A 56829-nucleotide genomic window follows, 5' to 3' on the forward strand; every position below is an offset into this window, starting at 1 on the left:
GTGGCTACGCGACACAGATTCCGGCGGCAAAAATGCAAACCAATTTGTGGTTGTTGCCACCAGGGCCCTATTTCCCGACAAGGAATCTTAAAGAAAAGTTAAATTTTACTACCGTCGATCAAAATCGGCGGTGGCAAGCTCCCCTCCTGAGCCCGCCAGGAAATGGTGCCGATCCCATCGATGAATGCTGCCAAGGCGGGTGGGGCGCCGCGGAGCAATTTGCGGCAAGAGAGAGCGCAGCCTCGCGCGATGCTCCAGTCGAGGAATTACCCAGGGCGCGCTAGGGGCCACTCTTACACCGCGTCTAGCGGGTGAGATCGACTTGCACAGGAATGGGAGGGATCGAGCTATTGCAGATCGACGAGTCGTTCTCGCCGCGGCCGGCTCCCTTGGTGCCAAAGTCGTTGACGTAGATGTGGTCGCCGTTTTCTATCAGGCGGGGAATCACGATGAACACCACCCGTCCGCTCTGGCACAGAACGTTCTGACCGCGCGGGCCATGATTCGAACTGCCGTCGGGTCCTAGTTCGGCGACCGCGTCGGCCATGACCGCAAAGTATTCTCGACCGCAAGCCCGCGTCGCGACGTATCGTTTGTTTTCGATGTGGCCGGGGTGATAGCCGTAGCTGCCCCCCATGGTTCGATGCCAGATCTGCAGCGTAACCGCATTCGCGCTACGCAATTGTACGACCGTGGGTATGCGGAAGTCTTGTTGATTCGCGAGCGAGGACTCGGGGCAAACCACGCTCGACGGCGTGCCGATCATGCCCGCCTGTTGCAGGGTGGGGGCATAGCTGCCCGCGGCGGCCAACGGCCCCGAGGCGGGTACGAACGGCAAGCAGCCATAGGTTTGGCCGTACTGAGTCAGCGCCATGCCCAGCAAGCGGAGCTTGTCCTGACAGGCAGTCAGCCGGGCGCCGGCCCGACTGTTCTGAATCGCCGGAAACACGAGCATCGAAGCAACGAGAAAGATGCCGGCGGCCACCGCATAGTCCGGAATGCGCCAGGCGCCGGCGCTACTGGCCGTCTGACCGAGGCTGCTCCAGCCGGCGTGAGCCCGCACGAATCGAAAGGTCCGCGACCCCAGGCCAGGCGGTGGATCGAGCTCGCGTTCTTCCTCTTCGGCGTCCTCGTCTAGGATACCGAGTGAAGCCCGCAGCTGTTCAAGCTCGCGGCGCAATTCAGGATCGTGGTCCAGTGCCGCCTCGACCGAGGCAAGCTCCGAAGGTTCCAACGCTCCCAGCAGATAGCCCAGCAGTTGCTCGCGCATCGCTCTCAGCGATCTCCGCTCGATTGGGCGCTATTCCAAGCTTCGTTCAACTTGGTTATCGCGGTGTGCAGCCGACTCTTTACCGTGCCGACGGGCACCTTCAAGACTTCGGCTGCTTCACGATACTTTAGGCCCTGATAGTAAACCAGCGTTATTGCGCCTTTTAAGGCTTCCGGAAGCCCCCCGACCGAATCACGAATCCAACGCCGACGCTCTTCGGCGTCGGCTTCCTTCACCGGCCCCGCCTCACGGCTGACCAGCAACTCGGACAGCGAACCCAGGTCTTCCTCGGACTCACCCTTCTGGCGGCGGTCCAAGCTGACCATCCGATGTCTTTTGTTTCTACGTTGCGCGTCGATGGCTTGGTTCGTGGCAATTGTGTACAGCCAGGGGCGAAATTTTCGCCCGGCCTCGAATTGGCCGCATTTCAGATGGACTTGCAAAAATGTCCCCTGAAAAGCGTCCTCTGCCATCGCCGCGTCCCCCAGGTAGCGGCGCAGGTAGCTGTATAGCTCGCGCTCGTACCGGTGGACCAGGGTCCCAAATACCTGGGGATCTCCCTGGCTGCAATAGCGGTCCAACAGGTCCTCGTCGCTCCATTGCGCGAGAACCGACGGCGCCGCCACGGGCTTTTGTGACTTTCGGTCGGTCTGCAATGCTTTGTTCATAATTCTGCTCGCACTCTCAGGAGCCGTCTGGCCCCTACTAAACGTTCATTCTACCAAAAAGATTCGCTGCGCTGGTTTTTCGGATTCTGGCGGTAATTCTTGCTTGGATGCCAAAGTGGCATTCACTGCATTCCTACCGCTTCTCTGACCCGTACATTTGCAAACCCTGTGCCCCATGCCAGGGCCACTTGTCGGAATCCCTCGCGGACCTCGTTCAAAGCGATGTAACCAATTGTTATTAAACATATTAAGACTTTTCATCTGAAGCAGAATCGATTTCCGATAGCACCGCCGGCGGGGTCAGGATTTGTCTCGCGGCTTACAACTCTCGGCCCCCAGTGTTTGATCTTGCGGCACGTGGGTGTACGGATCTGGCCGCGGGCTGGGTCGAAAGATCCACGACTAGAATGTATTCTGTAAGTCATTATAAATTAGATAGTTATGTTCTATTAATCGAACGATGTAGGCACCTTTTTTTGGCCGGTTTTTATTAGCCAAATGCCCCGAATTAGTTAGGGCTGTGTCTCGCTCTGAGTCAATCTGACGACACAATTGAAGGGACTGGACAGCGCCCTGGTGCCAAGCCGTCAGTTTACTAACCATAACGGGGGGTGTGTGCTAACTTTGTTCGCCGCCCGACGCCACCGGCGAGCCCTGGGGGACGAGGTACTTTTGCCGAGATTCTGAAGCATGCGAATCGACCCCGCTGCGAGCTCGTTTTCGCTAGACTGTGCTCGAGCTGATGAGAAAAAAGGAGACGCCGATGCGATCCCGTTCAAGCAACTCCCTTTTCGTGGCGATTTTGCTGGCGGCGTTGCTTACGCCATCGGTCGCGCCGCAAGCGAAAGCACAGAAGGCCGCAGCCATGCCCCAGACCTATGCCGAGGCCAAGGACTTTCTCACGCGTCATACTCGCGTCATCGAGCTCAAGGGAGAAGGAGACGCCCTGATTGCCGTCTGCCCCGATTTTCAAGGGCGGATCATGACGTCGACCTGTGCCGGACCGCAGGGCGCGAGCCAGGGCTGGGTCAATTACGACTTCATCACGGCCGGCAAGCATAGTCCTGCGTTCAACAACTACGGCGGCGAGGATCGCTTCTGGCTCGGGCCCGAGGGGGGGCAATTCGGCCTCTTCTTTCAACTGGCAATGAAACAGGTCGTGCAAAACTGGTACACGCCCGCGGAACTTAACACGGGCGCCTTCCGTGTCGAGTCGCAGGACGCCGGCAGTTGTCGCCTGACGCGTCATGTACGCGTAACGAATGCTTCGGCCGCCTCGTTCGATCTGGATGTCGTGCGCGAGCTGCGTACGTTGCCGATCAAACGTTTTGGCGAACTCTTCGGTGACACGGCCGCCAGCCAGGCGCGCAACCACGATGCGCATTACGTCGGCTTCGAAAGCGTCAACTCCGCTACCAACTTCGGACCCACGGCCTGGGAGATGGAATCGGGGTTGGTATCGCTCTGGTCGCTCGGGCAATTTCCCGCTGGCGAACAGACCGTAATCGTCGTGCCCTACAAACCGGGCAGCGAGCAGGAACTTGGGCCGGTCGTGCAGTCGGATTACTTCGGCTCTGTTCCGTCGGACCGATTACAGGTCGCGCCTGCCGTGGTGTTGTTTCGCGCCGATGGACAATTTCGGGCCAAGCTTGGCGTCTCGGCCAAACGGGTTCGACCCTTTGCCGGATCGGTCGACTTGCGCACAGGCGTGCTGACACTTGTTCACTTCAGCCTGCCCAAAGACCCGGCGGCCGATTATTACGTGAACAACACGTGGGAGATATTGCAGAAGAAGGCCTACGCCGGCGACGTCTTCAACACCTACAACGACGGACCGTCCGAGCCAGGGGCAAAGGCCCTGGGCAGCTTTTACGAACTGGAAACGCTGTCGCCGACGAGGCCCTTGCCCAAGGGAGGAAAGCTCTCGCATGACCATCGCACATTCCACATCCAGGCCACGCCGGCGTTGCTGACGAAGTTGGTCAAAGAGACGCTCGGCGTCGAGATTGAAGACCTCCGCAAGTTCCTCGGCAAGTAGCCGCGCAGGCGGGCGCAGCAGGCTTTTGGAATCGCACAGGCAGGTGGACAGACGATGCTTTCACGCGTGCTGGAACCCGAGGTGATGGAGTCGCCGGCCGAGGCGATCGATTACGATCGCATGGATCATGCGGCGGTGAACCAGGTGTTTGTCGACGATCTCTTGGCTTCGGCCCCCGAAATTCTCTCGGCTGAAGAGCGCAGTCTGGATGTGCTCGACATCGGCACCGGCACGGCGCAAATCCCCATCGCGCTATGTCGTCGCACAACAGCCTTGCGTGTCATGGCCATCGACTTGGCCGTGGCCATGCTGCACGTCGGTCGGGGGAACGTCGAGGTGGCGGGCCTGATGGATTGCATTCGGCTCGACCGCATCGATGCCAAGCAGTTGCCCTATGAAGAGGGGCGCTTCGCGATCGTGATATCAAACAGTATCGTGCACCACATTCCCGATCCGCGCGACGTGCTGCGCGAAGCAGTGCGCGTGTTGACTCCCGGCGGGCTGATCTTCGTGCGCGATTTGTTGCGGCCCGCCGACGATCGCGAGGTCGAGCACCTGGTGGCGGCCTACGCTGCCGGAGCAAACGACCACCAGCGGCAATTATTCGATCAATCTCTGCGGGCCGCCCTGAGCCTGGACGAAGTGCGCGATTTGGCCGTGGCCGCGAGTCTGCCGCCTGGAACCGTCGCCCAGACCAGTGATCGGCACTGGACGCTGGCGTGGCGCAAAACCGCTGCGCAATAAGCGTTTTTTTGTGGGGCCGCTACGGCGCGGCGGTCAATTTGAATCGCAGCTCGTTCGGTTCTCCTGGTGTGGCGGCCAAGGCCGCGCGACTGGCGTAGTGACGTACCGGCACCCGGCGGGTCGTCATAGTCCAGGTCAAGCGGTCGACCGTCAGCGGCCAGGGCCGGACCGTGAAGTGCGTCGAATCTCTTGGCTCGAAGACAACTTCCGTTCCGTCGGGCGTCGCAAACAATTCTGGTTCGCTGCGCGGCGCGGCGCAGAGCCACAGACTCAAACGATCGAAGAACTGCAAATACGCCAGGGCCTGATCGACCATCCTGCGCGTGCGTACTGAGGGGTTCTCGCGCTGCCACTGCATGAACCAGATTTCGCGCTGTTCCGACTGCTCGTTGAGGAACTCGCGGCTGAGCTGAAACTGCCGCGGATCGACGCTCCATCGCGGCGCGGCCTGCTGCAAGAGCGCATTGAAATGGGCACTCACCACATGAGCTGCCAAGGGTCCCTGCTCGGCCGCCAAATCGATCGAGCGGCGCCAGATCGTGGTGGCCGCTTCGAGCGGCATCTCGACAAAGCTCAGCGGCCGGCCCGAGACCGGATCGACGTCCGGGGCCGAGTCCCATTCGGCCCAGCCATCGTCGTGCAGGCCGATGGCCTCGATCAGCTCGTCATGCGGCTCGATCTTGGCCAATGTCGGCGCCGCCCACGTTTCGGCCAGTCCACCAGAAAGCCATGCGTGCTCGATCTGCGGCACGAGTACCCAGGACTCGAACGAGTCGTTTCTTTCCAGACGTCGCAGCATGCGGCCAATTCTCCCTCTGGCCCGATTATATCCGGACTGGGGAGCGCGGAAGGGGCCGGCACTGTTGCGTGCGACAGCGCCGCCTGGCGGACACTTGTGATTGTTATTTTCGCGCGGGGGCGACCGTCGGCTGGGCTGCCATTTCGGTCTTGGCGTCGATAAATCGCAGCGTGGCCAACATCGACGAGTCGCTAGCGCCGAAGCGCTCGACGAGGTCCGCTTCCATCGTGAAGGCCAGCACCACTTGCTGGCCGCGCGCGTCGGCGACCAGGTAGTAGTTCCATTGGATCGGCAAGGTTTCGACCTCGCCGGATGCTACTACACGGCAGGTGTTATGCCCCGCGGAATTCTCCGACTCGCTGGCCGAAATGAACTGCTTGAAATGCTTGCCCAAGGACTGCTGCACGTCCTCCTGAAACTTGGCCAGCGTAAAACGCTTTCCTTCCGGACCAGCCGCCAACGCCGAGACATTGCACTGGGCCACCAGCTCGCCACGATCCACCAGGCGTAGTGCCGCGGTCTTGCCCGCCTCGCTGACAACGTGCCAGGCGCGATCGTGCAGGAATTGGAACCGTCCCTCGGGCGAACTGTATTCCAGCAACAATTGCTCCGGCCCTGGGTCGAGGCTGAAATCCGCCAACACCTCGTCGGCGAGCGCTGGACAGGCGCTGGCCGGGGCAATTTTCATTTGCAGGCGGGCCGTCACGTCGACCCCGGGAGCCACATGCCCAATCGCGCGTTTCTCCTTGACCAGCAGTGCAAACCAAGTGACGCGATTCTGCTGCAGGTCGAATTTGTAGCGCCCCTTGAGTTCGATTTCAGTCGAGACTCCGTCGATCGCACCGTGCACCGTGCCGGCCAACTCCAACTGAGCCCCGGTATCGGTAACTTCCTTGAACGTGGTCGAGACCTCACTCTGTCCAATCGCGTCGAGGTTCAGTAGCGCCGCCAACAGATCGTCGCTGTGTTGCCACTTGTCGCCTGGTGCCACCGGCTCGTTCGGCAACAATTGCTCGACGAGCAAGCTGCAGGCCGGGATCGTGATGAGATCCAGCTCCTCTTGCGTCAGTGGTCCCGAGGGGCTGAACAACGTCAGTTGCCGCTCTCCGGTGGCCAAAGCCACCAGCCGTCGGTCGTCGCGAAGACGGGCTTTGGTGGTGCCCTTGTCGATCTTGATCACCGCGTCGCAGCGACGGTATTGGCGCACGCCGCGCGTCTCGCCGGCGGCCTTGCCCGCTGCCCCGAGCTTCTCGTCATAGACCAAGGTGCCGACGACGCTGGTTTTCAGATGGTGCGTTTTCTTGTCTTTCTCGTCCTGCAATGTGAGCTCGCCGCCGACCTCGAGCAGAACCTCAACTTGCGAGACCTCGCCCGTCTGGCGCCCCGTGGCGAGCGAGTATTCCTTGGCATCAACCCGATCGACGGCGGTCGACATCACGGCCAGCAGCGTCAGGAGGATCGACGTCCGCGACTTGCAGCTCTTTCCCAGCATCTCCAAATCCCTTGATCTATGAGAGAGGTACTATTTCATCGTGGGGCAGCGCAACCGTACGAATCGCTAAATCGACGTGCGGCCGGCAGGTAGTTCAAGCCAAATATTCGGAACATCCTGCTGGCATCGACGGTGCCTAGCTGGTGTGCTATCGCCTGCCGCATAAGAGAGCGAATCCAGGGGCTTTTTCGGGTTCTACCCCTTGCGGGCGGTGGGGCACCTGCGTAGCTGCAAGCACGGTCTTGTAGGGGCTCTTATGGCGGTACAGGGTGGGAGCAGCGCGGTTCCTGGATCGCCCGAACGGAAAAACCGCGTACGGCACGACTTATGCTGAACATCGCGAGTCATTCGCTGATGTGCCAAAGTGTCGTCTCGGAAATAAACCGGCCCGGCTCGCGAACTTTTCATAGTCCACTGGACACTTTGTTACGTAGGACTATTAAATGATGCGGTTCGAGTTGCCGATTGACGGCCGTTTGTACGCCAAGAATTGAATTTTTTGCGAAAAAAAGGAGCGGCCGGTGTAAGAGTTTGCTATCAGGCCGGTACTTGCTTTCTGGAGGTGCGTGCTGGGGACCATGACTGCCCCTGGCAATGCACCATGGAGATATACAGGAGAGACTTTGTCGGGCGCAGGAGCCGCAGGGAACACCGACAGGGCGTATAGGAGAGTGAGGGCGTCATGCACAGCGATTATCTCAGCCCTGCCATCCGTGAACTTCGTGATCAACAGGTCCGTTTCGCCCCGCGCGAGCGTAAGCTGGCGCAGGTCGACCGTGCGGAGAAGCTCTTGCCAGAGCTCGATCCTAAGCGGACCTATACTTACGAATACCTGTGCTACCGTGTGACCGATTTCCGCCCGGAGTCGTATCCGGACGTGCGCCTCTCGGGTCGGCATGCCAAGCACGATTTGCGTCTGTTCATCGAGGACGTTTCGGACGCGGCCGACGTGCCGGTCGAAGCGGCCGCCGAGCCGGTGTTGACCGTCAGCGAGTTGAGCAAACGCTTCCAGGTCTCGACGAAGACAATTTCCCGCTGGCGCCGCCAGGGGCTGGTTAGCCGCCGCTTCTTGTTCCACGGGCGCAAGCGAGTCGGGTTCTTGAAGAGCTCGGTCGATCGTTTCGTGGCCGGGAATGAAGAGCGCGTCCGCCGTGGTAGCAACTTCAGCCAGCTGACGGCCGAGGAGCGCGCCGCGATCATCGTCAAGGCACGCCGTTTGGCTCAAGCCGGTGGCTGCCCCGCCGAGGTGACTCGTCGCCTGGCCGAGAGCATGGGTCGTAGCGTGGAGACGATTCGCTACACGCTCAAGCAATTCGACCAAGAGCACCCCGATGCGGCGGTGTTTCCCGAGTCGACCGGCCCGTTGGACGACGGGGCCAAGAAGAAGATCTATCAACAGTACCGCCGCGGCGTGTCGGTCGAGGCTTTGGCCACGTCCCACTGCCGTACCAAGACCAGCATCTATCGTGTCATCAATGAGATGCGGGCCGCGCGGATCATGGAATTGCCGTTGGACTACATCGATAGCCCGATGTTTGCCAAGGCCAATGCCGAGCGGATCGTCCTGGGGCCCGCCCCGGATGGTCCTCCCGCGCCCAAGAAGCCGCGGTTGCCCAGCGGGCTGCCAACCTATTTGGCCAGTCTGTACGAAGTGCCGCTGCTGACACGCGAGCAAGAGGTCCACTTGTTCCGCAAGTTGAATTATCTGAAGTACCGGGCCTCGAAGCTGCGGGCCACGCTGGATCCGCAGCAAGCACGCAGCACGGTCATGGATCAGATCGAGCGGAGCTATGAAGACGCGGTGGCCACGAAGAACCAGATCGTGCGCGCCAATTTGCGTTTGGTGGTCTCGATCGCCAAGCGGCACGTAGGCTCGGGCGATAACTTCTTCGAGCTGGTGAGCGACGGCAACATGTCGCTGATCCGGGCTGCCGAGAAGTTCGATTTCGGACGGGGAAACAAGTTCAGCACGTACGCCAGCTGGGCGATCATGAAGAACTTTGCCCGAACGATTCCGGACGAGTTGCGTCACCGGGACCGCTATCGGACCAGTACCAGCGAGATGTTTTCGGCGACCGAGGACGGGCGAAGCGACCAATTCGCCCAAGAAAGTGCCCAGAATCTGCGAGAAAACCAGATTGGCAAGATTTTGGAGCGACTTGACGAACGCGAGCAAAAGATTATCATTAGCCGGTTCGGGCTTTCGCGCGGCCATGAACCCCTGACCTTGAAAGAGGTTGGGGCTGAGATGGGCGTGACCAAGGAGCGGATTCGTCAGATCGAAGCCCGCGCCTTGGACAAGCTGCGTCGCGCTGCGGAAGAGGAAAAGATCGAGGTTCCTGGGCTGTAATAGCCTGCGGCCTCGATCGTGGATTGGTCGATAATTCCGCTGAAAGTTTGGTCAGGTTTTTTTTCACACGCCGCTGGGGCTCGTCCCCTGCGGCGTGTTTCGTGGCGCCGCAAGATAGCGGATCCAACTCGAAAGGACGGTAGCAGCAGCCTGTCAGGGAAAGTTGGTCGCGGCCGGCAATCTGGCGCGCGGAGGCTGTTGGTACTTCTTGGCAGGCGACGATTCTTCGTCGCAATCGCTCGGCTTTGGCACGCTGGTGAATCGTGTGCCGCCGAATTTCAGAGACGAGATATTGCAGGCGTAGTGAAGATCACTATATTTGATAGTTTTCGTATGGCGAGTCACGCAGGCTAGCGTAGCTCAACTGGCAGAGCAGCTGATTTGTAATCAGCAGGTTGTGGGTTCAAGTCCCTCCGCTAGCTTCGTAGAGAGGTTCTGCGGCGGTGACCGGAGGGGTGGCCCCTTTGATGGAGTATTACGGCGTTTAACGACCAGCCGGCGGGGGGTTTCCCGAGTGGTCAAAGGGGTCAGACTGTAAATCTGATGGCATTGCCTTCGCAGGTTCGAATCCTGCACCCCCCATTGCCCGACGTCTGCGTGTAACGCATTGATATGCAGGTGTTTGTTGGGCTAGTGAGTGCAGTTTTGTGGTCGCGGTAGTGCTACCAGAGCGGCAGTATTGGCAGAGTGGCAGAACGCAAGAGTGACGGGCCGAGTGTGGATCGCGGCGGAGGTTGGTCTCGACGCCTGCGGATTCGCAGCTCGGGGTCGAGTCGGACGAAAGTCTGCAGCAAGTAAGGTGCGGGTGTAGCTCAATGGTAGAGCAATAGCCTTCCAAGCTGAAGACGAGGGTTCGATTCCCTTCACCCGCTTGGATTTTTTTGTCGGTGTCGTGTAGCGGTCCCCGGTTCGATCAAGTCGAGCCGCAGCGGACGGAAAGACGCAGGAATAAAGCAAACCAAGAGTTGAAATGGTCGGAGGGTTGGCGGGCTTGTGGTACGGGTCCGTTGTCCTTGGCGTGTCCACAGGTCGTAGCCAGGCGCCGCAGCGTACGAAGGCCGTCGCAGGCGGCCGGCGGAGGCTGCTGTAGCTCAGCTGGTAGAGCGCGTCCTTGGTAAGGACGAGGTCATGGGTCCGAGTCCCATCAGCAGCTCTTGTTCAATAAACGCTCAATCGTACTTCGAGAGACAAAGCAAGCCGAAATAAGGGAGATTGGATCGCAATGGCGAAGCAGACCTTTGAACGTAAGAAGCCGCACGTCAACGTTGGTACGATTGGGCACATCGACCACGGGAAAACCACCCTCACCGGTGCCATCCTGTCGGTGCAGGCCGCCAAGGGCATGGCCAGCTTCAAGTCGTATTCCGATATCGCCAAGGGCGGTACGGTTCGCGACGAGACCAAGACGGTGACTATCGCCGTCAGCCACGTCGAATACGAGACCGACAAGCGGCACTACGCCCATATCGACTGTCCGGGTCACGCGGACTTCATCAAAAACATGATCACCGGCGCCGCCCAGATGGACGGGGCGATCCTGGTCGTGTCGGCCGCTGACGGTCCGATGCCCCAGACTCGCGAGCACATCTTGTTGGCACGTCAGGTCGGTGTGCCGGCGTTGGTCGTGTTCCTCAACAAGTGCGACCTGGTCGACGACCCCGAGTTGCTCGAGTTGGTCGAAATGGAAATGCGTGAGCTGTTGACGCATTATGGCTTCCCCGGCGACGAGATCCCGATCATTCGTGGTGCGGCTCGTCCGGCCTACGAGAATCCGAAGGATCCGGCCGCCAACAAGTGCATCGGCGAATTGCTGGACGCGGTCGATTCCTACATTCCCGAGCCGGTGCGCGAGGTCGACAAGCCCTTCCTGATGGCTGTCGAAGACGTCTTCTCGATCGAAGGCCGTGGTACGGTCGCGACCGGCAAGATCGAGCGCGGCGTGGTTCACGTGGGTGACGAAATCGAAGTGGTCGGCCTCACCAAGGAAGGCCGCAAGACGACCGTCACGGGCGTGGAAATGTTCAACAAGACCCTGGATCAGGGCCAGGCGGGCGACAACGTCGGTTGCTTGCTGCGTGGTATCAAGCGTGACGACATTGAGCGTGGCCAGGTATTGGCCAAGCCGGGCTCGATTACGCCGCACTTCAAGTTCGAGGCCGAGGTGTACGTCTTGTCGAAGGAAGAGGGTGGCCGCCATACGCCGTTCTTCAGCGGCTACCGTCCGCAGTTCTACTTCCGTACGACCGACGTGACGGGAAATGCCAACTTGGCTGGTGACGCAGAGATGTGCATGCCTGGCGATAACGCCCGTCTGAGCATCGAGCTGATCAGCCCGATCGCGATGGACGACGGAGTTCGCTTCGCCATTCGCGAAGGGGGTAAGACCGTCGGTTCGGGCGTGGTAACCAAGATTCTTGAGTAGTGAAAACTTGCGGCACGATCGAGAGCAGGAATGTCGGCAGAGCGGTTCTGTTGGCAGCTCGGCAGTGTCGGTAGATAGGGACCCCTTAGGGGCGTAGCTCAACTGGCAGAGCGCTGGTCTCCAAAACCAGAGGTTGCGAGTTCGATTCCCGCCGCCCCTGCCATGATTGCCGCGACGGAAAGCGGTCCAAGGCTCCCCTGCCGGGAGCGTGGACCTTCTCCGCCGCAACTGAGACGCGTTGTGAGGTGATTTTGAAATGCAGGTTTCGGCCCTGGCGGGTACGGGCTGGAAGGCAGACTGGTTGGCTGGCCTGCGCGGCTGGCCCCGTTGCTGGAGCACGAAGCTCACCCTCGGGGAGTGAAGGTCACGCCAGGCAGTTTCGCTGTCCTGTATGGCCAACGCCCTGAAAGACTGTCGCGCTTGGGTAGTCGTTCCATGATGAAAGAGGCAAATACAACAGTCGGCGCCATGTGGCGTGATCTGTTCAGTCTGGGCTTCTACAAGCGGAGCCAAGGCCGGATCGCGCGACAAGTCACGGCTATCGTGTTGGCGCTGGTGGTGGCGTTGGCCGCGTTGTCGTTGTGGGACTACCTGGGCGGCAAGGTACTGCCGTTTACGAACTTGATTTTGGTCGAAGCTCCCGCCGGTCAGCAGGCCACGCCGGAGCAGTTGGAATTGATTAGCAGTCGCAAGGCGATTTTCGATTCGGTCAACGGATATGCACACTATGTGATTCCGATGATCGTGTTGTTTGGTGGTTTTTGGCTGGCCTTTCGGGCCGTCAACATCCCGCGGTTTGCCGACTTTTTGATCGCTGTCGAAGCGGAGATGAACAAGGTTTCGTGGCCGTCACGAACCGAGATGTTCCGCAGTACGATCGTCGTGATTGTGACGATTTTTGGCCTGGCGTTCGTGCTGTTTGGCTACGACTTGATTTGGCGGACGTTGCTCGATTTGATCGGTGTACTCCCCAGTAGTTTGTAATTCCGTGGGTTGCCGAGAAGTGGCGCCGGCCTCGGGCCGAGCCGATCACACAGGTTTGGTGGTGGTGGACGAAATGAACTTACCAGTCGATGAGCCGATGGCAGCAGGGGGCGATACGCCGGCCGACTTGACGGCCGATAGTTCGCAGCCGCCCGTGCTGCCCGAGGCCCCGGCCGTACCGCAAAGGGCCGAACTCAAGGCCAGTCACGAGCCGACGGCGCCGGATTCAATGTCCGACGCGTCCGGTGATGACGACCGGCCCGCGGCGGCTCCGATCGAAGAGACTCCGCCCGAGCCGACTGGGGATCGTCACTGGTACATCCTGAAGGTGCAAAGCAACCGCGAAGATTCGATTCGCGACGCGCTCGAGCGACGGATCAAGATCGCCGGACTGCAAGGCTTCTTCGGCGAGATTATCGTCCCCACCGAAACAGTCACCGAATTCAAGGCGGGCAAGAAACGCGTCGTCAAGCGCAAGCTGTATCCCGGCTACATCGTCGTCAACATGGAGATCACCGAAGACTCCTGGTTCCTGGTGCGCGAGACGCCAGGTATTGGCGATTTCACCGGTTCCGGCGGCAAGCCCAGTCCGATGCTGGCCAGCGAAGTCGGCCGCATCGTGGCTAAGTCGGAAGAGAAGACCGACGAGGCACCCAAGCTGAAGATTAGCTGCAAGCATGGGGACCGCGTAAAAATCAACGAAGGGACGTTTGAAAACTTCGAGGGAGACGTCGACACCATCGACGAGCAGAACGGCCGCGTGACGGTGATGATCAACATTTTTGGACGTTCCACTCCCGTCGAGTTGGAATACTGGCAGATCGAGGCATTGTAGAAATTGCACCGCGTCAGAAGTCGTCCGCGGGCGGCAGCAGCCTGGTCCCGCGACGGTCGCGAACACGAGTCACCATTTTTTACTGGGTAAGCAGGCGTCATGGCGAAGCAGCTTGTGGCACAAGTCAAGTTTCAGGTTCCCGGTGGGCAAGCCACGCCTGCTCCCCCGGTCGGCACTTCGTTGGGCCGCTTCGGCGTGAACCTGGGGCAATTCGTGATGCAGTTCAACGAGCGCACACGCGACGCCGGCGGCATGCCGATCCCCGTCGTGGTGACGGTCTACAACGACCGCAGCTTCGAGTTCATCATCAAGAGTCCGCCGGCCGCCGCGCTATTGAAGCAGGCAGCTCAGATCGCCAAGGGGTCGGGCGTGCCAAACAAGGATAAAGTCGGCAAGGTAACTGCGGCACAAGTGGCCGAGATCGTCAAGACGAAGATGGCGGACCTTAACGCCCGCGATGTCGAACATGCCAAGCGGATGGTCGAGGGGACCGCGCGGAGTATGGGGATCACGATCGAGGGTTAGTCGCTCGGGGCGGACCAGTGACGGCAATAGCAATACGACAGCAAAACACTTAAGCACTCGCGGATCACGATGCCAAAAGAAACTAAAAGAATGAAGGCCGCTCTGGCCAAGGTGCCGAGCCAAGAAACGGTGCCGCTGGCCGAAGCGGTGAACGTGTTGAAGCAATTCAACACCACGAAGTTCGACCAGTCCGTCGAAGTCGCCGTGCGGTTGGGCATCGACGCCAAGCAGGCCGATCAGCTGGTGCGCGGATCGATCGTGCTGCCGCACGGCATCGGCAAATCGCTACGCGTCGTGGTGTTCGCCAAGGGTGATCTGGCCGAGCAAGCCAAGACGGCGGGCGCGGCCGAAGTCGGCGCCGAGGAGTTGGCCAAGAAGATCAAGGACGGTTGGACGGAGTTCGACGTGTGCATCGCCGCTCCCGACATGATGGGCCTGGTGGGCCCGTTGGGACGCGTGTTGGGCCCCCGCGGCCTGATGCCGTCGCCCCGTGCCGGCACCGTCACGCAAGAGATCGCCAAGACCGTCAAAGAGTACAAGGCTGGCAAGGTGGAGTTCCGCAACGACGCGGCGGGCATCGTGCATGCCGTGGCCGGCAAGCTGAGCTTCGACGCCAAGCAACTGATCGAAAATATTCAGGCCTTTATCGATCACATTCAGGCCCTCAAGCCGCACGGCGTGAAGGGGCATTACGTTAAGGGGATTTCGATCAGCGCGACGATGAGCCCCGGTATCCGCATCGCGGCTTAGTGGTCTGGCGCAGATACAGCGTGTAAGTAAACAGCGTGTAAGCAAAAACAGCGTGTAAAAAACGAATTGCGTCTAGCGAATCGCGAGCAAGTGAGTCATGAGCAAGTACGTCAAGAATCTGCTGTCGGACGACCTGAAGCAGCGTTGGCAAGGTGTCGAGAGCCTGCTGCTGGTGACGGTGACCGGCATCAACGCCAATAACACCAGCGCCCTTCGCAAGCGGCTGCGCGACAAAAACATTCACCTGACGATGGTGAAGAACAGCATGGCCCGCCGGGCTGCCGAGGGGACGCCGTTGGCGGCCGCCTTTACCAGCACCGAGGGCTCGCTGGCCGCGGTGTGGGGAGGTGAGGACATCGTCGCGCTCGCCAAGGATGTGATCAAGGTCGCCGAGGATAAGCAGTTCGCCCCGTTCGCCCCCCGTGGGGGCGTGATGGAAGGGGTGGCACTGACTCCGGACCAGGTCTTCGCGGTCAGCAAATGGCCCAGCCGGCAAGAGCAGCTCAGCATTTTGGTAGGCCAGATTCTTTCGCCGGGGGCGAACCTGGTCAGCCAGCTCACCAGCGTGGGCGGAGCCCTGGCCAGTCAGATCAAGCAGAAATCCGAGGGAGCCGACGAGGCTGGTGCAGCCGATGCCGAGCCCGCCGCTGAGGCGGCCCCCGCCACTTAGTACACAGATTTTATTTGCCCGCCGGAGTTCACCGCGAGCTCCGCATTGATAACAGCCCATTGCCCGTTAACTGTCGCGTGTCCGGAATCCCCGACGTAGGCCCACCGGCGCGCCAAAGTGTGAAAGGATCGAATTAGTCATGACTGAAGCGACTCTGGAATACTCCTCCACGACCAAAGAGTTGGGGGACAAGATCGTCGGACTAACGCTCAAGCAAGCCAAGGAATTGAGCGATTACTTGGAAAACAACTATGGCATCAAGCCCGCAGCAGGCGGCGCCGTAATGATGGCAGCCCCGGCCGACGGCGGTGGCGCAGCGGCGGCGGTCGAGAAGACCGAGTTCGACGTGGTGCTGGAAGGCTTCGGCGAGCAGAAGATCGGCGTGATCAAGGTCGTGCGTGCCGCGACTGGTCTCGGTTTGAAAGAGGCCAAGGATCTTGTCGAAGGGGTTCCCAGCAAGGTCAAGGAAGGCATCTCGAAGGAAGACGCCGAGAAGCTGAAGAAGGAACTCGAAGACGCCGGCGCGAAGGTCGCGATCAAGTAACGATTCCGATGACCAAGGGAGTGTGCCCGCACGCGAGTGAGCTTGCAAGGCGGGCCGCGGTAGTTTGACCTTTGCAATCCGTCCCCGAAAAGTTGGCGGACGATCGACGCGGTTCCCGCTGCGCGCTAGCGCAGCCGCCGCGGACTGCTACGTCCGATATACGATTCGCTGACAAACGCCTGACGCAACGTAGGAGCACGATTCCCTATGGCCACTTCGGCAGAACGACGTCTCCGGCCCAAAGAAGTCCGTCGCTTCGGCTCCATCCAGGAACATCACGGCATCCCCGATCTTACGGACATACAAACCCGCAGCTACCAGGCTTTCCTGCAACTCGAGGAAGCACAGGCGGACCGTAAGGACGAAGGACTCGAGGGGGTGCTGCGCGAGATTTTCCCGATCGAGAGCTACGACAAGACCCTGCGCCTGGAATACCTCCGCTACGAGTTGGGCAAGCCCCGCTACGAGCCGGACGAATGTCGTCAATTGCGCCTGACCTATGGGCGCCCCTTCAAGGTGTGGCTGCGCTTGACCAAAGAGCAGCCCATCGAGGAAGAGGTTTATCTCGGCGACATGCCGATCATGATCGGCGGCGGCGAGTTCATCATCAACGGTGCCGAACGCGTCGTGGTCAGCCAGTTGCATCGCAGCCCGGGCGTCGACTTCGTCAGCGACATGGAAGGCAATGAGCGGCGCTTGCATAGTTGCCGTATCATTCCCGAGCGTGGCAGCTGGATCGAGCTGAACGTCAACAAAAAAGACAGCCTGACGGTGCGCATCGACCAGAGCGGCAAGTTCTCGGCCATGATGCTGTTGCGGGCCATGGACCCGAAATACAGCCAGAACGCGCAGCTGATTCGCTGCTTCTATGAAACGACCAACGAGACGGTCGTCGACGGTCGCAGCGCCGGCAAGCTGGAAGGCAAGATCGCCGTCAATGACGTCGTCTATCCCGCGGCGAGCGAGAGGGCCGGCGAGATTATCCTGGAGAGCGGACAGAAGATCACCAAGAACGCGGCCGAGATCATCTGCACGTCGGGCTTGACGTCGGTCGAAGTCATGCCGGACGTGAAGGATCCGCTGATCTTCAATTGCTTGCAGGAGGACAACACCGCCAGCCATGAAGAGGCCTTGCTGAAGATTTATCAACGCCTCCGGCCAGGCAACCCTCCGCAGTTGGAAAAGGCGCGGGCCCTGTTCCACGAGAAGTTCTTCGACACGAACCGCTACCGTTTGGGCAAGGTCGGCCGCTTTCGTATCAATCGCAAGCTGGCGCTGAAGATTCCCGAAACGGAAATGACCCTCCGTCCCGACGACTTGATCGCCTCGATCAAATACCTGCTGCACCTGCGCGGCGACGATGCCGGATTCGAGATCGACGATATCGATCACTTGGGCAATCGCCGGCTACGCACGATCGACGAGTTGGCCTGCGACGAACTGCGCAAGGGCTTCCTCAAGCTCCGCCGCACGGTTCAAGAGCGGATGAGCCTGAAGGACGTCGAAGACCTCACCCCGCGCAGCCTGATCAACCCCAAGAGCATCTCGGCGGCGATTGAATACTTCTTTGGCCGCGGCGAGTTGTCGCAAGTAGTCGACCAGACCAACCCGCTGTCGATGCTCACGCACGAGCGGCGGCTGTCGGCCCTCGGCCCTGGCGGTTTGAATCGCAAGCGTGCCGGGTTTGAAGTCCGCGACGTGCATATTTCGCACTACGGCCGTATCTGTCCGATCGAAACGCCGGAAGGTACGAACATCGGTTTGATTTCCAGCCTGGCCATTTATGCCGGCGTGGATTCCTACGGATTCCTGGTCACGCCGTATCGCAAGGTCACAAAGGGCAAGGTCACCGAGGAAGTGGAGTGGCTGCGGGCCGATCAAGAGAGCGAAGCTTACCTGGCGCCGGCCGACGCGGTGATTGAGAAGGGTCGTCTGCACGGCGACAACATCATCGCCCGCTATCGAGCCGACTTTGAATTGGTCCAGGCCGACCGCATCGAGTACATGGACGTGGCACCGAGCCAAATGGTCGGTGTCTCGGCCGGTTTGATTCCGTTCCTCGAGCACGACGACGCCAACCGCGCCTTGATGGGATCCAACATGCAGCGGCAAGCGGTGCCGCTACTGGTTACCGAGCCGCCGATCGTGGCGACCGGCATGGAGCGCGACGTCGCACAAAACTCGGGCATGATCGTTCGGGCCCGCAAGAAGGGGACCGTCACATACGTCGACGCCGATCGCATCGAGATCGGTTCCGAAGTTTACCCGATGCGGAAGTTCGTCGGTCTCAACGAGCGTACCTGCCAGAATCAGAAGCCCATCATCGAGATCGGCCAGAAGGTCGAGAAGGGTGAAGCGATCGCCGACGGGGCCGCCACCTTCCGCGGTGAATTGGCCCTGGGACGCAACGTGCTCGTTGGCTTCATGGCCTGGGACGGCTTCAACTTCGAGGACGCGATCATCATCAGCGAGGATCTGGTGAAGGACGATACCTACACCTCGCTGCACATCGAAGAGTTCGATATCGAAATTCGCGAGACCAAGCTCGGCCGCGAAGAGTTCACCCGCGACATTCCCAACGTCAGCGAGAAGGCACTTCGCAATCTCGATGAGGGGGGCATCGTGCGGATCGGCACCTATGTCCGTCCAGGCGACATCCTGGTGGGCAAGGTCTCGCCGAAGTCGAAGACCGAGCTGACGCCGGAAGAAAAACTGCTGCACGCCATTTTCGGCCGTGCCGGCGAAGACGTGAAGAACGACTCGCTCGAGGTTCCTTCGGGCGTAGAAGGTATCGTCATCGACACGCAGAAGTTCTCGCGTCGTTTGAGCCTGTCGGAAGACGAGCGCAAGGCCTTCGAAAAAGCCTTGAAAGAAGCCGAATCCGAAGGCAACGCCCATATCGCCACGGCCTTCGGGGCGATGGTCGAAGAGATGGAAAGCGTTCTGCAACGCAAGCTCACCGACGAAGAAGGGGCTCCGCTGGTCCGTGACCAGGAGCACAAGTTCGTCGCCGAGCAGGCCACGCGCTTCCGCCTGGAACGGCACGACATCCGCAGCCCGCAACGCAAGGCCGACGTCGAGAAAACCTACAAGACGATGTGGCCGGCGGTCGAGGTCGCGATCGACGAGCGCGATCGCCGTCTCAATTCGATGAAGCGTGGCGACGAGCTGCGCAGCGGCGTGCTGCAAATGGTCAAGGTCTATGTGGCTGCCAAGCGCGTCATCTCGGTCGGCGACAAGATGGCCGGCCGGCACGGTAACAAGGGTGTGATCGCCAAGATCCTGCCCCGCGAGGACATGCCATTCCTGGCCGATGGAACGCCCGTGCAGATCCTGCTCAATCCGCTGGGCGTGCCCAGCCGTATGAACGTCGGTCAGATTCTGGAGACGCACCTAGGTTGGGCCGGCGCCAAGCTCGGCTTCCAGGCGATTACCCCGGTATTCGATGGTGCCACCGAGGAAGTGATTCGTGGTTGCCTGGACGAGGCCAAATTGCCGCGTCACGGCAAAGCCCAACTGCACGACGGCCGCACCGGTGAGCGGCTCGAGCAGGAAACGACCGTGGGCTACATCTACATGCTGAAGTTGCACCACCTGGTGGACGACAAGGTCCATGCCCGTTCGACCGGTCCTTACTCGTTGATCACGCAGCAACCGTTGGGCGGCAAGGCCCGCTTCGGCGGTCAGCGTTTTGGCGAAATGGAAGTCTGGGCACTAGAAGCCTACGGGGCGGCCTACGTCCTGCAGGAGTTGTTGACCGTGAAGAGCGACGACGTGGAAGGACGTACCAAGATTTACGAATCGATGGTCAAGGGAGAAAACACCTTGGAAGCCGGCACGCCCGCCAGCTTCGACGTACTGACGAACGAGATTCGCGGCCTTGGCTTGAACATGCAATTGGAAAAGCGCCGCGTGTAAGAATTGTATTTGCCGGTCAGCCCGCACGACCGGCCCGTTTCGCGACCCGCACAGGTGCTTTGACGGACTGAAACGTCGAGCACTCAGACATACCAGCAACGATCACCGCGCAGTCTAGTTTATCGCAGACTAGATCATCGCAGACTCGATCACCCGTCCGGTGACCCGACAAGGAGCCATCAAGTGAGTACTGGCGAAAGCTCTTACGATCGGATAAACGATTACGCCTCGGTCAAGATCAGCCTGGCCCGGCCGCACGACATTCGCAGCTGGTCGTTCGGCGAGGTGAAGAAGCCCGAAACGATCAACTACCGCACCTACCGCCCGGAAAAGGACGGTCTGTTTTGCGAGCGCATCTTTGGCCCGGAAAAGGACTGGGAATGCGCCTGCGGCAAGTATCGCGGCATGAAGTACAAGGGCATGATCTGCGACCGCTGCGGCGTCAAGGTCACGCACAGCCGCGTGCGCCGCAAGCGCATGGGGCACATCGAGCTGGCGGCCCCGGTCGCCCACATCTGGTTCTTCAAGGCTATGCCGAGCCGGCTGGGCAACCTGCTGGACATGAAGACCACCAGCATGGAAAAGGTCATCTATTTCCAGGACTACGTGGTCGTCGATCCCAAGGACACGCCGCTGAAAAAGCAGCAGCTGTTGACTGAGGAAGAGTATCGCGCCGCCCGCGAGACCTACGGTGAGGGCTCGTTTGACGCCGACATGGGTGCCGAAGCGGTCCGTAAGCTGCTGGTCAGCCTGGACCTGGTGCAATTGTCAGTCGATCTGCGCAAGAACCTGGCCGAGACCGGTTCCAAGCAAAAGCAGAAAGACCTGATCAACCGCTTGAAGATCGTGGAGTCGATCCGCGACAGCGACAACAAGCCCGAGTGGATGATCCTGGATGTGATTCCGGTTATTCCGCCGGACCTGCGTCCGCTGGTGCTGTTGGACTCGGGCAATTTCGCCACCAGCGATCTGAACGATCTCTACCGCCGCATCATCAACCGCAACAACCGGTTGAAGAAGCTTGTCGACCTGAATGCTCCGGAAGTGATCATTCGCAACGAAAAACGCATGTTGCAGCAATCGGTCGACGCCTTGTTCGACAACAACCGCTGCAAGCGCCCCGTGCTGGGTTCCAGCAACCGGCCGCTGAAGTCGCTCACCGACATGATCAAGGGGAAGCAAGGGCGCTTCCGCGAGAACCTGTTGGGCAAGCGCGTCGATTACTCGGCACGCAGCGTGATCGTGGTCGGTCCGGCCCTGCGTTTGCACCAGTGCGGCTTGCCGAAGAAGATCGCCCTGGAATTGTTCCAGCCGTTCATCATCCGACGGCTGAAAGAGCTGGGGCACGCCGACACGATCAAAAGCGCCAAGAAGATGCTGGAGCGCAAGGACGACGAGGTGTGGGATATCCTCGAAGAGGTTATCCGCAACCACCCCGTACTGTTGAATCGTGCTCCGACGTTGCACCGCATCGGCATTCAGGCTTTCGAGCCGACGCTGGTCGAAGGTAACGCCATCAAGCTGCACCCGTTGGTCTGCCGCGGCTTCAACGCCGACTTCGATGGCGATCAGATGGCCGTACATTTGCCGCTGTCGATCGAGGCTCAGGTAGAAGCGCACACGTTGATGATGTCGACCAACAACATCTTCAGCCCCGCCAACGGCGCGCCGATCATCAGCCCGTCGCAGGACGTGGTGATGGGTTGCTATTACATCACCATGCCGTTGCCCGAATGCAAAGGGGACGGCATGCAGTTCAGCTCGTTCCCCGAGGTGCATTTGGCTTACTCGTTGGGCAAGGTCGGCACGCACGCGCGGATCAAGGTCAAGCTGCCTCCCACGCGTAGTCTGAAGACCGAAGCCGATCAAGAGAGCCAGCCGGGCGCCATCATCGAGACCACGGTCGGTCGCGTGATGTTCAACGACGTGCTGCCGGACCGCATGCCGTTCTACAACATCCCCATGCGTTCCAGCGAGTTGGCCAAGGTTATTTCGGATTGCTACGCCATCCTGGGACGGCGGGCTACGATCGACTTGTTGGACGACATGAATCGGACGGGCTTCCGCGCCAGCACCATGAGCGGCCTGTCCTTCGCCACCGACGATCTGATCACCCCGCCGACCAAGAGCAAGATCATCGGCGACGCCGAGAAGACCGTCCTCAAGTTTCAGAAGCTCTATCAACGCGGCGTGATCACCGAGGTCGAGCGTTACAACCAGGTGCTGGATGCCTGGACGCACGCTCGCGAGCGAATCACGACCGAGATGATGGCCGAGCTAGAGAACGACCATCGCAAGGCGGGCTACGTCAACCCGATCTACTTGATGGCGCACTCCGGTGCCCGCGGTGGTGTCGAGCAGATTCGCCAGCTGGCCGGCATGCGTGGTTTGATGGCCAAGCCGTCGGGTCAGATTATCGAGACGCCGATCAAGGCCAACTTCCGCGAAGGTCTGACCGTGCTGGAATATTTCAGCTCGACGCACGGTGCCCGCAAGGGGTTGGCCGATACGGCCCTGAAGACGGCCGACAGCGGTTACTTGACCCGCAAGCTGGCCGACGTGGCGCAGAACGTCGTGGTGACGATGCACAATTGCGGCACCACGCAAGGCATCACCAAGGGCGTGATTTATCGCGGCGAGAAGGTCGAAGTGCGGTTGGCGGATTCGATTCGCGGCCGTGTCAGCCGTGCCAATATCGTCAACCCCATCACGGACGAAGTGCTAGTCCGCGAAGACGATTTGATCACGCTCGATATCGCGCGGCGCATCGAGGACCTCGGTCTGGAAAAGATTCAGGTCCGCAGCCCGATGACTTGCGACGCGGCTCTCGGCGTGTGCCGGCTGTGCTACGGCATGGATCTTTCGACCAGTTCCATGGTCGAGGAAGGGATGGCCGTGGGAATCATCGCCGCCCAAAGCATCGGCGAGCCGGGCACCCAGCTCACCATGCGTACGTTCCACATCGGTGGTACGGCCGCTCGCGCGGTGGAAGAGAGCGAGATCCGCGCCAAGAAGCAGGGTATCGCCAAGTTCACCCGCCTGAAGGTGGTCCGCAACGACGAAGGTCAGCAAGTCGTGTTGACCCGCAACGGCGAAATCTCGTTGATGGACCCCAAGGGTCGCGAGTTGGAGAAGTACGAGATTCCCGCCGGTGCCAACCTGCTGGTCGACGACAATCAAGAGGTCATGCCCGGTGTCGTCCTCTGTCAGTGGGATCCGCACAGCATCCCGATTCTGGCCGAGGTCGGTGGTAAGGTTCGCTACGAAGACGTCATCGACGGCGAGACGATGCGGCTCGAGCGCGATCCCAGTGGTCACCAACGCAAGATGATCATCGAGCACAAGGGAGACCTGCATCCGCAAGTCGTGCTGGAAGATAGCAGCGGCAAGATTCTCGACTTCTACTATCTGCCCGAAAAGGCCCATATCGAAGTCAACGAGGGGGACCAGATCTCGGCCGGTACGCTGCTGGCCAAGACGCCCCGCGAGGTGTCCGGTACGCAGGACATCACCGGCGGTCTGCCGCGCGTGACCGAGATCTTCGAGGCTCGCAAGCCCAAGGATCCCGCGGTCATTGCCGAAGTCGACGGTACGGTGGAGCTGTTGGGCGAAAAGCGTCGCGGCAAGCGCACGATCATCGTCCGCAGCGAAAGCGGCATCGAGCGCGAACACCTTGTCTCGCACGGTAAGCACTTGCGTGTCCATGCCAGCGACTTTGTGCGTGCCGGCGAGGCATTGGTCGACGGTCCGCTTGTGCCGCACGATATTTTGCGGATCTCGGGCGAAGAGGCCGTGCAGCATTACCTGGTCCGCGAGATTCAGAACGTCTATCGCAGCCAACGCGTCGATATCGACGACAAGCACATCGAGATCATCGTCGCCCAGATGCTCCGCAAGGTCCGCATCGAAAGCGTCGGCGATACCGGCTTGTTGCCGGGCAGCGTGATGGACCGCTTCGAGTTCCGCGGAGTGAACCAGAACCTGACCAGCTGCGTCAAGATTTCGGAAAAGGGAGACAGCGACTTCGCCCCCGGTTCGATCGTGCCGAAAGACGCGCTCGAACAGGTCAACGCGCAGATCGAGGCACTGGGTGGCGACCCCGCTAAGGGAACCCGCCCCAAGCCCGCCACGGCCAGCACGCAATTGTTGGGCATTACGAAGGCGGCCGTGCAAAGTGCCAGCTTCATTTCCGCTGCCAGTTTCCAGGAAACCACGAAGGTGCTCACCGAGGCGGCCTTGGCCGGCAAGATCGACCGCTTGGTGGGGTTGAAGGAAAACGTTATTTTGGGCCACTTGGTTCCGGCCGGTACCGGCTTCCACACCTACCAAGAGTCGGAAGTTCGCATCCGGCCCGAGGCGCTGGAAGCGCTGGCGGCGGAGAAGGATCGTACCCTGGCCCGCAGCTTCCCGCTTTTGGAAGGGGTGGAAGACGGCAACGGTGCTTCGAGCGCCGAGACGGCTCGCAAGGACGCTGCCCAAAGTGCCCCGGCTGGCAGCCTGGACGCTTTGCTAGGGGGTGGTTCGCACGAGCCGAAATCAGAAGAGTAAGACGTCCAACCGTCGGCAAGACGTAATTCGTCTTGTCGCCCGGCTACCGAAAAGCAGTTTGCCTTGACAGGTGCCTTGGATCGGGTAGCCTAAGCGGTTCGCCTTAAAGTGATCGTGTTCGCTGCGTAAATGCAGCTTTGTCAGTACAAAAGACGACCTCGGGGCACCCGCAACGGGCGCCGCCTTGACCAGAGAAATTGCATGCCAACGATCAATCAGCTTGTAAAGCGTGGGCGCCGCCAGCCGCGCAAGTTCAGCAAGTCGCCGGTTTTGGACCGCTGTCCGCAAAAGCGCGGCGTGTGCTTGCAGGTCAAGACGATGACTCCCAAGAAGCCGAACTCGGCTTTGCGGAAGATCGCCCGCGTGCGGTTGTCCAATGGCAAAGAGGTCACGGTCTACATTCCGGGCGAAGGACACAGCCTGCAGGAACACTCGATCGTGCTCGTCCGCGGTGGTCGCGTCCGCGATCTACCGGGTGTGCGCTATCACGTGGTTCGCGGGGCGCTCGATACCTTGGGCGTGACGGGCCGCAAGCAATCGCGGAGCCTGTACGGGGCCAAGAAGGGTTAGTCGGGCAGGGTTAGTCGAGTGTTGCCTGTGTTGTTGCGGACGGTGCCTCGCACAGTCGCCGTCCTTTAGAAATCATCCTTACATCGAATCGTTGTGACGGAAGCATTGTCATGGGTCGTATCACCGCCAGCCGTAAGTCTCTCGCTCCGGATCCCCGTTATGGCTCGCTGCTGGCGTCGAAGTTTATCAACTGCTTGATGCACGACGGCAAAAAGAGCACCGGGCAACGGGTGTTTTACCAAGCACTCGACATCGTCCACGACAAGATCAAGGACGTCGAACCGATCGAGGTCTTTACGCAGGCCGTAAGTAACGTTAAGCCCGAGGTCGAGGTCCGTTCGAAGCGCGTCGGCGGTGCCGCTTATCAGGTGCCGATGCAAGTGAACCGCAATCGGCAGCAATCGCTGGCGATTCGCTGGATCCTGCTGGCCGTGCGCGAGAAGAAGGGGCGTCCCATGCACGAGAAGTTGGCCGAAGAGTTCGTTGCCGCCTACAATCGCGAGGGCGCCGCGGTCTCGCGCCGCGAGAACGTGCATCGTATGGCCGACGCCAACAAGGCGTTCGCCCATTTCGCCTGGTAATTCGAGCTACATTGTCTGCGCCGTGCTGGGGCGGATCGCCCTGGTGCGGCGTTGTTTTTGCGCTGACATCATCGCGCTAGTGCCGTCTGTGTCGCAGCCCGCAGCCTTCGTCGGCGGACCTGTCGTCAGGCAAGCAGCGACACGCTGACGCACCTTCGCGGCCTTTCACGCTACAAGCCATGGCGCGCCAACTTTCCAGCCTTCGCAATATCGGCATCATTGCCCACATCGACGCGGGCAAGACCACGCTTACAGAGCGGATGCTGTTCTACAGCGGAACGACGCACCGCATGGGTGACGTCGACCGGGGGAACACGGTCACCGACTTCGATCCCGAGGAGCAGGAACGCGGCATCACGATCCAGGCCGCCTGCGTCACCTTTCGCTGGAAAGGAGTCGTCGTCAACCTGATCGACACGCCCGGGCATGTCGATTTCACAGCCGAGGTCGAGCGCAGCCTGCGCGTGCTGGACGGCGGCGTGGTGGTGTTCAGCGCCCGCGAAGGGGTCGAAGCCCAAAGCGAGACCGTGTGGCGCCAGGCCGACCGTTACAAGGTGCCGCGCATCGCCTTCATCAACAAGATGGATCGCGAGGGGGCCGACTTTTTTGGCACCTTCGAAGAGATTCGCAAACGGCTGGAAGGCCATCCGCTGGCGATTCAGATTCCGATCGGCGTCGGCCCGCCCCACTTGCCCGAGGCTTTTCGCGGCGTGATCGACCTGGTGCGCATGAAAATGCTCACGTTCACCAAGGAAAGCCAGGGTTCAGAGCAGGTCGAGAACGAGATCCCCGCCGAGCATCTGGCCGAGGCCGAATTGTGGCGTGGTCAGATGCTCGATCAACTGTTCGACTATTCGAACGAACTGGGTGAATTGCTGCTGGCCGAGGAAGATGTGCCGGCGGAATTGATTCAGAGCGTGATTCGCTCGGCCACGATTCACAGTTTTGTGGTGCCCGTGCTGTGCGGCTCGGCGCTCGATCATACCGGCGTGCAGCCGGTGCTGGACGCGGTCGCCAGCTATTTGCCCAGCCCCGCGGATAAGCCGGCGGTCGAAGGCACGGATCCGCAAAAGCCCGACATCAAGCTCATCCGCAAGCCCGCGACCGACGAGCCGTTTTGCGGGCTCGTGTTCAAGATTCAGGCCGACAAGCACGGCGACTTGCACTACGTCCGCATCTACTCGGGCCTGCTCAAGGGAAACACGCGGGCGTCGAATCCGCGCACCGACAAAAAAGAGAACATCAGCCAGCTGTGGCACATCCAGGCGGATCGCCGCGAGCAGGTCGAAAGCGTCGAAGCCGGCGACATCGTCGGCATCATTGGGCTGCGCAACTCGGTGACCGGTGATACGCTGTGCGATCCCAAGCATCCGATCCTGCTCGAGGCTATTGCCTTCCCCGAGACCGTCATCTCGATGGCGATCGAGCCCGAAAGCTCGGCCGAGCGCAAGAAGCTGGCCGACGCACTGGACATGCTCAAGCGGCAGGACCCCACGTTCCGCGCGCAAGAGAGCCAGGAAACGGGGCAAACCCTGATCAGCGGCATGGGCGAGTTGCACCTGGAAGTGATCAAGCACCGCTTGCTCCGCGATTTCAAGCTTAATGTGCGGGTTCACAAGCCACGGGTAAGCTACCGCGAGACCGTGCAGAAGGCCGTCGAGATCACCGGCGAATGCCATCAGCAGGTGGGCGGGCAGTCGCTGTTCGCCAAGGTGCGGGTCCGGCTCGAGCCGAACGAACTCGACCATCCCGTGGTCACCATCGGTAAGGCCGATACGATTCCGCCGCAGTACCTGGCCGCGGTCATGGAGGTGCTGACGCAACAGGCCGAAGGGGGCGGTTCGCTCGGCTTCCCGTTGATGAAGGTCAAGATCACGGTTCTGGGGGGCGAAGTCCACGAGACGGACTCCAACGAGCTGGCATTCCGGCGGGCCGCGGCCGACGCCTTTCACAAGTCGTTGCAGGCCGCGGGGATCGTCCTGCTGGAGCCGATCATGAAGATCGAGATCGTACTCCCCGAGGAATACATGGGGGATTTCGTGGCGGATCTGCAGCAACGACGGGCCATCATCACCGATACGCACGCGCGCGGCCGCAACACGGTCATCGAAGCCGAAGCCCCCTTGGCGACGTTGTTTGGTTACTCGGGAGCCATGCGGGGGTTGAGCCAGGGGCGGGCCTCGGCATCGATCTCGCCGGCCCATTATGGACCCGCACCACCCGAGGTGGCCGAAGGGTTTATGTAGGCCAGCAGCACGCCGGAATCGGCATCCCCGGTACCAGCGCTTGAGAGCGTTAAAGTGCCTCGCGCCGGGGCCGAAAAGTAAATTAACGGGGCGTTGACATGATTCCCAGGAAACCTTAGGATTTGCGGTTCGCCCCTCGCGGGGGAGAGTTCGCTACGGCGTATCTAGCTGGTGTTTGGCAACTCGGCGCACCGTTGGTTGAGGAGAGTTCAGTGGCTGGTCATTCCAATGAGACGATTCGCATCCGCATGGAAGCGTATGACCATTCCGTTCTCGATCAAAGTGCTGCCGATATCGTCGACACCGCAAAGCGCACCGGCTCGGAAGTTCACGGGCCGATCCCGCTGCCGACACGCATCGAGCGATACACAGTTTTGTCCGGTCCGCACATCGACAAGAAGGCGCGTCAACAGTTCGAGATTCGAACTCACAAGCGTCTGATCGACATTGTGCAATCGACCGCCAAGACGATCGAAGCGCTCAATAAGTTGAGCCTGCCCGCGGGAGTCGATATTAAGATCAAAGCTTCCAGCCGCCACTAATAGCCCCTGGGCTTTGTGGTTCTGCTGGAAGAGTGGTTTTGTAAGTTGTTTCACTACTTCGTTTGCCTTTCCCGTGGTTGGGGGCGGCGGCTCTTGGCGAAGGGTGTTTGAAACGTATAGGGCACAGAAGAGTTACTTGTATGCACCGGATGCTGGGTGGGTAAACCGCGGCCGCTTTGGCTGCTAGTTCCTGCCGGCGACCTGACGACAAGGCGAATGTGATGGCCAAAGGATTACTCGGCCGCAAGGTCGGGATGACGCAGATATTTGACGAATCCGGGAAAGTGATCCCGGTGACGGTGATTCAGGCCGGCCCCTGCCGCGTTCTGCAGATCCGCACGTCCGACCGCGACGGCTACGAGGCCGTGCAGGTTGGCTTTGGCAATAAGCCTCGTCGTTTGGCCAGCCGCAGCCAGCGTGGTCATGTTGCTCGACTCGACAGTAAGCGTTCTAAGCGGCTCTCTGCCGCGGGCGTCGAGTTGCCTGCCAAGCCCGATTGTGAACCCTCGCAATTCGTGCGCGAGTTCCGCGGGGCTACCGAATACACCGTTGGGCAAGAGCTGAAGGTCGAACTCTTCAGCGATGTCAAGGCTGTCGACGTGACCGGCATCTCCAAGGGTCGTGGTACCGCGGGCGTCATGAAGCGCCACGGGTTCAGCGGCCAACGCGCCACGCACGGTGTGAAGAAGGTGCATCGTCACGCCGGATCAACCGGTTGCAATACGTTTCCGGCCCGCGTGTTCAAAGGTCGCCGCATGGCTGGCCGCTACGGTGCCGAGCGTAATACGGTCCGTAATCTGAAGGTCGTAAAGGTAGACTCCGAGAACGATTTGCTGCTCGTACGCGGCGCCATTCCCGGTCCCAATGGTGGCTACGTAATTGTAAAGCAAACTAACAAGCTCTAGATAACAACACGCTTTAGATAGCAGGGCCCCTGTCCGCGATGTGCGGGCAAGCGTGGTCGAAATCGCAAACCTCGCGACAAAAACGAAACAGCAAGAGCGCCAGCGATGACACGCCTACCGGTATTCGACAAGACAGGCAAGGAGGTTGGCTCGTACGACATCGAGCCGACTGATCTGGCGCCGCGCATCAACAAGCAGTTGCTGCACGACGCGGTCGTGATGTATCAGGCGAACTTGCGTCAGGGGACGTTCAAGACTAAGTCTCGCGCCGAGGTGGCCGGTAGCACCAAGAAGATGTATCGCCAGAAGGGGACGGGCAATGCCCGTGCCGGCGGTCGCCGCAGCGGCGTGCGTCGTGGTGGCGGTCACATCTTTGCCAAGCGGCCGCGCAGCTTTGCCTATCGCTTGCCGCGCAAGGCCGTGCAGTTGGCGACGCGGATGGCCGTGGCCTCGAAGATTCGCGACAATCAGCTGATCGTGATCGACGATCTGTCGTTTGCCGCACCCAAGACTAAGGACATGGCGGCGATTCTCAAGGCGCTCAAGTTCCCTGGTGGCAGCCTGTTGGTTACCACCGCGGCACGAGATGAAAACGTCTACAAGAGTGCCCGTAATATTGCCGACGTGACGGTTTCTCCTGTCGCCGAGTTGAACGCGTTCAGCGTGCTGCTGCCGACCAGGATGTTGGTGACGCGGGCCGCGTTGGATGCGTTGCGCAAGCGAGCCGCCGAGCAAACCAGTCGGCCGGACGCCAAGGAGCCGAGTCATGCCTGAGAATTCCGCTGCGACTGCCCCGGTTGAATCCGCTCTGCTCCAGCCACACCAGGTGATCCTGCGTCCGCTGGTGACCGAGAAGGGGATGCACCGCTCGACACGGTACAACGCCTATGCGTTCGAGATCAGCCGGCTGGCCACGAAGGACGACGTCCGCCGTGCCGTCGAGCAGTTGTTCGACGTGAAGGTGGTTCGTGTCCACACGCAGAATCGCAAAGGGAAGCCGCGTCGCTCGAAGTTTCGCACCGGTCGTACCAAGGATTGGAAGAAAGCCATCGTCAAGTTGGATCCTGAGCACCGTATCGAGTTCTTCTAGTCCGCCGCGCTTGGTCATTGCTGTAGAGAATATTGCTTAAGACATCGTCGCCGCGGCTTGAGTGAGTTGCCGCCAAAACTAGTAGCGAAAGAATTGTCATGGGCCTACGACGTTACAAACCGACTACCGCCGGCCGCCGCGGAGCGTCGGTCAGCGATTTCGCCGAGTTGACGCCGGGCTACAAGCCCGAGAAGGGGCTCCTGCGTCCGAAGGTAAAAACCGGCGGTCGCAACAATCAGGGCAAGATCACGGCGCGGCATCGTGGTGGTGGGCACAAGCAGCAATATCGTTTGATCGACTTCCGTCGCAACAAGGACGGCGTTCCGGCCGTCGTGCATTCCGTGCAGTACGATCCGAACCGCAGTGCCCGGATCGCGCTGTTGCACTATGTGGACGGCGAGAAGAGATACATTTTGGCTCCCAACGGTCTGAAGGATGGCGATCGGGTGCAAAGCGGCCCTGACGCGCCGCCGGCCGTGGGCAACTGCTTGCCGATGCGGAACATTCCGCTCGGTATGACAATTCACAATATTGAGTTGCGTCCGGGCCGTGGCGGCACATTGTGCCGGTCGGCCGGCACCAGCGCCGTGCTGGCCGCCCGCGATGCCGATTGGGTGCAGTTGACGCTCCCCAGTGGCGAAATCCGCCGTGTTCCGGCCGACTGCCGGGCCACGATCGGTGCCACGGGCAATGCGGATCATATGAACGTCGTGCTGGGCAAGGCTGGCCGCAAGCGCTGGATGGGGCGTCGCCCGCACGTGCGTGGCACGGCCATGAATCCAATCGACCATCCGCACGGCGGTGGTGAAGGGCGTACTAAGGGGGGCCGTCATCCGGTCAGCCCCGAAGGGAAGTCGGCCAAGGGTGGCCAGACGCGCAAGCCACGCAAGGCGTCGAACTCGGCCATCGTGCGTCGTCGCCGGTCGCGCCGTTACGGTCAGCTGAAGTTGTACTAAGGTCGCATTTGGGGTGGATGGCCGTCAGGCCAGTTGAATACAGAGTTCACATGCCCAGGCATTGGGTGGAGTGCAGAAGCGATGGGAAGGTCACTAAAAAAAGGTCCGTTCGTCAACTCCAAGCTGTTCCAAAAGGTGGAGCGCATGGAGAGTTCGGGCGGCAAGCAGCCAATCAAGACGTGGGCCCGCGCCTGCACGATCGTGCCGGAGTTCGTCGGTCACACGTTCCTGGTACACAACGGCAAGCTGCACTTGAAGGTGTTCGTGACCGAAGACATGGTAGGGCACAAGCTCGGTGAGTTTTCTCCCACGCGCACGTTCCGCGGTCACGGCGGCAAGGGCAAGAAGTCGGCGGGTCCGGGGGCGGGTTAGTAAGTTAATTTCGAAGTTTCGCCTGTCGCCCCCGTCAGCGGCTCGCGCAACATGCCATAAGAGGATAGAGGACAGAACCATGGCCTACGAGGCGACGCATCGATTCGCCCGCATCAGCGCCCGCAAGGTGCGGCCGATCGCGGACTTGATTCGCGGCAAGCACGCCGACGAGGCGTTGGACATTCTGAAGTACATGCCGCAACGCGGTGCGCGGATGTTGGAGAAGGTGTTGAAAAGCGCCTTGGGCAACGCCGAGGATCGCCGGGCGCCGAACGCACAGAACCTGGTCGTTGTCGACTGTCGCGTCGACGGGGGCCCGATGTTCAAGCGTGTCCGGCCTCGTGCTCGCGGTATGGCCTTTATGGTCAAGCGACGGATGTCGCACATCCATATCAAGGTGGAAGACATTTACAGCGTCGCGGAAAAGGCATGAGTATGCTGGCCGTGGTCCGCCCGCAGCGGATTCGGCCGGATAGCAGATAGCAACGTTTTGATTGGTTCCTGGCGCCCAGCAGTAAGCACAAAAAAATATGGGACAGAAGGTCAATCCAGTCGGTTTTCGGACCGGCATCATGGTCGGCTGGAAGAGCCGTTGGTACGCGTCGAAGCGCGAGTTCAGCGAGCTGCTGGTCGAGGACCAGAAGCTGCGCAAATTCGTCAAAGAAAAGTACCGCTATGCGGGCCTGCCCAAGATCGAGATCGAGCGTACGCGTGACGAGGTCAAGGTAATTTTGTTCGCCGCCCGGCCGGGCATCATCATCGGTCGCAAGGGGCAAGAGGTCGAGCGTTTGCAGACCGAGTTGCAAGAGCTCGTGGGCCGGCGGATCAACATCAAGATCGAAGAAGTAGCGCGTCCGGAGATTCAAGCGCAGTTGGTCGCCGAGGATATCGCCGAGCAGCTCGCCAAGCGTGCCAGTTTCCGTCGCACCATGAAGCGTGCCATGGAACAAACGATGGACGCCGGCGCCAAGGGAATCAAGATTCAGTTATCCGGTCGCCTGGGCGGCTCGGAAATGGCTCGTCAGGAAAAGCAGATCGTCGGTTCGATTCCGCTCTCTACGTTGCGGGCAAAGATCGACTACGGCTTTACCGAGGCCAAGACCGCGCAAGGTAACATCGGGGTCCAGGTGTGGGTCAACCAGGGAATGTATCAAGAGGACGATAGCCATGGCGCTGATGCCCAAGAGGGTCAAGCACCGAAAAAGCCAAAGAGGACGTATAAAAGGTAACGCCACGCGTGGCAACCGAGTCGTCTTTGGCGACTTCGGCCTGCAGACCACGCAGGGTGGTTGGATTCCGGCGGCCACGCTGGAAGCCGGCCGCATCGCCGCGCAGCAATACCTGAGGACGGAAGGGCGACTGTACGTCCGTGCCTTTCCACATAAGCCGATCACGTCGATCCCGCTCGAAACCCGCATGGGTAAGGGTAAGGGGGAGCCGGAGTATTGGGCTGCCGTGGTGAAGCCGGGCAACATCCTCTACGAGATTTCGGGTGTGACGGAAGAGGCGGCAAAGCTGTGCTTCCGCCGCTTGGCTCACAAGATGCCGGTGCGTGTGCGGTTATTGAAGCGGCGTCCCGTATAGCAAGGCTGAGTACGCCAGAAGAATCGCCAGAGAAATCAAAGTCTGTTTCGTTTGAGATCCGAGCTGACCGAGTATTGCCATGACCAAGGCGACTGAACTTCGAGAGATGAGCGACGAGCAGTTGGGTTTGACCCTCCGCGAAACGGCCGAGCATTTGTTTCGGCTGCGGATCAAGGCTCAGACCGAGCGTTTGGATGCGCCCAGCGAGTTGCGCAAGCATCGCCGTTTGATTGCCCGGCTCAAGACGATTCAGACCGAGCGAACGCGCGAGATTGCGACCGGCAAGAAGTAGCCCGCAAGTTTTCCGCGTTCCCGACAGCCCGCGTGTTCCGTTAAGCCGTTTTTTTTAGATTCCGTAAGCCTGCAACCGAGGAATTGGACGGATGCCGAAGAAGACAGCCATTGGCATCGTGACGAGCGACAAGATGGCCAAGAGCCGGCGCGTGGAAATACCGCGGCTGGTCAAGCATGCCCGTTATGGCAAGTATCTGCGTCGTCGCACGGTGTGTCACGTTCACGACGAGCAGGAAGAGTCGTCGCTGGGTGACACGGTCGAGATCGTGGAGAGCCGCCCGTTGTCGCGCTTGAAGCGTTGGCAGTTGGTGCGTGTGGTGACCAAGAGCCAAGCGGTCGATATCGCGGCCATGCGGGCCGCCGCCAAGAACGACGCGCCGGAAGCAAGTGCCTAACGGCCTGCGGATTTGCTCGGCGCGATGGCGGATTACGGACGTGCGGTTGAAGACAAGTCGAACAGAGTACAAGCAAGCTGCACAATCAGATTAGGCCGACAGGGCAGGTCAGGTCGACAGGTACGGCCGGTGCCCCTGGGCGAGAATTTGATCCAGTAGTAGGTGTGTGATCCATGATCCAGATGCAAACGCGACTCAACGTGGCCGACAACACCGGCGCCAAGGAGGTCACGTGCATCAAGGTGCTCGGTGGCTCGCGGCGACGAACGGCGGGCCTCGGCGACGTGGTGGTCTGCAGCGTCAAGAGTGTGATTGCCGGAAGTGATATTAAAAAAGGTTCCGTCGTCCGCGGTGTGATCGTGCGTTGCAAACAACCCACGCGCCGCACCGACGGCAGTTATGTGCGATTCGACCGCAATGCTCTGGTGCTGATCGACAACGACAAGAATCCGCGTGGAACGCGTATCTTCGGTGCCGTGGCGCGGGAGCTGCGGGAGCGCAACTTCATGAAAATCGTCAGCCTGGCGTCCGAGGTAGTGTGATGCATATTCGCGTGGGTGACATGGTGGAAGTGATCACGGGCGACGGCCGTGGCCAGCAGTCGAAGGTACTGTCGGTCGATCCCAAGACCGGCAAGGCCGTGGTCGAGGGCGTCAATCGCGTTTACAAACACATGCGCCGCAGCCAGCGCAATCCGCAGGGGGGACGCCTCTCGAAAGAGATGCCGGTTCAGCTCTCGAATGTGCAGCTGGTTTGCCCGGCCTGTGGCAAGGCTTCCCGGACGGGCGCCCGTCGGGCCGCCGACGGCAGCAAAGAGCGTTTTTGCAAGAAGTGCGGTTCGGGCGCGGGTCAGATTGCTCCGTCGCCCAACAAGACTGCCAAGAGCAAGAAGTAGTGGCGCCCGGTAGAAGTCGTAGTAGGTAGAGCGTAGGGGAGAGATTCGAAAATCATGTGCGCCGCAAAGAAAAAATCTGCCGAGAAGACCGGGGACGAACGCCCAGCCGGACCCTCGACGCCGCCGCGCCTGCGCGAGCGCTACCACAAAGAGGTTCTACCGGCCTTGGCCGAGAAGCTCGGTCGTAAGAATGCGTTGTCGCTGCCGAAGCTGAAGAAGATCGTGGTCAACATGGGCGTCGGCGCCGCGATCAGCGAGAAGAAGTACATGGAAGAGGCCCTCCTGGCCATTACGCAGATCACCGGCCAAAAGCCGCTGGTCACGCGCAGCCGCCAGGCCGTGGCCGGTTTCCGTCTTCGCGAGAACATGGACATCGGCTGCAAGGTCACGTTGCGTGGCAACCGCATGTACGAGTTTCTCGATCGGTTGATTTCGCTGGCGTTGCCCCGCGTGAGAGATTTTCGCGGTTTGAGCCCCAAGGCGTTCGACGGCCATGGCAATTACAGCCTGGGCCTGCAAGAGCAGTTGGTGTTCCCGGAACTCAACCCCGACAAGTTCAGTCGCGTGCAAGGCATGAACGTCACGCTGGTGACGTCGACCAATAGCAATGACGAGGCCCGCGAGCTGTTGCGAGCGATGGGTCTGCCGTTCAAGCAGGAAGAGACACCCGATGGCCGTGTAGGTGCGGCCTGAGTTTGCCGTCGCAGCGGTCGGCAACAAGACCGCGGCGCAGGCAAGTTGAACCACAGGCCCGCAAGCATTCAAAGAATCGTAAGAACGTACTGGAAGACGCATGGCAAGCAAATCGAAGATCGCAAAGGCGAATCGCACGCCGAAGTTCACGTCGCGGCGAGAGTCGCGTTGCAAGCTTTGCGGCCGACCGCGTGCGGTGTACCGCAAATTTGGCATCTGCCGGATATGTGTCCGGAAGTTGGCCGACCAGGGCTTGATACCCGGACTGAAGAAGGCGAGCTGGTAAGGATCCCCCGACTATGATGACCGACCCTATCGCCGACATGTTAACCCGTATCCGCAACGCCGTGCGCGTGGAGCGGCCCGTGGTTGAGATGCCGCTGTCGAAGGTGAAACGCGGACTGGCCGAAGTCCTCAAGCGCGAGGGCTATATCTGGGACTGGGAAGAACTAGATGAAAAGCCGGGCAAGCAACTGCGGCTGCACCTGAAATATGGCCCCAACGGCGAGATGGTGATTCGCCATCTCAAGCGCGTGAGCAAACCGGGCCGCCGCATTTACAGCGGTGCGGATCGCCTGCGCCCGGTGCTGAACGGGCTGGGAATTTCGATTATCAGCACCAGCCGCGGCGTGGTCAGCGATCGCGAAGCGCGGCAGCGGAATCTGGGCGGAGAGGTTCTGTGCGAATTGTGGTAGCCGGTGGCCCGCAAACGGGCGAATAGGCACGAGACAGCATAAAGGCGTCAGACAATGTCCCGGATTGGAAAAAAACCCGTCGCCGTACCGGCCGGCCTGAAGGTCGAGGTCGCGAAGCAGCGCATCGCGGTCGAAGGCCCCTTAGGCAAGCTGGACTTGAATTTCCGGCCGGAAATTGGCGTCAGCTTCGACGACAAGGCACGCATCTTGCAAGTCACGCGCGACAACGAGTCGCGCCAGTCGCGCGCTTTGCACGGGCTAACCCGGGCCATGATTCAAAACATGGTCGACGGCGTCACCAATGGGTACGAAAAGAAGCTGGAAATCGTCGGCGTCGGTTACTTGGCCGCCTTGCAGGGTAACAACCTGCAACTGCGCGTCGGCTTTGCCAACGAAGTACACAAGCCGATTCCCGCCGGACTCAAGGTAACTTGCCCCGATCAGACCCATATCGTGATCAAGGGCGTCGACAAACAAAAGGTCGGCCAGTTTGCCGCCGAGGTCCGCTCCGTGCGGAAGCCAGAACCCTACAAGGGCAAGGGTATTCGCTACGATGGCGAGGTTGTCCGTCGCAAGGCTGGTAAGGCTGTCACCAAGTAAAGGCTGTAGGGAATTCAGAGACGCCATCGCGTCAGGTCGTAGAGCATGAACCACGAGAAAACAAATCGTTTGCAGCGTGACCGTCGCGGCTTCCGAGTGCGCAATCGCGTCAAAGCCGATTCGACGCGCCCCCGGCTGTCGGTGTTCCGCAGCCACAAGCACGTCTACGCGCAAATCATCGACGATCACGACGGGCGCACCTTGGCGGCGGCCAGCACGGCCCAGAAGGATCTGGTCAGCGGTGTGAAGTACGGTGGCAACAAGGCCGCCGCACAAACCGTCGGGCGGGTCATCGCCGAACAGGCGCTGGCGGCCGGCATCAAGGACGTCGCCTTCGATCGCCGCGAGTACCAATATCACGGGCGCGTCCAGGCATTGGCCGCGGCTGCGCGCGAGGCGGGCTTGAACTTCTAAGATCGCGGTAATTTCTAAGATCGCAACGGTTATAAGATCGCGACGGCGCGAGACGGAATTAGTTAACACACACGAGCGTTCCGCAGGCAAAGACGTCGGGTTCTGACCCAACCCAACGCATCGGAGAGATAAAGTGTCCAACGCATCTGGCAACACGCGCGGCGGCGACCTGATCGAGAAAGTCGTGCAGATCCGTCGTTGTGCGGCAGTCGTCAAAGGCGGACGCCGTTTCAGCTTCGCGGCGATCGTCGTCGTGGGCGACGGCCGCAGCCGAGTCGGCTGGGGCTACGGCAAAGCCAACGAAGTTCCGCCCAGCGTCGAAAAAGCGACCAAGGACGGCACCCGGAAAATGGTTCAGGTGCCCGTCATCGACGGCACAATTCCCCACAAGGTGGAAGGCCGCTTCGGCGCCTCGCACGTGATCCTGGTGCCGGCCAGCGCAGGCACCGGTGTCATCGCCGGCAGCAGCGTCCGCGCCGTTTGCGAGGCGGCGGGCATCCACAACATTTTGACGAAAAGCTTCGGCTCGACCAATCCATCCAATCTCGTGAAGGCCACGATTGTCGCGCTGACCAGCCTGCAATCGCGGCAAGACATCGAGCGTCTGCGGGGAGTGTCCCTCTCATGAATATCAACGAAGCCAATCGTGGCATTACCAAACACAAGAAGCTCAAGCGCGTCGGCCGCGGCCCCGGTTCGGGGCATGGCAAGACCAGCGGCCGCGGTCACAAGGGACAGGGCCAGCTCGCTGGTTGGACCTCGCACCCGGCATTCGAGGGCGGACAGTTTCCCGTATCGCGTCGCGTTCCGAAGCGCGGTTTCAACAATCGCTTTGCCTTGATCGTGAAGGCGATCAACGTCAGCGAACTGGAACTGATCTTCAAGGCCGGCGACGAAGTCACGGTCGACAGTCTGCGCGGCACCGGCCTGGCCAACGGCCGGTTCGACGTGCTGAAGATTCTCGGCAACGGCGCGCTAACGAAAAAACTGAAAATTTCGGCCCATCGCTTCAGTCAGAACGCACTCGATAAAATTCAAAAAGCTGGCGGTCAGGCTATCGTGCTGCCCGGCAAGGCTCCGGTTGTGAAGGGGCAGCGCAAGAAAAAGGCCGCCGACAAGGGTGGCGCATAAGCAGCGCCGTTCGGCTGTCACGCACGCCGCCTGTAGACTGAATTGGGCAGGCGCGGTAAGAGACTCGTTTTAGTCTGCAACGTTCGAGTACCTGGCGTGGCCCTGATTCACTGCCCGTAAGAATCGCGGGCGGCATTGCAGGAAGGATGGAACGAGCCATGTGGGAAAAACTTCGCGTCGTCTTCACGATCCCCGAGTTGCGCCAGAAAATTCTTCTGACGCTCTTGTTTCTGGCGATCTATCGTGTCGGTTGGTGGATCCCGCTGCCGATCGTCGATAACACGAAAATGGCCGAATTCTTCGGCCAGCAGGGCGCCGGCGGATTTGGCACCATGCTCAAGCAGGTGGCCACGTTCAGTGCCACCCAGTTCGACCAGGCCACGATCTTCGGGCTGGGCATCATGCCCTATATCTCGGCTTCGATTATCTTTCAGCTGCTCTCCAGCGTTTGGAAGCCACTGGAAGAGTTGAAGAAGGAAGGCGAGAGCGGCCAAAAGAAGATCAACGAATACACCCGTTACGCCACGGTCTTATTGTGTCTCGGGCAGAGTTGGTTCTACATCAAGTATCTGGTCACAAGCCAGTTCGTGCGGCCCGAGTTTCTCGTCGACGGCTCGCTCCCCCTCAGCTGGTACTTGGTGGCGGTGATGACGATGACCGCCGGCACCGTCTTCCTGATGTGGCTGGGTGAGCAAATCGACGAGTTCGGCATCGGCAACGGTATCAGCCTGTTGATCATGGCCGGCATTCTGGCACGCATGCCGGCAGCCGGTTTGGATCTGATGCGGCCCCTGGTGGAAAACGGCTTCAAGGGGCTGAGCCTTGGCGGCGGCGCCGATCAGATGGGGGTCGAGAAGTTGATCGTGCTGGTGGCCCTGTTTGTGGGCGTGATTTGCGGCGTGGTGTTTATCACCCAGGGACAGCGTCGCATTCCGACGCAGAGTGCCAAGCATGTGCGCGGCCGACGCGTTTATGGCGGCACGCGGCAGTATCTGCCGCTACGCGTCAATCAGGCCGGCGTCATGCCGATTATTTTCGCCAGCAGCTTGCTAATGTTTCCGGGCTTGCTGTTCACCTGGCTGGCCAGCTTGCCGAAGGATCCGGGCGTGTTGCGCGATATCGCCAGCGCGTTCTATAACCATTCTTCATTCATGTACAATGTGATGTACGTGCTGTTGATCTACTTCTTCTGTTACTTTTGGACCGCGATCTCGTTCAATCCCAAGGACGTGTCGGACAACCTGAAAAGTCACGGCACGTTCATTCCAGGTTATCGACCCGGCAAACGCACGGCCGATTACCTGGAAAAGGTGATGGTGCGGATCACGTACGTGGGGGCAGGCTTCTTGGCGATCGTGGCGATTTTGCCCACGATTGTCACGAATACCGTCAATATCAACTATCAGCTGGCTAGTTTCTACGGAGGGACCGGTTTGTTGATCGCCGTAAGTGTGGCCTTCGATCTGGTGCAAAAGATTGACAGCCACCTGGTGATGAGGAATTATCGGGGTTTGCTCGAGTAAGCACCTTTGTTGGCAGCGGTACGCCTGCGGCCGAATTCGCCTTGGGGGGCGAGTGACACAATGAGAATTGTCTTCATTGGGCCTCCTGGCGCTGGCAAGGGTACGCAAAGCGCGCGGCTGGTCAATTACCTGAAGATTCCTCATTTGTCGACTGGCGACATGTTTCGCGAGGCGCGCGCACAGCAGTCCCCCATGGGACGAATCGCCGAGCAGTACATGTCCGAGGGCAAGCTCGTTCCCGATAAAATCGTCTTGGACATGGTCAACGAACGCCTGAAGCGTCCCGACTGTGCCCACGGAATTCTGTTCGACGGATTTCCGCGAAATGTGTTTCAGGCCGAGGCGCTCGACCAGGCGCTCGCGCAATTGGGCGCGCCGCTGGATCTGGCCTTGGAGTTGCAGGTGGATGACAAGGAGCTATTGCGGCGGCTCGGCGGCCGCGGTCGCACGGATGATCGTCCGGGCGTGGTTTCGGCCCGACTGAATTCCTACTGGCAGCAAACGCGGCCGCTGTTGGAATACTATCGAGGTCGCGGAGTGTTGGAATCGATTGACGGGCTGGGAAGCATGGACGAAGTGTTCGCAAGAATTTCGGCAGCGATCGAGAAACGGCGTACCGAGCGTTCGGGCGTCTGAGGGAGCGGTACTAGCGTGGTCACTCTAAGGTCGTCGCGAGAAATCGCTCTGATGCGCAAGGCGGGGCTCGTCGTGTGGGAGGCCCACCAGGTCGCTGCCAGATTGGTCAAGCCGGGCGTTACCACGGCCGAGATCGACGCCGCCGTCGAAAAGCTGTTTGACGAGAAGCACGCCGAGCCGTTGTTTCGCGGAGTGCCGGGAGTCGTCCCTTTTCCGGCAGTGACCTGCATCTCGGTCAACGAGGAAGTGGTGCATGGCATTCCCGGGCCGCGACGGCTCGAGGTGGGCGACTGCGTGAGTATCGATACGGGCTGTCGCGTGGATGGCTGGTGCGGCGATTCGGCGATCACCCATCCGGTCGGGCAGGTCGAGCCGCAGGTGGCCAAGCTGTTGGAAATTACCAAGGGTGTGTTGGACCTGGCCATTCAATTGATGGCCCACAAGCGTCTCTGGAGCGAGGTCGCCGGCGAGATGGAGACCTATGTTCGTGACGCCGGTTTTTCGGTGGTCGAGAGTTTTGTCGGGCACGGGATCGGACGCGAAATGCACGAAGATCCCCAGGTGCCCAATTTTGTCAGCAAACAACTGCGTCGCAGCGGCGACTTCGAGCTGCGGCCGGGTTTGGTGATCGCCATCGAGCCGATGGTCAATATCGGAACCAAACGCGTCAAAGGCATGCCTGACCACTGGACGCAGGTCACCCAGGATGGGATGCCGAGTGCTCATTTCGAGCACACGGTGGCCGTGACGGAAAATGGGCCCGTAGCCCTGACTGCGGGACCCTCCTAACGCCGCCGGGGCGGTGTGGCTGGGTAAGGTCTAGCGACAAGACAGATCCGGGCGGCCAGCGTAACTCCTGGAGAAGCGGGCGGTAGTGGTCCCCGGGCAGAGATGAGACAGCGAGAGGGGGAGTACGGTTCGGAGGGCAGGGGCCAAAAACGAATTTTGGGGGCCTTGTCGCAAATGGGCGACGCGGTTTATACTACTTCACTTTCGATTTGCAATTCGGATGCCGTAAGGCAGTGCTTATGAAAATTCGTGCCAGTATCAAGCGGATCTGCGAGAGCTGTAAGATTGTCCGCCGCCGCGGGGTGGTGTTCGTCGTGTGCAGCAATCCGCGACATAAGCAGCGCCAGGGATAAACGTTCGGTTTCGCGGATCGCTCTCGTGCGGGCGTTTGCGGGTGACGTGTCCTGTGAGGACCGCCGCGCAGTCGTCCTTAGCTACTAGGTTTTGGAGTTAGAACTTATGCCGCGCTTGCTCGGCGTTGATATCCCCAGCGATCGGCCCACGATCATCTCGCTGCAATACCTGTACGGCGTAGGCCGCAAGGTGGCCAGCGAGTTGTGCCACAAGGCCGGGGTCGATCCTCAGGTCCGGGCGCGCGAGCTGAACGAGGACGAAGTGGCGCGGATCGCGGCCCTGTTAGACAAAGACTACGTGGTCGAAGGCCAATTGCGTCGCCAGGTGGCGCAGAACATCTCGCGGTTGCGAGATATTTCCTGCTACCGCGGGATTCGCCATCGCCGCGGTCTGCCTGTTCGCGGCCAGCGCACGCGCACCAATGCACGCACGCGCAAGGGTCCCAAGAAGACCGTGGCCGGCAAGAAGGGCGTAAAGGATCTGAAGTAATCGATCCGCGGCCGGCCGCGATTTGAAAAAAACATTTTACTGACCAACGACTACCGACTACTGATTGCCGACAGACATGGGAAAAAGCAAGCGACGGAAAGTGCGCCGCAATGTCACACTGGGAGTTGCCCACGTGCGCGCCACCTTCAACAACACCACGGTGACGATCACCGACAGCAAGGGGGACACCCTCTGCTGGGCCAGCGCCGGTACCAGTGGCTTCAAGGGAAGCCGCAAGAGCACCCCGTTTGCCGGCCAGTGTGCGGCACAGCAAGCGGCCGAAAAGGCCTCGAAGTTCGGCGTCAAGGAAGTCGAGGTCAAGGTCAAGGGTCCCGGCAGCGGTCGCGAAAGCGCCGTCACCGCGTTGCAGGCCGCGGGACTGACCGTCAAGAGTATTGAAGACGTGACGCCGCTGCCGCACAACGGCTGCCGCCCACCCAAGAAGCGCCGCGTCTGATCGATCAACCACGCCGCAGATTTAGATTTCACGCGGTCTGAATTTCACGCCGTCAGAAACCTTGTAGAAAGAATTTCGTCGATATATGGCTCGTCATACTGGACCTGTCTGCCGACTGTGCCGCCGCGAGGGGGTAAAGCTGTTTCTAAAGGGAACACGCTGCGATACGCCCAAGTGCGCCATCGAACGTCGTGGAACGCCCCCCGGCATGCAACCGGCACGCCGCGGCAAGATGACCGACTACGGAACGCACCTTCGCGAAAAGCAAAAGGTCAAGCATTACTACGGCGTGCTAGAGCGCCAGTTCCGGCATTATTTTGGACAGGCCGAACGCTCGCGGGGTAATACCGGCGATACGTTGATGAGCCTGCTCGAGCGCCGCTTGGACAACGTGGTACACCGTTTGGGATTCGGTTCCAGCCGCGCTCAGGCCCGCCAGCTGGTGGCCCACGGCCACATCACCGTGAACGGCCATCGCGTCGATATTCCCAGCTACCTGTGCAAACCTGGTGACGTGATTCGGGTCAAGAACCGCAAGAAAAGTCTGCAAGCTGTGCAGGCCAACCTGGCGGAAATCAACCGCGACGTCCCCGATTTTCTCACCCGAGTGGATGGTGCCATGCCAGAGGGACGCGTTAATCGCATTCCGGAGTCCGGCGACGTTTCCATCCCGGTGCAGACTCAACTGATCATCGAGTTGTGCTCGAAGTAAGGGTGCGACCCGTCCTCGGTCCACTGCTGTCAGTGTCGCCGGAGACGTTATTACCTACCAAGTGTGTATCGAGGTCATTGCCGCCGGTAGAACGCTTCGGCCGGTTGCTTATGTTCCCTCAAGCCGCTGTTTTCCAGGGAGGCTTGTAATGCGAATTCGTTGGCGCGGGTTCGAATTGCCCAGTGTCGTTACCTGCGATCATAAAACTCTCACGTCGACCTACGGCAAGTTCGTGGCAGAGCCGTTCGAGCGCGGCTTTGGTGTGACCGTGGGCAACAGCCTGCGCCGCATCTTGCTCTCCAGCTTGGAAGGCAGCTCCGTAACGCAGATCAAAATCCACGGCGCCCAGCACGAGTTCACAACTCTGCCCGGAGTCGTCGAGGACATGACGGACGTCGTGTTGAACGTCAAGTCGCTGGTCGTCAAAAACCACAGCGAGTCGACGCGCGTCATCCGCATCGAAAAGAATACCAAGGGCGTGGTCACCGGTGGCGACGTGCAAACCGATGACGCGGTCGAGGTCATCAACAAAGGGCAGGTCATCGCCACGCTGACCGACGACGTCCCCTTCGTGATGGAAATGGTCATCGAGAACGGTCGCGGCTACATCCCGGCCAGCGAGCACACGCCGCAAGTGCAAGAGATCGGCATCATCCCGGTCGACGCCGTGTACAGCCCGGTGGTGCGCGTCCGTTACGAGATCGAAGAAACCCGCGTGGGTCAGAAGACGAACTACGACAAGCTGACGATGGAGATCTGGACCAACGGTTCGGTCGGGCCCGAGATGGCACTGGTCGAAGCGGCCAAGATCTTGCGAAAGCACCTCAACCCGTTCATTCAATACAACGAGTTGGGTTCGTCGGTGCACGCCGAAGGGCGTTCCGGCGGCGGCAGCACGGATGCCGCTGTCGAATCAAAGTTGAGCATGAGCCTGGCCGAATTGAATCTCTCGGTGCGGGCCACCAACTGTTTGGAGTCGGAAAACATCCACACGGTCCGCGACCTGGTCGTGCGCACCGAGGATCAGTTGCTCGACGTCCGCAACTTCGGCGAAACCACGCTCAACGAAGTACGCGAAAAGCTCACCGAATTAGGACTGCGTCTGGGCATGCGTTTGCCGGCGTCGATGTCGATGTAACGACGTCGCGAGAGTCCCGCAGTTAACCTTAGATTGCTTATTCCTACAGCCACGAAGTGCGACCATGAGACACCGTAGAAAAGGCCGCGTGCTTGGCCGTTCACCCAGCCATCAACGTGCCCTGTTGCGCAATTTGGCCAGTGCGCTGATGCTGACCGAGCGCGACGCGGAATTAGACGACAACAAGCCCAAGGTCCAAGGCCGGATCGTCACCACGCTGCAGAAGGCGAAGGAAGTTCGCCCACTGGTGGAGAAGTGCGTCACGATTGCCCGCCGGGCTCTGCCGCAACAGCAGGCGGCCAGCGAGTTCGCCACCACGGCGGCCCGCAATACGGCCGAGTGGCGCACCTGGCGCAAAAGTGATCGCTGGCACAAATGGAATCAGGCCATCTCGCCCGTTGTTACGGCTCGCCGCCGGGCATTGGTTCTGCTGGGTGACAAGCAAGCGGTCAAAATCCTGTTCGAGACAATCGCGCCCCGTTTCACAGAGCGTGACGGCGGCTACACCCGCGTTCTACGTCTGGCCAAGCCACGGCTTGGTGACGCCGGTACGCGGGCCGTGCTAGAGTTCGTCGGCGTTCGCGATCGCGTGGCCCAGCGTGCTCCCGCACCGCAGATTGAATCGGCTCCTGCGAAGTCCTAACGCAAGTAAACGGTCGTTGGACCGGTCATGGTGGGCTCGCGCCTAATCGACAGCAGTAGGTCGCTGCACGGATCGTAGGCTGGACTGTCACGGAGGGTACGGTCGTGGGCCGACTCGCTCGCCAACCGTCGGCCGATACGCCGGCTTCTGACACGCAGCGACTGGGCACACCAACCAAAGGCACCGCGGCCACGACGGCCGGGCTCGATTTCACGCGTCACATGCGTTTGCTGTGCGAAGATATCGTACGGCGTCTGCCCGAGTTGCATCACATCAATCTCGATTTCGTGGCGATCCGCGTCTGCCAGACTCGCTCCCGCGCGCTATACGGCATTCATGCCAGCATGACGCCGCTACGGTTTCGCGACGGAGCACGGACGACGGTCCGTCGTGGTCGGCATTGGACCGTCCGGCCTGTGCGCGATGGCGCAGGTCGCGAGATGCTGTATCTGTTGAGCTTCTATCTTCCACGATTTTGCGACCAGCCCTGTGCCGAGAAACTGGCAACGATCGTCCACGAGCTATGGCACATCGGTCCGCGCTTCGACGGAGATCTGCGCCGACTGGCGGGCAGATGCTACGCCCACGGACATAGCGAGGCTGCGTATCATCGGCAAATGCGCGACCTGGCCCAGCGTTGGCTGGCGCTTAATCCCGCGGCCGACCTGTATGCCTTCCTCAGTCACGATTTTCGCGGGTTACGGGCGCAATACGGAGCGGTGTTCGGCACGACGATTCCCACACCTAAGCTGATTCTGCTTTCGAGTGTTGCCTGACGCACCGTGGGGCGCGGCTGCTAGCATCCGTACCGGCCAGGCGCGTGCCGCGGTTGGAGTGCCAGGGCCGGCGCGGGATGCCCCGGATTGCCCAGTTTAAACTTCTGCGGGCGGGAGAGTTTCGAGAGCGGCGCAACCCGCGTTGACCCACGGGCCCCGTCCGACTAGCCTGCCGCCCAACAAATCGCGATCGCCTTTCACTTCTCCTCGTTCACTGTGATTTTTCCATGCGGCTTTCAGGCATGCCGCCGTTGCTGCGCGCGCTGCTAGGCATCTGCCTGGCGGTATTTTCGAGCGGTTGCGCGCGCGTGCATTCGATGCACAAATCGCCTCTGTCGCAACCCAGGATCGCGCGCGACAGCATTGCGGTCGAGAAGTACTCCGTTCGCTTTCCTCATGGCGATCCGCAACTGGATCAAGAGATCTGGAGCGAGATCGACGAAGAATGCCTGCCGTCGGAAGTGCGCACGCGATTGGCCGCCAATGGGTTTCGCGCGGGCGTTGTCGGCGTTCACTTGCCGGTGGCGCTGGATACTGTATTGCGCGAAAAAGCCGCTGGTCCCCCTGCCAAGCCAGTGCGTCCCGCGGCCGTCGCTGCCGACGCCGAAGAGTCGATCGAGCCCGTGGCCGTCGATTTGTTGCACGAGCCCAGAGTTCGCCGCAGCTTGTGGCAGACCCGCGCCGGCCAATCCGGCCTGGTCGTGACAGCCGGCGAGCAGACACGCATTCCGCAGGTGCCGGTGCTGGTGCGCGGCGACGATGGTCGCGTGACCGGTCGCTCGTACGACAAGGTGATGGGGGCGCTCTCGATGAAGCTCTTCCCCGAGCCCGATGGTCGCGTGCGGCTCGAGATCGTGCCGCAACTCGAGTATGGCGAGCCGCGCTCGCGATTCATCGCTCACGATGGCATGATCAAGCCTGACTATCGCCCGGAAACAATCGTCTTCCAGGATCTGCGCTTGGACACGATCCTGTCGCCGGGGCAGACGCTGGTGATCGGCACGCGCGCCGAAAAGCCCGGCAGCCTGGGGCATCATTTCTTCACCGAGCAACGTTCCGCCGAGGCGCAAGAGCAAAAGCTGCTGCTCATTCGCTTGGCGCACGCGCCCGAGGAAGAACGCTATCGCGATTCGGAAATCCCGTCGGCGACTCCGTAGCCCATCTACAATCGTGGTTTAGCGGTGGTTTGCATCACGTGGTGCGCCACGATCACGGGCCTGAAAATGCCGTTCAAACGCGCACGCCGCCCAGCGCCGCGCGCACAGCTTCCAACTGTCCGGCCGATCCAAGCACGTGATTCTTGTGCAGGATGAACCCGGCATATTCCGCCATGAACGGTTTGCCGGCCGTGCGCGGGTCGAAATCCGTCGGCTTGTCGCGGAATGTCTCGCGGTACACGCCGCACCAGATCAACCGGCCGTCTGTATCGATGTTGACCTTGGTCACGCCGAGCTTGGCCGCCGGCAGGTAATCCTTTTCGGCAACACCGCTGGTGGCGGGCAGCTTGCCGCCGGCGGCATTGATGCGATCGACCCATTCCTTCGGCACGCTGCTCGAGCCGTGCATCACCAGCGGAAATCCAGGTAGCAGCTTTTGGATGGCCATGATGCGATCGAAGTGCAGCCCTTGGCTGCCGCTGAACTTATAGGCGCCGTGCGAAGTGCCGATCGCCACGGCCAACGAGTCGCATCCGCTGCGGGTAACGAACTCGACGGCCTGATCGGGATCCGTCAGGCAGGCATGATCGTCCGAGACGGCAATATCTTCTTCGACCCCGCCCAGCATCCCCAACTCTGCCTCGACCGAGATACCGCGTTCGTGGGCTCGCTCGACCACGCGTCGCGTGATGGCGATGTTCTCGTCGAAGGTCTCGTGCGAGGCGTCGATCATGACCGAGGAATAGAAGCCGCTATCAATGCAGTCATAGGCGACCTCTTCGGTGCCGTGGTCGAGGTGTACGGCAAAGATCGCCTCGGGAAAAACATCCTCGGCCGTGCGGATCATCGCTTCCAGAAATCGCTTGTCGGTAAACGCTCTCGCTCCGCGCGAGATCTGGATGATGAACGGAGCACTGGCAGCCGCATCGGTCGGCTCGTCGTTGGAGTTCTTCTTGCCCACGCATCCTCGAAACAGGCCGACGGTTTGTTCCAGGTTGTTGATGTTGTACGCTCCGACGGCGTACTTGCCGTAGGCCTGCTCAAACAGATCCTTGGTCGTGACAATCATGGGAATCTCCGTGGTTCGCGTTTCACGCTAGCAACTGTCTTCGGCACTGCGTTTTTATGCACTGCGATCTTGGGCTATGCGCGGCGCGATGGGCAGGCGTGCAGGCGGTGGGGGATTGCGATGAGGTTCCCATTCTAGCCAAGCAGCCGCCGGCGGGCCAGGAGTGTGGCACGGAGCAGGGGCCAGGCGATTTTCCGAAAAAAAGGTTGCCACAGGGTGCCACGCGGTTGCTGCGCTGGCAGTGCAGACACGCATCCAGAGGCTGCTTATCTTGCCGGAAAATCGCCCTCGGACTAGAATCGCCCGCCCCACTGTCCGAACCCGCTAGCACGGCCCGTCAAGGATGACGTCGATGACCAGCGACGCCGCTCGCCGCCATGTCCCGTTGACCCCCTTCGAGCAGTTGCGCTACGCGCGCGACATCATCGAGTTGGAATCGCAGGCGTTGGCCAAGATTGCCCATCGCCTGGGCGCCGAATTTTGCGATGCCACGCAGTTGTTGTACGAGTGCCGCGGCAGCGTCATCGTCAGCGGCATCGGCAAGGCAGGCCTGATCGGCACCAAGATCTCGGCCACCTTAGCCTCGACCGGCACGCGCAGCATCTTCCTGCACCCGGCCGAAGCGGTTCACGGCGATCTGGGGCGCATCCGCGCCGACGACGTCGTGCTCGTCTTATCGCAAAGCGGCGAAACCGAGGAAGTGGTTCGTTTGCTCCCGTCGCTAGTCCGGCTAGGCGTGCCGGTGGTCGCCGTTACGGGCCGTGCCAATAGCGCACTGGCGCGGGCCGCGACGGTGGTCCTGTCGCTGGGCCCGCTGCAAGAGGCTTGCCCACTGGGTATGGCCCCCAGCACTAGCACCACGGCCATGCTGGCCGTGGGTGATGCGTTGGCCTTGGTCACGATGCGCATGCACGGCTTCGACCACGAGGACTTTGCGCTAGTACATCCGGCCGGCGCGCTCGGGCGCAAACTTTCGCGCGTCGAAGAACGGATGCGCCCGCTGGCCGAATGCCGGGTCGCCCGCCAGTCGCAAGTCATTCGCGAAGTCTTCGCCACGCTGGTACGGCCGGGCCGCCGCAGCGGCGCGATCATGCTCGTCGACGAAGCCGGCGCGCTGGCAGGCATCTTCACCGACAGCGATCTGGCCCGCCTGTTCGAGCAACGCCGCGATGGTGCGATCGACCGGCCGATTGCCGAAGTCATGACGCGCCATCCTTGTGCCGTGCCGGCCGGCGCCATGCTAACCGACGCCGTGGCAATTTTGGCCGAACGGAAAATCAGCGAGCTCCCAGTGGTCAACTCACAGAACGCGCCCGTCGGCTTGATCGACATTACCGACGTGTTGGCCATGATGCCCGACGAGGCGGCCTAGGTAGCGACTTTCAATATTCCTCTTTTCTCAGGGGGAGAGGTGATGCGAGGGCGAATTGTTAGGTGAGCGAGGGGTAAGGCTCCGTGCAACTCAACTCGTCGCAGGAATTCCTCACTGCCAGGCAGCAAGATCTTAATCGGCTCCTAACAATCGCGTAACGGCGGCCATCATGTTATCGCAAATAGGTTTTGCCCACCTGCCAGCTGCTACAATCGTCAGAGTTTTCCAGCCGTTTGAGGCCGAATCATTGATCATGAACTCGCGCAATATGCAGGTGCGTAGATGACTGTAGCCAAACGCTGCCAGGCGATCGAACTGATTCTCGTCGATGTCGATGGTGTGCTGACCGACGGCAGCATCATCTTCAATAACGAGGGAATCGAGATCAAGCAGTTCCACATTCGCGATGGCCTGGGCATACGCCTGTGGCAGAAGGCCGGGGGACGCTTCGGCATCATCACGGGACGCAATTCACACATCGTGAATCTGCGCGCGATGGAATTAGGAATTAGCATTGTGCGGCAAGGAAGCGAAGTGAAGATGACCGCCGTGCGTGAGATCCTGGCCGAATTGAACCTGACCGCCGAGCAGCTGTGCTACATGGGGGACGATCTGCCCGATCTGGCCACGCTGCGATTCGCCGGATTGGGTGTGGCGGTGGCGGACGCTTGCGAGGAAGTACGGCAGGCTGCCGGCTTTGTGACGGCGGCCGCCGGCGGACGTGGCGCAGTGCGGGAAACGATCGAAATGATTCTCAAGGCCCAGCGGCGCTGGGACGAGCTGATCCAGTCATATGCCTCGTAGCACGCCGGCAACGCAGGAGACGTCGAAGGGCGAGGAATCGCCCGCCGACCCGCTGCGCGACCTGCAGGTCGAGCATACCGGGCTTCCCTGGAAGCGAATGATCGGCAGCTTCGTTCTGGTCTTGGGCGTGTACTGGACCTATGCGCTGGCGGTCGTGCCTTTTATCGAGCCGACGATCGTGCCGCACGCCGACTTCGGCGATAGCGCGCCGGGCGCCGTATCGGGCGAGAACGTCGTCAAGTTGCAGCATCAGGCACTGGCACCGTGGTTTTCGCCGGGCGACTGGGAACTGACCTCGCCCAAGGTGTTCGAGTCGCCACGCGGCAAGCTCCTGGTGCGCACCTATGAGACGCTGCCCGACGGACGCCTGCAAATCTGTCCCTGCACGATCATATTTCTGGCCGAGGGAGAAGCGGCCAGCCAAGAGGAGCGCAATCGGCGGGCCGTCATCCTGCAAGCGCCCGAGGGGGCGATCTTGCGGTTTGACACGCCGGTCGATCTAAAACAGGGAAAGATCGGCAAGCTTGTCGGCGGCACGATGATGGGGCCAATCAAAATTCGCAGCGATCAGCGTTTGCCCGGCCCGCAAGACGACTTGCTGATCACGACGCGCGACGCCGAGTTGATCGGCGATCGCATTGTGACCTCGCATCCCGTCGACTTTCGCATGGGGCCGAACCAGGGGAATGGTCGCGACATGGAAATTCACCTGGCGCCCTCGACGACTTCCTCGCCTGGCTCGCCGGCGCCTGGCTTTGGCGGTGTGAACTCGCTGACGCTCAAGTACGACGTCCGCATGCGACTTTACCCGGGGCAGGCCGATATGTTTCCCAATCCGTCGGCTCCGCCAGCCGCCGCGGCCGCGCAAAGGCCCGCGGAAGATCCCCGCGCAGCACACGACAATCCGCCGGTCGACATCACCTGCGACGGTGCGTTTCAGTTCGACGTCACGCGCCACGCCGCTACGTTTCGCAAGCACGTCGACGTCATGCGTGCGAATCTTGAGGGACCGAGCGATCAAATGACGTGCGAGCTGCTATCGGTGTTTTTCGAGCCGGCCGGTAGCACGCCGGCCGCCACTCCCGGCGCCACGGCGCCCGTGGGCGGAACGTCGAAACTTGAGCCCAGCCGCATCGAAGCCGAAGGCGAGCCGGTCGTGATTCGCTCCCCCTCGCGCGGTGTGCAGGCCCGCGGCACGCGCTTGGAGTACGACCTCAAGAAAAACGCCGGTGGCCTGCAAGGGCCCGGCTGGCTGAACGCGGTGCGCCCCGGCGATGCCCGCGCGCAGCCCGTCGAAGCAACGTGGCGCGACAGGATGAAATTCGGTCCCTTGGAAGGCGTACAATGTGCTGAACTAGAGGGGGACGCGCATGTGGAATCGAGGGGCGTAGGCCTTCTGAACGCGCAAACGATTCAGTTGTTCCTGGTCGAAGACCCCACGCCGCCGGCCAATCCCACGGATCGCCGCCGCCTGGTCCCCGATCGTTTACAGGCGTATAAGCAGGTGCACTTTGATTCGCCCACGCTGTCGGGGGACGTTTCCCATTTGCAAGTGTGGATCAAGCGTCCTCCCCCCATGACACCCGCCGCGCAATTGGCGGCGCAGTCAGCGACGGCGCCGCCCGGTGCGCCGGCAGCCGGGCCCCCCTCGCCCTTCGGTGCCCCCGCCGGCGCCGGCCCGCAGACGGCGCCGCAACGACATCTCCACGTCGCCGGCAAGCTTTTGCAAGTCGAAGCGCTGATGGGCGAGAAGACGACCGACGTCACGCGCATTCATATCGAACGCGACGTACGGCTGCGAGAAACGCAGTCAGCCGAGCCTGGCGCGCGGCCGATGACGGTGAAAGGGGACCAGCTCGACGTCGATCAGCCGCTACCGAATCAAGCCGTGGTGCACGTGCTGGGAAAGCCGGCCCGCATCGAGGCCCGCGAGATGATGATCGAAGGTGCGGCGATCCATCTCGATCGCGCGCGGAATTACGCCTGGGTCGATGGTCAGGGCCTGATGACGGTTCTGATGCCTGCCGACCCAAAGATCCAGCCTCCGCCCCCCGCACGGCCGCTGAGGATCGAGTGGAAGGGGCGGATGGATTTCGACGGCCGCGATGCGACATTTTTCGATAGCGTCGTCACGCGTATGGAGCAGCAGAAAATAACCTCTGAGGGCGTCGCCACATTCGAGCAGCAGCGGCTGACAAGTGATTGGTTGCAAGCGGTGTTCGAGCCGCGTGTGCTGTTTGATCAAATGGATCCTCGCGCGCGGCCGCAAATCAGCCATGTGTTGTGCCGTGGAAACGTGTTTCTGGAACAACGCACGACCGCCGGCGAAAAACCTCTGTCTGTCGAGCGGCTTACCGCGGCGGATCTGCGTGCCGAGCCCGCCAGCGGCAATTTGCTCGCCAACGGCCCCGGTTGGGTACGCCGCGTATGGCTCGACACCGGCAACGGCATACGCGCGCCGGGAACGTCGGCCGCGGCCAAGCCGGCGGCGTCGCGCCCCCCAGGCAATCAGCTCGCCTATCTGGGCGTTTATTTTCAAGGCCAGCTGCTCGGCAATCAGACACGCCAGACCATGGATTTTCGTGAGCGCGTGCGGACCGTCTACGGTCCGGTACCAGATTGGGACACGATTCTCGAGCCGGACGATCCGGACAAACTGGGCGACGGTGCCATCTTACTGACGAGTGATCGCTTGCAGGTCGAGCGCATGGCGCCCGAGCCAGGACACGAGCAGCCGTTCGAGTTGATTGCGACAGGGAGCGCCAAGATCGACGGGCGCGCAAATTTTGCACCCGGCGGTACGACGCCACAGGATCCGACTCGGCCACCGTCGAAGGGGCAGATGTTCTCCGCCAGCGCCGCGCGGGTCTCGTACGCGGCAACCAAGGACCTGCTGGTGATGGAAGGGGATGGCCGTAGCGATGCCCACCTGGCCCGACAGGTCCGCATCGGCGCGCCGTACGACGAACAGACGGCTGGCAAGTTCTTGTTTTGGCCGTCGCTCAATAAGCTGCTGGTGCAAGATGCGCAGCAACTGAACATCCAAACCCTGGATAGCGGCACTCCGAACCGACGCCCACCACCGCCGTCAGCGCGTGGCAACGGCAACCGGGCCGAGGCGCCGGTTACCAGCCCACGGCGGTAAAGACGCCGCACGTCGTATCTTTAACGTCAAGCGAATGAATGACCCGGCCGGCCGCCGTCGCTTGCCCGTTGCTATGGCGATGTCGCCATTGCCACTATGGCACCCGCAGCCGCTCTCGCTCGAATCGTTCCATCAGATAACCGATGGCTTGCGGAGCCATGTGGTTGTAGTAGGCCCAGGTATGGCCACCGGCTTCGGTTTGCATGTCGCAATCGTGGAAGATGCCGATGGCGGCCAACTTCGATCGCATCCGCTCGGTGCTTTCGTGCCAGCGGCGATCTGTAGGATCGCAACAGAACCAGATGTTGCGCGGCCAATTCAGCGGATGGATGTGCAACGTCGCCGTGTCCTGGCGTATTTGCTCGGGCGAATCGTACATCTCGGCCAGCGTACCCGCTTCTTCTTCGTAGTAGCGCACTTGATAGTCCACGGCCGGGGCCAATGCCGCGACCAGCGGGAACTTCTGCGGAAATTTGAACGAGAATCGCAGCGCCCCTTGGCCCCCCATGCTCGTCCCCAGAAGTGCCACCAGCGGTGGCGTCGTGCCCCACCGATCGCGGACGAAGGGCAGGACCGATTCCAGCACGTACTGCTGGGCCGAAACCGTCGGATCGAACTCGCGGCAGATGCGATCGCTCCACCAACTTCGGCCGGTCTGTGGAGAAACGACCCGCAATCCGTGGCGAGCGAACAGCTGCGTGTAAACTGAATTTCCGCTCAGGCTCTGCAAGTGCACGCCGTGCAAATAGATCACGGTGTAGCCGTGCTCGTGCGGAGTGGGCGGCTCATAGAGCTCGGCCATATGTCCCGCGATCGGTGTACGCGTCCAGCCTGCTAATGTCTCGCTCACGCTGGCAATCGCTCCTGGCAGGGTATGCGGCGGCCTTTCCAGGCCTGTTACAGCCTCTCGGCGCAGTCTAGTCGGCATTGTCATCAGCGGGTAGACGGCCGACGACGGTTCGGCAAGCCCACCGTGCCACCCAGAGGGCAACCTATGTTGCCGGAGGAAAAGGAAACGGTTTCGTTCGCCGAGCCAGGTTCATAAGCCGCGGGCAACCATGTAGAATGGCTCCGCCGCGCGATATCCCCAGTCACTTCGGTGCCTGGCGTCACACTCCATCCCGAATTCACATCTCACCTCGGTGTTCTTTTGCGACAAATCCTCTCCGAACAGCAGTTGTCCGAAGGTGTGGGCCGGCTGGCCGACGAGCTGAACGCCTACTACGAAGGGCGTCCGCTTACGATCGTCGGTGTGCTAACCGGCAGTGTTGTGCTGCTGGCCGACTTGATCCGCCTGCTCGAGATGCCACTGAGGATCGGCCTGGTCCAGGCCACCAGTTATCGCGGCGCCACGACGCCTGGCGAATTGCAGCTGAACCTCGATCTGCTCCCGGAAATCACCGGGCGCAATGTTCTGATCGTGGACGATATTTTCGACACAGGCCATACGCTGGTGGCACTTCTTGAACAGTTTCATGCCCTGCGCCCCGCGCACCTGCGCTCGGCGGTGCTGCTGCGCAAGGCCGGTCGCGTCGAAGTTGCCACCCAGCCGGATCACGTGGCGTTCGAGATCCCCGACGAGTTCGTCGTAGGGTACGGCTTGGATTATGCCGACTTGTATCGCAACCTTCCGCACGTCGCGGCACTTGATCCGGCTGATTTGCTGGCGCACCACGCATCGGCCGATTCCACGGCGGAATCCAATTCGTCGCGTGGGACGGCCTCGTGACGCCGTACCCGTCCCGTTGAGATTGCGTCCTGCATGAGCGGCTCTCCGTGTTTTCTGGCATCGGCGGTACACCGTGACGCAGCGAATTCTGCACATCATTCCCACGCTCGACCGCTCGGGTGCTGAGAAGCAGTTGACGCTGCTGGCCACGCGATTGGCCAAGGACCAGTTCGATGTGCATGTCTGCGCGCTGACGCGCGGCGGACCGCTATTGGCTCCGCTCACCGAGGCAGGCATTCCGGTCAAAGTGTTGGGTAAGTCCAGCAAGTTCGATCCGTCTGCCTTCTGGCGGCTCAAGCGGCATGTGCAGTCACTCGCTCCGCAGTTAGTGCAGACCTGGCTTTTTGCTGCCAATAGTTATGGTCGGGCCGCGGCGCTGGCGGCGGGCGTGCCTCAGATCGTGGCCAGCGAACGGTGTGTCGACCCTTGGAAAGTGTGGCACGAACTGACGATCGATCGCTGGTTGGCACGACGCACGGCGCGGATCATTGTCAATAGCTCGGGTGTCCGCGACTTTTACGTCGGCCACGGCATCGACGAGGGCAAATTCGTCCTGATTCCTAATGGTATTACGCCGGTCCCGCCAAGCCCAGTTTCGCGCGCGGACTTGTTGGCCGAGTTGGGCTTGCCGGCCGAGGCGCGGTTAGTGGGCGCCGTGAATCGTCTCTGGCCGCAGAAGCGCGTTAAAGATTTGATTTGGGCGGCCGACCTGCTGAAGGTCATCCGAGCGGACGTGCATTTGCTGGTGATCGGCGAAGGTCCACACCGCGATCGGTTGTTGCGTTTTCGGCGGCAGGTTTGCATTGAGGACAAAGTTCACTTTCTGGGGCATCGCGACGACGTGCCACGGCTCATGCCCCACTTCGACGCCCTGTGGCTCGGCAGCGAATACGAGGGATTGCCCAACGTCGTCATGGAAGCGATGAGCCACGCCGTGCCGGTCGTAGCCACAGACATCGCAGGCAATCGCGACTTGGTTGTTGATGGCGAAACCGGCTTCCTGGTCCCCCTGGGCGATCGGGCCGGCTTCGCCCGCCGCACAAACAAGTTGCTCGAAGATCATGAATTGGCGCGCCGCCTGGGCGAGGCGGGACGCCGCCGCGTGTTGGACGAATTCAGCGTCGACAAGATGGTCGCGCGGCACGCGGATCTGTACCGCGAACTATTGTCCTAGGGTGCGCAGTGCGCCAGCGGGGCGACACTCGTGGCGCTGCGAGCTGTTTGCTGGCTCTACGGACTGGCGATCCATGGACGGCCGCACGTGCTCTCGTTTAGTTGCTCAACGCTCGCGCGCGCGGCGTCCTGGCCGGTCCGCTCATCATTCGCGGCAGACCAGGCGATGATCGACGGATGGTGGGCGAGCCGCCTGCAGATAATCGGCGCCCAGGCCCGCGGCACCTGCTGCACGACCGCCACGTTAGCCCGATCGAGCGCTTTGTAGGACGCCTCGGGCAGAATCGCTCGCACGCCGATAATGGTGCCCGGCCGACTGAGCAAACCCTGCCAGACTTCCGCC

59 protein-coding genes and 5 tRNA genes (1 of these 64 only partly in view) are annotated in these 56829 nt (G+C 60.8%); 57 read left to right on the forward strand and 7 right to left on the reverse strand.

The genetic code is table 11. The annotated features are described in order from the left end of the window. A partial coding sequence (locus tag VGG64_02305; protein ID HEY1598407.1) for a hypothetical protein occupies window positions 1-284 on the forward strand: 284 nt, incomplete at its 5' end. 20 nt (window positions 285-304) lie between these two features. Here VGG64_02305 and VGG64_02310 read toward each other — a convergent pair. Next, window positions 305-1270, reverse strand: coding sequence for a hypothetical protein (locus VGG64_02310; protein ID HEY1598408.1), 966 nt, complete (start codon window positions 1268-1270; stop codon window positions 305-307). Window positions 1271-1275: 5 nt separating this feature from the next. Next, the gene (locus VGG64_02315; protein ID HEY1598409.1) at window positions 1276-1938 is read right to left on the reverse strand and encodes a sigma-70 family RNA polymerase sigma factor; all 663 of its coding nucleotides are present in this window, start codon (window positions 1936-1938) and stop codon (window positions 1276-1278) included. 763 nt (window positions 1939-2701) lie between these two features. On the opposite strand from VGG64_02315, the gene VGG64_02320 reads away from it, so the two are divergent. Both VGG64_02320 and VGG64_02325 read left to right on the forward strand, forming a co-directional pair. Then, window positions 2702-3976 carry a DUF6786 family protein gene (locus VGG64_02320; protein ID HEY1598410.1) on the forward strand — a complete coding sequence of 425 codons (1275 nt, stop codon included), beginning with the start codon at window positions 2702-2704 and terminating at the stop codon, window positions 3974-3976. Between the two features lie 54 nt (window positions 3977-4030). Beyond that, window positions 4031-4720 carry a class I SAM-dependent methyltransferase gene (locus tag VGG64_02325; protein ID HEY1598411.1) on the forward strand — a complete coding sequence of 230 codons (690 nt, stop codon included), beginning with the start codon at window positions 4031-4033 and terminating at the stop codon, window positions 4718-4720. A gap of 19 nt (window positions 4721-4739) precedes the next feature. Here the strand turns inward: VGG64_02325 and VGG64_02330 are convergent, their stop codons facing one another. Beyond that, entirely contained in the window at window positions 4740-5519 is a 780-nt protein-coding gene (locus tag VGG64_02330; GenBank protein HEY1598412.1) for a DUF3891 family protein, read from the reverse strand. Between the two features lie 103 nt (window positions 5520-5622). After that, complete coding sequence (locus VGG64_02335; GenBank protein ID HEY1598413.1) at window positions 5623-7011, reverse strand: hypothetical protein; 1389 nt, start codon at window positions 7009-7011, stop codon at window positions 5623-5625. Window positions 7012-7693: 682 nt separating this feature from the next. On the opposite strand from VGG64_02335, the gene VGG64_02340 reads away from it, so the two are divergent. From VGG64_02340 to VGG64_02580, 49 genes are all read left to right on the forward strand, one after another. After that, a complete protein-coding gene (locus VGG64_02340; protein HEY1598414.1) occupies window positions 7694-9361 on the forward strand; it encodes a sigma-70 family RNA polymerase sigma factor in 1668 nt (555 codons plus the stop codon). Between the two features lie 349 nt (window positions 9362-9710). Next, window positions 9711-9783 (forward strand) — tRNA-Thr (locus VGG64_02345). 78 nt (window positions 9784-9861) lie between these two features. Beyond that, window positions 9862-9943, forward strand: a tRNA-Tyr gene (locus VGG64_02350). A gap of 219 nt (window positions 9944-10162) precedes the next feature. Continuing rightward, window positions 10163-10233: transfer RNA gene (locus VGG64_02355), tRNA-Gly, on the forward strand. A gap of 208 nt (window positions 10234-10441) precedes the next feature. Continuing rightward, a tRNA-Thr gene (locus VGG64_02360) sits at window positions 10442-10514 on the forward strand. Between the two features lie 69 nt (window positions 10515-10583). Further along, the gene (tuf, locus tag VGG64_02365; protein ID HEY1598415.1) at window positions 10584-11783 is read left to right on the forward strand and encodes an elongation factor Tu; all 1200 of its coding nucleotides are present in this window, start codon (window positions 10584-10586) and stop codon (window positions 11781-11783) included. An 87-nt stretch (window positions 11784-11870) separates the two neighbouring features. Next, a tRNA-Trp gene (locus tag VGG64_02370) sits at window positions 11871-11946 on the forward strand. 305 nt (window positions 11947-12251) lie between these two features. Further along, window positions 12252-12767 (forward strand): preprotein translocase subunit SecE, encoded by a 516-nt coding sequence (secE, locus tag VGG64_02375; GenBank protein HEY1598416.1) that lies wholly within the window; start codon window positions 12252-12254, stop codon window positions 12765-12767. Window positions 12768-12771: 4 nt separating this feature from the next. Next, window positions 12772-13602, forward strand: a complete 831-nt coding sequence (nusG, locus tag VGG64_02380) for a transcription termination/antitermination protein NusG (protein ID HEY1598417.1) — start codon at window positions 12772-12774, stop codon at window positions 13600-13602. 99 nt (window positions 13603-13701) lie between these two features. Continuing rightward, window positions 13702-14127, forward strand: a complete 426-nt coding sequence (rplK, locus tag VGG64_02385; GenBank protein HEY1598418.1) for a 50S ribosomal protein L11 — start codon at window positions 13702-13704, stop codon at window positions 14125-14127. Between the two features lie 69 nt (window positions 14128-14196). After that, entirely contained in the window at window positions 14197-14877 is a 681-nt protein-coding gene (rplA, locus tag VGG64_02390) for a 50S ribosomal protein L1 (GenBank protein HEY1598419.1), read from the forward strand. A gap of 97 nt (window positions 14878-14974) precedes the next feature. After that, window positions 14975-15547, forward strand: coding sequence for a 50S ribosomal protein L10 (rplJ, locus tag VGG64_02395; protein ID HEY1598420.1), 573 nt, complete (start codon window positions 14975-14977; stop codon window positions 15545-15547). A 139-nt stretch (window positions 15548-15686) separates the two neighbouring features. Beyond that, window positions 15687-16091, forward strand: a complete 405-nt coding sequence (rplL, locus tag VGG64_02400; GenBank protein HEY1598421.1) for a 50S ribosomal protein L7/L12 — start codon at window positions 15687-15689, stop codon at window positions 16089-16091. A gap of 207 nt (window positions 16092-16298) precedes the next feature. Then, complete coding sequence (gene rpoB, locus VGG64_02405) at window positions 16299-20009, forward strand: DNA-directed RNA polymerase subunit beta (protein ID HEY1598422.1); 3711 nt, start codon at window positions 16299-16301, stop codon at window positions 20007-20009. Between the two features lie 183 nt (window positions 20010-20192). Further along, window positions 20193-24557 (forward strand): DNA-directed RNA polymerase subunit beta', encoded by a 4365-nt coding sequence (rpoC, locus tag VGG64_02410; protein HEY1598423.1) that lies wholly within the window; start codon window positions 20193-20195, stop codon window positions 24555-24557. 201 nt (window positions 24558-24758) lie between these two features. Further along, the gene (gene rpsL, locus VGG64_02415; protein HEY1598424.1) at window positions 24759-25127 is read left to right on the forward strand and encodes a 30S ribosomal protein S12; all 369 of its coding nucleotides are present in this window, start codon (window positions 24759-24761) and stop codon (window positions 25125-25127) included. 110 nt (window positions 25128-25237) lie between these two features. Further along, a complete protein-coding gene (gene rpsG / locus VGG64_02420; GenBank protein ID HEY1598425.1) occupies window positions 25238-25708 on the forward strand; it encodes a 30S ribosomal protein S7 in 471 nt (156 codons plus the stop codon). 179 nt (window positions 25709-25887) lie between these two features. Beyond that, a complete protein-coding gene (gene fusA, locus VGG64_02425) occupies window positions 25888-27954 on the forward strand; it encodes an elongation factor G (protein ID HEY1598426.1) in 2067 nt (688 codons plus the stop codon). Between the two features lie 212 nt (window positions 27955-28166). Further along, window positions 28167-28496 (forward strand): 30S ribosomal protein S10, encoded by a 330-nt coding sequence (gene rpsJ, locus VGG64_02430; GenBank protein ID HEY1598427.1) that lies wholly within the window; start codon window positions 28167-28169, stop codon window positions 28494-28496. Between the two features lie 221 nt (window positions 28497-28717). Beyond that, window positions 28718-29401: a 50S ribosomal protein L3 gene (gene rplC / locus VGG64_02435; protein ID HEY1598428.1), complete on the forward strand. Its 684-nt coding sequence runs from the start codon at window positions 28718-28720 to the stop codon at window positions 29399-29401. A 105-nt stretch (window positions 29402-29506) separates the two neighbouring features. After that, window positions 29507-30175 carry a 50S ribosomal protein L4 gene (rplD, locus tag VGG64_02440; GenBank protein ID HEY1598429.1) on the forward strand — a complete coding sequence of 223 codons (669 nt, stop codon included), beginning with the start codon at window positions 29507-29509 and terminating at the stop codon, window positions 30173-30175. Then, window positions 30168-30491, forward strand: coding sequence for a 50S ribosomal protein L23 (gene rplW, locus VGG64_02445; protein ID HEY1598430.1), 324 nt, complete (start codon window positions 30168-30170; stop codon window positions 30489-30491). The genes rplD and rplW overlap by 8 nt, the downstream gene beginning before the upstream one ends. 98 nt (window positions 30492-30589) lie before the next feature. Next, on the forward strand, window positions 30590-31447 hold the full coding sequence (gene rplB, locus VGG64_02450; GenBank protein HEY1598431.1) for a 50S ribosomal protein L2: 858 nt from the start codon (window positions 30590-30592) through the stop codon (window positions 31445-31447). 81 nt (window positions 31448-31528) lie between these two features. Further along, window positions 31529-31819, forward strand: a complete 291-nt coding sequence (rpsS, locus tag VGG64_02455; GenBank protein HEY1598432.1) for a 30S ribosomal protein S19 — start codon at window positions 31529-31531, stop codon at window positions 31817-31819. A 79-nt stretch (window positions 31820-31898) separates the two neighbouring features. After that, the gene (gene rplV / locus VGG64_02460; GenBank protein HEY1598433.1) at window positions 31899-32252 is read left to right on the forward strand and encodes a 50S ribosomal protein L22; all 354 of its coding nucleotides are present in this window, start codon (window positions 31899-31901) and stop codon (window positions 32250-32252) included. Between the two features lie 97 nt (window positions 32253-32349). Beyond that, window positions 32350-33048: a 30S ribosomal protein S3 gene (gene rpsC, locus VGG64_02465; protein ID HEY1598434.1), complete on the forward strand. Its 699-nt coding sequence runs from the start codon at window positions 32350-32352 to the stop codon at window positions 33046-33048. Beyond that, window positions 32987-33403 carry a 50S ribosomal protein L16 gene (gene rplP / locus VGG64_02470; protein ID HEY1598435.1) on the forward strand — a complete coding sequence of 139 codons (417 nt, stop codon included), beginning with the start codon at window positions 32987-32989 and terminating at the stop codon, window positions 33401-33403. The genes rpsC and rplP overlap by 62 nt, the downstream gene beginning before the upstream one ends. Before the next feature lie 79 nt (window positions 33404-33482). Continuing rightward, complete coding sequence (gene rpmC, locus VGG64_02475) at window positions 33483-33695, forward strand: 50S ribosomal protein L29 (protein HEY1598436.1); 213 nt, start codon at window positions 33483-33485, stop codon at window positions 33693-33695. A 91-nt stretch (window positions 33696-33786) separates the two neighbouring features. Next, a complete protein-coding gene (rpsQ, locus tag VGG64_02480; GenBank protein ID HEY1598437.1) occupies window positions 33787-34092 on the forward strand; it encodes a 30S ribosomal protein S17 in 306 nt (101 codons plus the stop codon). Window positions 34093-34265: 173 nt separating this feature from the next. Next, complete coding sequence (rplN, locus tag VGG64_02485) at window positions 34266-34634, forward strand: 50S ribosomal protein L14 (protein ID HEY1598438.1); 369 nt, start codon at window positions 34266-34268, stop codon at window positions 34632-34634. Further along, window positions 34634-34987: a 50S ribosomal protein L24 gene (gene rplX, locus VGG64_02490; protein HEY1598439.1), complete on the forward strand. Its 354-nt coding sequence runs from the start codon at window positions 34634-34636 to the stop codon at window positions 34985-34987. The genes rplN and rplX overlap by 1 nt, the downstream gene beginning before the upstream one ends. A gap of 54 nt (window positions 34988-35041) precedes the next feature. Further along, a complete protein-coding gene (rplE, locus tag VGG64_02495) occupies window positions 35042-35680 on the forward strand; it encodes a 50S ribosomal protein L5 (protein ID HEY1598440.1) in 639 nt (212 codons plus the stop codon). A 100-nt stretch (window positions 35681-35780) separates the two neighbouring features. Continuing rightward, window positions 35781-35966: a type Z 30S ribosomal protein S14 gene (locus VGG64_02500; protein ID HEY1598441.1), complete on the forward strand. Its 186-nt coding sequence runs from the start codon at window positions 35781-35783 to the stop codon at window positions 35964-35966. A gap of 13 nt (window positions 35967-35979) precedes the next feature. After that, a complete protein-coding gene (gene rpsH / locus VGG64_02505; protein ID HEY1598442.1) occupies window positions 35980-36375 on the forward strand; it encodes a 30S ribosomal protein S8 in 396 nt (131 codons plus the stop codon). Between the two features lie 54 nt (window positions 36376-36429). Continuing rightward, window positions 36430-36975, forward strand: coding sequence for a 50S ribosomal protein L6 (gene rplF / locus VGG64_02510; protein HEY1598443.1), 546 nt, complete (start codon window positions 36430-36432; stop codon window positions 36973-36975). 45 nt (window positions 36976-37020) lie between these two features. Beyond that, window positions 37021-37389, forward strand: coding sequence for a 50S ribosomal protein L18 (gene rplR / locus VGG64_02515; protein HEY1598444.1), 369 nt, complete (start codon window positions 37021-37023; stop codon window positions 37387-37389). 133 nt (window positions 37390-37522) lie between these two features. Next, a complete protein-coding gene (gene rpsE / locus VGG64_02520) occupies window positions 37523-38017 on the forward strand; it encodes a 30S ribosomal protein S5 (protein ID HEY1598445.1) in 495 nt (164 codons plus the stop codon). Continuing rightward, entirely contained in the window at window positions 38014-38520 is a 507-nt protein-coding gene (gene rplO, locus VGG64_02525; protein HEY1598446.1) for a 50S ribosomal protein L15, read from the forward strand. Before rpsE ends, rplO begins: the two co-directional genes overlap by 4 nt. A gap of 158 nt (window positions 38521-38678) precedes the next feature. Next, window positions 38679-40043: a preprotein translocase subunit SecY gene (gene secY, locus VGG64_02530; protein ID HEY1598447.1), complete on the forward strand. Its 1365-nt coding sequence runs from the start codon at window positions 38679-38681 to the stop codon at window positions 40041-40043. A 60-nt stretch (window positions 40044-40103) separates the two neighbouring features. Further along, on the forward strand, window positions 40104-40679 hold the full coding sequence (locus tag VGG64_02535) for an adenylate kinase (protein ID HEY1598448.1): 576 nt from the start codon (window positions 40104-40106) through the stop codon (window positions 40677-40679). Window positions 40680-40694: 15 nt separating this feature from the next. After that, window positions 40695-41468 carry a type I methionyl aminopeptidase gene (gene map, locus VGG64_02540; protein HEY1598449.1) on the forward strand — a complete coding sequence of 258 codons (774 nt, stop codon included), beginning with the start codon at window positions 40695-40697 and terminating at the stop codon, window positions 41466-41468. 239 nt (window positions 41469-41707) lie between these two features. After that, on the forward strand, window positions 41708-41821 hold the full coding sequence (rpmJ, locus tag VGG64_02545; protein HEY1598450.1) for a 50S ribosomal protein L36: 114 nt from the start codon (window positions 41708-41710) through the stop codon (window positions 41819-41821). A gap of 106 nt (window positions 41822-41927) precedes the next feature. Further along, entirely contained in the window at window positions 41928-42311 is a 384-nt protein-coding gene (gene rpsM / locus VGG64_02550) for a 30S ribosomal protein S13 (protein ID HEY1598451.1), read from the forward strand. 76 nt (window positions 42312-42387) lie between these two features. Further along, window positions 42388-42768, forward strand: coding sequence for a 30S ribosomal protein S11 (gene rpsK / locus VGG64_02555; GenBank protein ID HEY1598452.1), 381 nt, complete (start codon window positions 42388-42390; stop codon window positions 42766-42768). An 85-nt stretch (window positions 42769-42853) separates the two neighbouring features. Continuing rightward, window positions 42854-43480, forward strand: a complete 627-nt coding sequence (gene rpsD / locus VGG64_02560; GenBank protein HEY1598453.1) for a 30S ribosomal protein S4 — start codon at window positions 42854-42856, stop codon at window positions 43478-43480. A gap of 148 nt (window positions 43481-43628) precedes the next feature. Further along, complete coding sequence (locus VGG64_02565; protein HEY1598454.1) at window positions 43629-44618, forward strand: DNA-directed RNA polymerase subunit alpha; 990 nt, start codon at window positions 43629-43631, stop codon at window positions 44616-44618. 64 nt (window positions 44619-44682) lie between these two features. Further along, window positions 44683-45261, forward strand: coding sequence for a bL17 family ribosomal protein (locus VGG64_02570; protein ID HEY1598455.1), 579 nt, complete (start codon window positions 44683-44685; stop codon window positions 45259-45261). Between the two features lie 104 nt (window positions 45262-45365). Further along, on the forward strand, window positions 45366-46037 hold the full coding sequence (locus VGG64_02575; GenBank protein ID HEY1598456.1) for a hypothetical protein: 672 nt from the start codon (window positions 45366-45368) through the stop codon (window positions 46035-46037). A 227-nt stretch (window positions 46038-46264) separates the two neighbouring features. After that, window positions 46265-47194, forward strand: coding sequence for a hypothetical protein (locus tag VGG64_02580; protein HEY1598457.1), 930 nt, complete (start codon window positions 46265-46267; stop codon window positions 47192-47194). 73 nt (window positions 47195-47267) lie between these two features. Here VGG64_02580 and VGG64_02585 read toward each other — a convergent pair whose 3' ends face one another. Next, the gene (locus VGG64_02585; GenBank protein ID HEY1598458.1) at window positions 47268-48263 is read right to left on the reverse strand and encodes a class II fructose-bisphosphate aldolase; all 996 of its coding nucleotides are present in this window, start codon (window positions 48261-48263) and stop codon (window positions 47268-47270) included. A gap of 352 nt (window positions 48264-48615) precedes the next feature. Here VGG64_02585 and VGG64_02590 point away from each other — a divergent pair, with 352 nt between their 5' ends. The 3 genes from VGG64_02590 (at window position 48616) to VGG64_02600 (ending at window position 53584) form a co-directional block, all read left to right on the forward strand. Continuing rightward, the gene (locus VGG64_02590; protein ID HEY1598459.1) at window positions 48616-49635 is read left to right on the forward strand and encodes a KpsF/GutQ family sugar-phosphate isomerase; all 1020 of its coding nucleotides are present in this window, start codon (window positions 48616-48618) and stop codon (window positions 49633-49635) included. 282 nt (window positions 49636-49917) lie between these two features. Next, window positions 49918-50439, forward strand: a complete 522-nt coding sequence (locus tag VGG64_02595) for an HAD hydrolase family protein (protein ID HEY1598460.1) — start codon at window positions 49918-49920, stop codon at window positions 50437-50439. Continuing rightward, window positions 50429-53584: a hypothetical protein gene (locus VGG64_02600; protein HEY1598461.1), complete on the forward strand. Its 3156-nt coding sequence runs from the start codon at window positions 50429-50431 to the stop codon at window positions 53582-53584. The genes VGG64_02595 and VGG64_02600 overlap by 11 nt, the downstream gene beginning before the upstream one ends. Window positions 53585-53678: 94 nt before the next feature. Here VGG64_02600 and VGG64_02605 read toward each other — a convergent pair whose 3' ends face one another. Beyond that, window positions 53679-54434 carry an alpha/beta hydrolase-fold protein gene (locus VGG64_02605; protein ID HEY1598462.1) on the reverse strand — a complete coding sequence of 252 codons (756 nt, stop codon included), beginning with the start codon at window positions 54432-54434 and terminating at the stop codon, window positions 53679-53681. A 300-nt stretch (window positions 54435-54734) separates the two neighbouring features. Here VGG64_02605 and hpt point away from each other — a divergent pair, with 300 nt between their 5' ends. Both hpt and VGG64_02615 read left to right on the forward strand, forming a co-directional pair. Further along, entirely contained in the window at window positions 54735-55313 is a 579-nt protein-coding gene (gene hpt / locus VGG64_02610; protein HEY1598463.1) for a hypoxanthine phosphoribosyltransferase, read from the forward strand. 73 nt (window positions 55314-55386) lie between these two features. Next, entirely contained in the window at window positions 55387-56487 is a 1101-nt protein-coding gene (locus VGG64_02615) for a glycosyltransferase (GenBank protein HEY1598464.1), read from the forward strand. Window positions 56488-56543: 56 nt separating this feature from the next. Here VGG64_02615 and VGG64_02620 read toward each other — a convergent pair whose 3' ends face one another. Further along, window positions 56544-56829, reverse strand: the end of a protein-coding gene (locus VGG64_02620) for a hypothetical protein (protein ID HEY1598465.1). It continues 1010 nt past the right edge of the window; 286 of the gene's 1296 nt are visible here — the last part of the coding sequence; the start codon falls outside the window, past its right edge — the gene reads right to left on this strand; the stop codon is at window positions 56544-56546.

Source organism: Pirellulales bacterium (genome assembly GCA_036490175.1).
Lineage (GTDB): Bacteria > Planctomycetota > Planctomycetia > Pirellulales > JACPPG01 > JACPPG01.

Bases quoted from the DNA above. Each gene is read 5' to 3' on its own strand.
- VGG64_02310 (HEY1598408.1), bottom strand. From the start codon at position 1,270: ATGCGCGAGCAACTGCTGGGCTATCTGCTGGGAGCGTTGGAACCTTCG.
- VGG64_02315 (HEY1598409.1), bottom strand. From the start codon at position 1,938: ATGAACAAAGCATTGCAGACCGACCGAAAGTCACAAAAGCCCGTGGCG.
- VGG64_02320 (HEY1598410.1), top strand. From the start codon at position 2,702: ATGCGATCCCGTTCAAGCAACTCCCTTTTCGTGGCGATTTTGCTGGCG.
- VGG64_02325 (HEY1598411.1), top strand. From the start codon at position 4,031: ATGCTTTCACGCGTGCTGGAACCCGAGGTGATGGAGTCGCCGGCCGAG.
- VGG64_02330 (HEY1598412.1), bottom strand. From the start codon at position 5,519: ATGCTGCGACGTCTGGAAAGAAACGACTCGTTCGAGTCCTGGGTACTC.
- VGG64_02335 (HEY1598413.1), bottom strand. From the start codon at position 7,011: ATGCTGGGAAAGAGCTGCAAGTCGCGGACGTCGATCCTCCTGACGCTG.
- VGG64_02340 (HEY1598414.1), top strand. From the start codon at position 7,694: ATGCACAGCGATTATCTCAGCCCTGCCATCCGTGAACTTCGTGATCAA.
- tuf (HEY1598415.1), top strand. From the start codon at position 10,584: ATGGCGAAGCAGACCTTTGAACGTAAGAAGCCGCACGTCAACGTTGGT.
- secE (HEY1598416.1), top strand. From the start codon at position 12,252: ATGTGGCGTGATCTGTTCAGTCTGGGCTTCTACAAGCGGAGCCAAGGC.
- rplK (HEY1598418.1), top strand. From the start codon at position 13,702: ATGGCGAAGCAGCTTGTGGCACAAGTCAAGTTTCAGGTTCCCGGTGGG.
- rplA (HEY1598419.1), top strand. From the start codon at position 14,197: ATGCCAAAAGAAACTAAAAGAATGAAGGCCGCTCTGGCCAAGGTGCCG.
- rplJ (HEY1598420.1), top strand. From the start codon at position 14,975: ATGAGCAAGTACGTCAAGAATCTGCTGTCGGACGACCTGAAGCAGCGT.
- rplL (HEY1598421.1), top strand. From the start codon at position 15,687: ATGACTGAAGCGACTCTGGAATACTCCTCCACGACCAAAGAGTTGGGG.
- rpoB (HEY1598422.1), top strand. From the start codon at position 16,299: ATGGCCACTTCGGCAGAACGACGTCTCCGGCCCAAAGAAGTCCGTCGC.
- rpsL (HEY1598424.1), top strand. From the start codon at position 24,759: ATGCCAACGATCAATCAGCTTGTAAAGCGTGGGCGCCGCCAGCCGCGC.
- rpsG (HEY1598425.1), top strand. From the start codon at position 25,238: ATGGGTCGTATCACCGCCAGCCGTAAGTCTCTCGCTCCGGATCCCCGT.
- fusA (HEY1598426.1), top strand. From the start codon at position 25,888: ATGGCGCGCCAACTTTCCAGCCTTCGCAATATCGGCATCATTGCCCAC.
- rplC (HEY1598428.1), top strand. From the start codon at position 28,718: ATGGCCAAAGGATTACTCGGCCGCAAGGTCGGGATGACGCAGATATTT.
- rplD (HEY1598429.1), top strand. From the start codon at position 29,507: ATGACACGCCTACCGGTATTCGACAAGACAGGCAAGGAGGTTGGCTCG.
- rplW (HEY1598430.1), top strand. From the start codon at position 30,168: ATGCCTGAGAATTCCGCTGCGACTGCCCCGGTTGAATCCGCTCTGCTC.
- rplB (HEY1598431.1), top strand. From the start codon at position 30,590: ATGGGCCTACGACGTTACAAACCGACTACCGCCGGCCGCCGCGGAGCG.
- rpsS (HEY1598432.1), top strand. From the start codon at position 31,529: ATGGGAAGGTCACTAAAAAAAGGTCCGTTCGTCAACTCCAAGCTGTTC.
- rplV (HEY1598433.1), top strand. From the start codon at position 31,899: ATGGCCTACGAGGCGACGCATCGATTCGCCCGCATCAGCGCCCGCAAG.
- rpsC (HEY1598434.1), top strand. From the start codon at position 32,350: ATGGGACAGAAGGTCAATCCAGTCGGTTTTCGGACCGGCATCATGGTC.
- rplP (HEY1598435.1), top strand. From the start codon at position 32,987: ATGGCGCTGATGCCCAAGAGGGTCAAGCACCGAAAAAGCCAAAGAGGA.
- rpmC (HEY1598436.1), top strand. From the start codon at position 33,483: ATGACCAAGGCGACTGAACTTCGAGAGATGAGCGACGAGCAGTTGGGT.
- rpsQ (HEY1598437.1), top strand. From the start codon at position 33,787: ATGCCGAAGAAGACAGCCATTGGCATCGTGACGAGCGACAAGATGGCC.
- rplN (HEY1598438.1), top strand. From the start codon at position 34,266: ATGATCCAGATGCAAACGCGACTCAACGTGGCCGACAACACCGGCGCC.
- rplX (HEY1598439.1), top strand. From the start codon at position 34,634: ATGCATATTCGCGTGGGTGACATGGTGGAAGTGATCACGGGCGACGGC.
- rplE (HEY1598440.1), top strand. From the start codon at position 35,042: ATGTGCGCCGCAAAGAAAAAATCTGCCGAGAAGACCGGGGACGAACGC.
- VGG64_02500 (HEY1598441.1), top strand. From the start codon at position 35,781: ATGGCAAGCAAATCGAAGATCGCAAAGGCGAATCGCACGCCGAAGTTC.
- rpsH (HEY1598442.1), top strand. From the start codon at position 35,980: ATGATGACCGACCCTATCGCCGACATGTTAACCCGTATCCGCAACGCC.
- rplF (HEY1598443.1), top strand. From the start codon at position 36,430: ATGTCCCGGATTGGAAAAAAACCCGTCGCCGTACCGGCCGGCCTGAAG.
- rplR (HEY1598444.1), top strand. From the start codon at position 37,021: ATGAACCACGAGAAAACAAATCGTTTGCAGCGTGACCGTCGCGGCTTC.
- rplO (HEY1598446.1), top strand. From the start codon at position 38,014: ATGAATATCAACGAAGCCAATCGTGGCATTACCAAACACAAGAAGCTC.
- secY (HEY1598447.1), top strand. From the start codon at position 38,679: ATGTGGGAAAAACTTCGCGTCGTCTTCACGATCCCCGAGTTGCGCCAG.
- VGG64_02535 (HEY1598448.1), top strand. From the start codon at position 40,104: ATGAGAATTGTCTTCATTGGGCCTCCTGGCGCTGGCAAGGGTACGCAA.
- rpmJ (HEY1598450.1), top strand. From the start codon at position 41,708: ATGAAAATTCGTGCCAGTATCAAGCGGATCTGCGAGAGCTGTAAGATT.
- rpsM (HEY1598451.1), top strand. From the start codon at position 41,928: ATGCCGCGCTTGCTCGGCGTTGATATCCCCAGCGATCGGCCCACGATC.
- rpsK (HEY1598452.1), top strand. From the start codon at position 42,388: ATGGGAAAAAGCAAGCGACGGAAAGTGCGCCGCAATGTCACACTGGGA.
- rpsD (HEY1598453.1), top strand. From the start codon at position 42,854: ATGGCTCGTCATACTGGACCTGTCTGCCGACTGTGCCGCCGCGAGGGG.
- VGG64_02565 (HEY1598454.1), top strand. From the start codon at position 43,629: ATGCGAATTCGTTGGCGCGGGTTCGAATTGCCCAGTGTCGTTACCTGC.
- VGG64_02570 (HEY1598455.1), top strand. From the start codon at position 44,683: ATGAGACACCGTAGAAAAGGCCGCGTGCTTGGCCGTTCACCCAGCCAT.
- VGG64_02580 (HEY1598457.1), top strand. From the start codon at position 46,265: ATGCGGCTTTCAGGCATGCCGCCGTTGCTGCGCGCGCTGCTAGGCATC.
- VGG64_02585 (HEY1598458.1), bottom strand. From the start codon at position 48,263: ATGATTGTCACGACCAAGGATCTGTTTGAGCAGGCCTACGGCAAGTAC.
- VGG64_02590 (HEY1598459.1), top strand. From the start codon at position 48,616: ATGACCAGCGACGCCGCTCGCCGCCATGTCCCGTTGACCCCCTTCGAG.
- VGG64_02595 (HEY1598460.1), top strand. From the start codon at position 49,918: ATGACTGTAGCCAAACGCTGCCAGGCGATCGAACTGATTCTCGTCGAT.
- VGG64_02600 (HEY1598461.1), top strand. From the start codon at position 50,429: ATGCCTCGTAGCACGCCGGCAACGCAGGAGACGTCGAAGGGCGAGGAA.